This window comes from Shinella sp. (assembly GCF_035998705.1).
Classification (GTDB): Bacteria; Pseudomonadota; Alphaproteobacteria; order Rhizobiales; family Rhizobiaceae; genus Shinella.
The window spans coordinates 55,185-108,509 of sequence record NZ_DASYHH010000022.1 but is presented as its reverse complement, the minus strand read 5'-3'; the positions used below and the strand labels follow the sequence as shown (position 1 = coordinate 108,509).

At 64.0% G+C, this 53,325-nt stretch carries 59 protein-coding genes (2 of these 59 running past the window's edge); 27 read left to right on the top strand and 32 right to left on the bottom strand.

Features of this window, described 5'->3' with window-relative positions; translation table 11 throughout:
• The 3 genes in view from VGN93_RS17170 to VGN93_RS17160 are tightly spaced (each overlapping or abutting the next) and all read left to right on the top strand, a layout consistent with a single transcriptional unit that may run on beyond the window.
• A protein-coding gene (locus VGN93_RS17170) for a DUF1285 domain-containing protein (protein ID WP_327508395.1) crosses the window boundary here: on the top strand, window positions 1-7 show its 3' portion. 611 nt of this gene lie to the left of the window's left edge; only the last 7 of its 618 coding nucleotides appear in the window; the start codon falls outside the window, past its left edge; its stop codon occupies window positions 5-7.
• Window positions 4-636: a CoA pyrophosphatase gene (locus VGN93_RS17165; protein WP_327508394.1), complete on the top strand. Its 633-nt coding sequence runs from the start codon at window positions 4-6 to the stop codon at window positions 634-636. The genes VGN93_RS17170 and VGN93_RS17165 overlap by 4 nt, the downstream gene beginning before the upstream one ends.
• Window positions 633-1,892, top strand: a complete 1,260-nt coding sequence (locus tag VGN93_RS17160) for a CCA tRNA nucleotidyltransferase (protein ID WP_327508393.1) — start codon at window positions 633-635, stop codon at window positions 1,890-1,892. The genes VGN93_RS17165 and VGN93_RS17160 overlap by 4 nt, the downstream gene beginning before the upstream one ends.
• A gap of 6 nt (window positions 1,893-1,898) precedes the next feature.
• On the opposite strand, the gene VGN93_RS17155 is transcribed toward VGN93_RS17160, so the two are convergent.
• From VGN93_RS17155 to hemF, 3 genes are all read right to left on the bottom strand, one after another.
• Window positions 1,899-2,090, bottom strand: a complete 192-nt coding sequence (locus VGN93_RS17155; RefSeq protein WP_069058059.1) for a DUF1059 domain-containing protein — start codon at window positions 2,088-2,090, stop codon at window positions 1,899-1,901.
• Window positions 2,091-2,251: 161 nt separating this feature from the next.
• Window positions 2,252-2,503 carry a hypothetical protein gene (locus tag VGN93_RS17150; RefSeq protein WP_327508392.1) on the bottom strand — a complete coding sequence of 84 codons (252 nt, stop codon included), beginning with the start codon at window positions 2,501-2,503 and terminating at the stop codon, window positions 2,252-2,254.
• Between the two features lie 89 nt (window positions 2,504-2,592).
• The gene (hemF, locus tag VGN93_RS17145) at window positions 2,593-3,501 is read right to left on the bottom strand and encodes an oxygen-dependent coproporphyrinogen oxidase (protein WP_327508391.1); all 909 of its coding nucleotides are present in this window, start codon (window positions 3,499-3,501) and stop codon (window positions 2,593-2,595) included.
• Window positions 3,502-3,672: 171 nt separating this feature from the next.
• On the opposite strand from hemF, the gene VGN93_RS17140 reads away from it, so the two are divergent.
• Entirely contained in the window at window positions 3,673-3,930 is a 258-nt protein-coding gene (locus VGN93_RS17140) for a hypothetical protein (protein WP_327508390.1), read from the top strand.
• Window positions 3,931-4,104: 174 nt separating this feature from the next.
• The gene (locus VGN93_RS17135) at window positions 4,105-5,385 is read left to right on the top strand and encodes a hemolysin family protein (RefSeq protein WP_319322751.1); all 1,281 of its coding nucleotides are present in this window, start codon (window positions 4,105-4,107) and stop codon (window positions 5,383-5,385) included.
• Here the strand turns inward: VGN93_RS17135 and soxR are convergent.
• Window positions 5,382-5,843: a redox-sensitive transcriptional activator SoxR gene (gene soxR / locus VGN93_RS17130; protein ID WP_327508389.1), complete on the bottom strand. Its 462-nt coding sequence runs from the start codon at window positions 5,841-5,843 to the stop codon at window positions 5,382-5,384. The genes VGN93_RS17135 and soxR overlap by 4 nt on opposite strands.
• A gap of 73 nt (window positions 5,844-5,916) precedes the next feature.
• Here soxR and VGN93_RS17125 point away from each other — a divergent pair, with 73 nt between their 5' ends.
• Both VGN93_RS17125 and VGN93_RS17120 read left to right on the top strand, forming a co-directional pair.
• Window positions 5,917-6,489, top strand: a complete 573-nt coding sequence (locus VGN93_RS17125; protein ID WP_327508388.1) for an NAD(P)H-dependent oxidoreductase — start codon at window positions 5,917-5,919, stop codon at window positions 6,487-6,489.
• A complete protein-coding gene (locus tag VGN93_RS17120; RefSeq protein WP_327508387.1) occupies window positions 6,486-7,694 on the top strand; it encodes an MFS transporter in 1,209 nt (402 codons plus the stop codon). The genes VGN93_RS17125 and VGN93_RS17120 overlap by 4 nt, the downstream gene beginning before the upstream one ends.
• A gap of 1 nt (window position 7,695) precedes the next feature.
• On the opposite strand, the gene VGN93_RS17115 is transcribed toward VGN93_RS17120, so the two are convergent.
• On the bottom strand, window positions 7,696-8,157 hold the full coding sequence (locus tag VGN93_RS17115) for a tRNA (cytidine(34)-2'-O)-methyltransferase (protein ID WP_327508386.1): 462 nt from the start codon (window positions 8,155-8,157) through the stop codon (window positions 7,696-7,698).
• A 351-nt stretch (window positions 8,158-8,508) separates the two neighbouring features.
• Between VGN93_RS17115 and VGN93_RS17110 the strand changes: the two genes are divergently transcribed.
• Window positions 8,509-10,362, top strand: coding sequence for an ABC transporter ATP-binding protein (locus VGN93_RS17110; RefSeq protein WP_327508385.1), 1,854 nt, complete (start codon window positions 8,509-8,511; stop codon window positions 10,360-10,362).
• 39 nt (window positions 10,363-10,401) lie between these two features.
• Here VGN93_RS17110 and VGN93_RS17105 read toward each other — a convergent pair whose 3' ends face one another.
• Window positions 10,402-10,695: an addiction module antidote protein gene (locus VGN93_RS17105; RefSeq protein WP_327508384.1), complete on the bottom strand. Its 294-nt coding sequence runs from the start codon at window positions 10,693-10,695 to the stop codon at window positions 10,402-10,404.
• Between the two features lie 228 nt (window positions 10,696-10,923).
• Between VGN93_RS17105 and VGN93_RS17100 the strand changes: the two genes are divergently transcribed.
• From VGN93_RS17100 to VGN93_RS17080, 5 genes are all read left to right on the top strand, one after another.
• A complete protein-coding gene (locus VGN93_RS17100; protein WP_327508383.1) occupies window positions 10,924-12,792 on the top strand; it encodes an ABC transporter ATP-binding protein in 1,869 nt (622 codons plus the stop codon).
• 262 nt (window positions 12,793-13,054) lie between these two features.
• Window positions 13,055-13,633 (top strand): ubiquinol-cytochrome c reductase iron-sulfur subunit, encoded by a 579-nt coding sequence (petA, locus tag VGN93_RS17095; protein WP_319322736.1) that lies wholly within the window; start codon window positions 13,055-13,057, stop codon window positions 13,631-13,633.
• A gap of 14 nt (window positions 13,634-13,647) precedes the next feature.
• Window positions 13,648-14,916, top strand: a complete 1,269-nt coding sequence (locus VGN93_RS17090) for a cytochrome b (RefSeq protein WP_319322734.1) — start codon at window positions 13,648-13,650, stop codon at window positions 14,914-14,916.
• A 24-nt stretch (window positions 14,917-14,940) separates the two neighbouring features.
• The gene (locus VGN93_RS17085; RefSeq protein WP_319322732.1) at window positions 14,941-15,819 is read left to right on the top strand and encodes a cytochrome c1; all 879 of its coding nucleotides are present in this window, start codon (window positions 14,941-14,943) and stop codon (window positions 15,817-15,819) included.
• A gap of 109 nt (window positions 15,820-15,928) precedes the next feature.
• Entirely contained in the window at window positions 15,929-16,471 is a 543-nt protein-coding gene (locus VGN93_RS17080; RefSeq protein WP_327508382.1) for an adenine phosphoribosyltransferase, read from the top strand.
• Between the two features lie 181 nt (window positions 16,472-16,652).
• Here the strand turns inward: VGN93_RS17080 and VGN93_RS17075 are convergent, their stop codons facing one another.
• The 3 genes from VGN93_RS17075 to ychF are packed head-to-tail and all read right to left on the bottom strand — an operon-like array spanning window position 16,653 to window position 18,708.
• Window positions 16,653-17,120, bottom strand: coding sequence for a MaoC family dehydratase (locus VGN93_RS17075; protein ID WP_327508381.1), 468 nt, complete (start codon window positions 17,118-17,120; stop codon window positions 16,653-16,655).
• Entirely contained in the window at window positions 17,107-17,586 is a 480-nt protein-coding gene (locus VGN93_RS17070) for a MaoC family dehydratase (RefSeq protein ID WP_327508380.1), read from the bottom strand. Before VGN93_RS17070 ends, VGN93_RS17075 begins: the two co-directional genes overlap by 14 nt.
• An 18-nt stretch (window positions 17,587-17,604) precedes the next feature.
• Window positions 17,605-18,708, bottom strand: coding sequence for a redox-regulated ATPase YchF (gene ychF, locus VGN93_RS17065; RefSeq protein WP_327508379.1), 1,104 nt, complete (start codon window positions 18,706-18,708; stop codon window positions 17,605-17,607).
• Window positions 18,709-18,859: 151 nt separating this feature from the next.
• Here ychF and clpS point away from each other — a divergent pair, with 151 nt between their 5' ends.
• Complete coding sequence (gene clpS / locus VGN93_RS17060; protein ID WP_327508378.1) at window positions 18,860-19,171, top strand: ATP-dependent Clp protease adapter ClpS; 312 nt, start codon at window positions 18,860-18,862, stop codon at window positions 19,169-19,171.
• A 45-nt stretch (window positions 19,172-19,216) separates the two neighbouring features.
• Here the strand turns inward: clpS and pth are convergent, their stop codons facing one another.
• From pth to VGN93_RS17040, 4 genes are all read right to left on the bottom strand, one after another.
• Window positions 19,217-19,933, bottom strand: a complete 717-nt coding sequence (gene pth, locus VGN93_RS17055) for an aminoacyl-tRNA hydrolase (RefSeq protein WP_327508377.1) — start codon at window positions 19,931-19,933, stop codon at window positions 19,217-19,219.
• Between the two features lie 72 nt (window positions 19,934-20,005).
• Window positions 20,006-20,755: a substrate-binding periplasmic protein gene (locus VGN93_RS17050; protein ID WP_327508376.1), complete on the bottom strand. Its 750-nt coding sequence runs from the start codon at window positions 20,753-20,755 to the stop codon at window positions 20,006-20,008.
• A 20-nt stretch (window positions 20,756-20,775) separates the two neighbouring features.
• Window positions 20,776-23,163 carry a putative bifunctional diguanylate cyclase/phosphodiesterase gene (locus tag VGN93_RS17045; RefSeq protein WP_327508900.1) on the bottom strand — a complete coding sequence of 796 codons (2,388 nt, stop codon included), beginning with the start codon at window positions 23,161-23,163 and terminating at the stop codon, window positions 20,776-20,778.
• Between the two features lie 237 nt (window positions 23,164-23,400).
• Window positions 23,401-24,012, bottom strand: coding sequence for a 50S ribosomal protein L25/general stress protein Ctc (locus VGN93_RS17040; RefSeq protein WP_319322721.1), 612 nt, complete (start codon window positions 24,010-24,012; stop codon window positions 23,401-23,403).
• 241 nt (window positions 24,013-24,253) lie between these two features.
• On the opposite strand from VGN93_RS17040, the gene VGN93_RS17035 reads away from it, so the two are divergent.
• Entirely contained in the window at window positions 24,254-25,708 is a 1,455-nt protein-coding gene (locus tag VGN93_RS17035; protein WP_327508375.1) for a hypothetical protein, read from the top strand.
• A 4-nt stretch (window positions 25,709-25,712) separates the two neighbouring features.
• Here the strand turns inward: VGN93_RS17035 and VGN93_RS17030 are convergent, their stop codons facing one another.
• Window positions 25,713-26,897, bottom strand: a complete 1,185-nt coding sequence (locus VGN93_RS17030) for a benzoate/H(+) symporter BenE family transporter (RefSeq protein ID WP_327508374.1) — start codon at window positions 26,895-26,897, stop codon at window positions 25,713-25,715.
• 204 nt (window positions 26,898-27,101) lie between these two features.
• Between VGN93_RS17030 and VGN93_RS17025 the strand changes: the two genes are divergently transcribed.
• The 3 genes from VGN93_RS17025 (at window position 27,102) to VGN93_RS17015 (ending at window position 30,228) form a co-directional block, all read left to right on the top strand.
• The gene (locus tag VGN93_RS17025) at window positions 27,102-28,061 is read left to right on the top strand and encodes a helix-turn-helix domain-containing protein (protein WP_319322714.1); all 960 of its coding nucleotides are present in this window, start codon (window positions 27,102-27,104) and stop codon (window positions 28,059-28,061) included.
• Window positions 28,062-28,214: 153 nt separating this feature from the next.
• Window positions 28,215-29,723, top strand: coding sequence for an aldehyde dehydrogenase (adh, locus tag VGN93_RS17020; protein WP_319322712.1), 1,509 nt, complete (start codon window positions 28,215-28,217; stop codon window positions 29,721-29,723).
• 130 nt (window positions 29,724-29,853) lie between these two features.
• Complete coding sequence (locus VGN93_RS17015; protein ID WP_327508373.1) at window positions 29,854-30,228, top strand: DUF779 domain-containing protein; 375 nt, start codon at window positions 29,854-29,856, stop codon at window positions 30,226-30,228.
• 184 nt (window positions 30,229-30,412) lie between these two features.
• On the opposite strand, the gene VGN93_RS17010 is transcribed toward VGN93_RS17015, so the two are convergent.
• The 7 genes from VGN93_RS17010 to lgt form a co-directional block, all read right to left on the bottom strand.
• A complete protein-coding gene (locus VGN93_RS17010) occupies window positions 30,413-30,982 on the bottom strand; it encodes a Kazal-type serine protease inhibitor (RefSeq protein ID WP_327508372.1) in 570 nt (189 codons plus the stop codon).
• A gap of 147 nt (window positions 30,983-31,129) precedes the next feature.
• Window positions 31,130-32,062, bottom strand: coding sequence for a ribose-phosphate pyrophosphokinase (locus tag VGN93_RS17005; protein ID WP_256117499.1), 933 nt, complete (start codon window positions 32,060-32,062; stop codon window positions 31,130-31,132).
• Between the two features lie 124 nt (window positions 32,063-32,186).
• Window positions 32,187-32,969 (bottom strand): hypothetical protein, encoded by a 783-nt coding sequence (locus VGN93_RS17000; protein WP_327508899.1) that lies wholly within the window; start codon window positions 32,967-32,969, stop codon window positions 32,187-32,189.
• Window positions 32,970-33,084: 115 nt separating this feature from the next.
• Window positions 33,085-34,236: a Xaa-Pro peptidase family protein gene (locus tag VGN93_RS16995; RefSeq protein ID WP_319322705.1), complete on the bottom strand. Its 1,152-nt coding sequence runs from the start codon at window positions 34,234-34,236 to the stop codon at window positions 33,085-33,087.
• A gap of 36 nt (window positions 34,237-34,272) precedes the next feature.
• On the bottom strand, window positions 34,273-35,064 hold the full coding sequence (gene pgeF, locus VGN93_RS16990) for a peptidoglycan editing factor PgeF (protein ID WP_327508371.1): 792 nt from the start codon (window positions 35,062-35,064) through the stop codon (window positions 34,273-34,275).
• 101 nt (window positions 35,065-35,165) lie between these two features.
• The gene (locus VGN93_RS16985) at window positions 35,166-36,266 is read right to left on the bottom strand and encodes a class I SAM-dependent methyltransferase (RefSeq protein ID WP_327508370.1); all 1,101 of its coding nucleotides are present in this window, start codon (window positions 36,264-36,266) and stop codon (window positions 35,166-35,168) included.
• Between the two features lie 8 nt (window positions 36,267-36,274).
• On the bottom strand, window positions 36,275-37,087 hold the full coding sequence (lgt, locus tag VGN93_RS16980; protein ID WP_327508898.1) for a prolipoprotein diacylglyceryl transferase: 813 nt from the start codon (window positions 37,085-37,087) through the stop codon (window positions 36,275-36,277).
• A 242-nt stretch (window positions 37,088-37,329) separates the two neighbouring features.
• Here lgt and VGN93_RS16975 point away from each other — a divergent pair, with 242 nt between their 5' ends.
• From VGN93_RS16975 to VGN93_RS16960, 4 genes are all read left to right on the top strand, one after another.
• On the top strand, window positions 37,330-37,587 hold the full coding sequence (locus tag VGN93_RS16975) for an accessory factor UbiK family protein (protein ID WP_319322696.1): 258 nt from the start codon (window positions 37,330-37,332) through the stop codon (window positions 37,585-37,587).
• Between the two features lie 392 nt (window positions 37,588-37,979).
• A complete protein-coding gene (locus tag VGN93_RS16970; RefSeq protein WP_256117491.1) occupies window positions 37,980-38,480 on the top strand; it encodes a YbjN domain-containing protein in 501 nt (166 codons plus the stop codon).
• Between the two features lie 2 nt (window positions 38,481-38,482).
• Window positions 38,483-39,301, top strand: a complete 819-nt coding sequence (proC, locus tag VGN93_RS16965) for a pyrroline-5-carboxylate reductase (protein WP_319322692.1) — start codon at window positions 38,483-38,485, stop codon at window positions 39,299-39,301.
• Between the two features lie 193 nt (window positions 39,302-39,494).
• Window positions 39,495-39,836 (top strand): tRNA-binding protein, encoded by a 342-nt coding sequence (locus VGN93_RS16960; protein ID WP_327508369.1) that lies wholly within the window; start codon window positions 39,495-39,497, stop codon window positions 39,834-39,836.
• Here VGN93_RS16960 and VGN93_RS16955 read toward each other — a convergent pair whose 3' ends face one another.
• The 4 genes from VGN93_RS16955 to VGN93_RS16940 all read right to left on the bottom strand — a co-directional run bounded on the left by VGN93_RS16955 (window position 39,837) and on the right by VGN93_RS16940 (window position 43,118).
• Complete coding sequence (locus VGN93_RS16955) at window positions 39,837-40,421, bottom strand: DUF1349 domain-containing protein (RefSeq protein WP_327508368.1); 585 nt, start codon at window positions 40,419-40,421, stop codon at window positions 39,837-39,839.
• 18 nt (window positions 40,422-40,439) lie between these two features.
• A complete protein-coding gene (locus tag VGN93_RS16950; RefSeq protein ID WP_327508367.1) occupies window positions 40,440-41,822 on the bottom strand; it encodes an ATP-binding protein in 1,383 nt (460 codons plus the stop codon).
• A gap of 133 nt (window positions 41,823-41,955) precedes the next feature.
• Window positions 41,956-42,663, bottom strand: coding sequence for a response regulator (locus VGN93_RS16945; RefSeq protein ID WP_256117484.1), 708 nt, complete (start codon window positions 42,661-42,663; stop codon window positions 41,956-41,958).
• A 20-nt stretch (window positions 42,664-42,683) separates the two neighbouring features.
• Window positions 42,684-43,118, bottom strand: coding sequence for a MarR family transcriptional regulator (locus tag VGN93_RS16940; RefSeq protein ID WP_327508897.1), 435 nt, complete (start codon window positions 43,116-43,118; stop codon window positions 42,684-42,686).
• A 309-nt stretch (window positions 43,119-43,427) separates the two neighbouring features.
• Here VGN93_RS16940 and VGN93_RS16935 point away from each other — a divergent pair, with 309 nt between their 5' ends.
• Window positions 43,428-44,315: a branched-chain amino acid aminotransferase gene (locus VGN93_RS16935; RefSeq protein WP_327508366.1), complete on the top strand. Its 888-nt coding sequence runs from the start codon at window positions 43,428-43,430 to the stop codon at window positions 44,313-44,315.
• Between the two features lie 237 nt (window positions 44,316-44,552).
• Here VGN93_RS16935 and VGN93_RS16930 read toward each other — a convergent pair whose 3' ends face one another.
• Both VGN93_RS16930 and hppD read right to left on the bottom strand, forming a co-directional pair.
• Complete coding sequence (locus VGN93_RS16930; RefSeq protein ID WP_319322680.1) at window positions 44,553-44,816, bottom strand: hypothetical protein; 264 nt, start codon at window positions 44,814-44,816, stop codon at window positions 44,553-44,555.
• A gap of 242 nt (window positions 44,817-45,058) precedes the next feature.
• Window positions 45,059-46,165, bottom strand: a complete 1,107-nt coding sequence (gene hppD / locus VGN93_RS16925; protein ID WP_327508365.1) for a 4-hydroxyphenylpyruvate dioxygenase — start codon at window positions 46,163-46,165, stop codon at window positions 45,059-45,061.
• Between the two features lie 86 nt (window positions 46,166-46,251).
• Here hppD and VGN93_RS16920 point away from each other — a divergent pair, with 86 nt between their 5' ends.
• From VGN93_RS16920 to VGN93_RS16910, 3 genes are all read left to right on the top strand, one after another.
• The gene (locus VGN93_RS16920; RefSeq protein WP_327508364.1) at window positions 46,252-46,752 is read left to right on the top strand and encodes an Lrp/AsnC family transcriptional regulator; all 501 of its coding nucleotides are present in this window, start codon (window positions 46,252-46,254) and stop codon (window positions 46,750-46,752) included.
• A gap of 118 nt (window positions 46,753-46,870) precedes the next feature.
• A complete protein-coding gene (locus VGN93_RS16915; RefSeq protein ID WP_319322674.1) occupies window positions 46,871-47,035 on the top strand; it encodes a hypothetical protein in 165 nt (54 codons plus the stop codon).
• 75 nt (window positions 47,036-47,110) lie between these two features.
• Window positions 47,111-47,752: an MBL fold metallo-hydrolase gene (locus VGN93_RS16910; RefSeq protein WP_327508896.1), complete on the top strand. Its 642-nt coding sequence runs from the start codon at window positions 47,111-47,113 to the stop codon at window positions 47,750-47,752.
• Between the two features lie 262 nt (window positions 47,753-48,014).
• On the opposite strand, the gene VGN93_RS16905 is transcribed toward VGN93_RS16910, so the two are convergent.
• The 5 genes from VGN93_RS16905 to VGN93_RS16885 form a co-directional block, all read right to left on the bottom strand.
• Window positions 48,015-48,497 (bottom strand): BA14K family protein, encoded by a 483-nt coding sequence (locus VGN93_RS16905; RefSeq protein WP_319322672.1) that lies wholly within the window; start codon window positions 48,495-48,497, stop codon window positions 48,015-48,017.
• A 137-nt stretch (window positions 48,498-48,634) separates the two neighbouring features.
• A complete protein-coding gene (locus tag VGN93_RS16900) occupies window positions 48,635-48,850 on the bottom strand; it encodes a cold-shock protein (protein ID WP_064330734.1) in 216 nt (71 codons plus the stop codon).
• Between the two features lie 414 nt (window positions 48,851-49,264).
• Entirely contained in the window at window positions 49,265-50,434 is a 1,170-nt protein-coding gene (locus VGN93_RS16895; RefSeq protein WP_327508363.1) for a PQQ-dependent sugar dehydrogenase, read from the bottom strand.
• Window positions 50,435-50,508: 74 nt separating this feature from the next.
• A complete protein-coding gene (locus tag VGN93_RS16890) occupies window positions 50,509-50,721 on the bottom strand; it encodes a hypothetical protein (RefSeq protein ID WP_319322664.1) in 213 nt (70 codons plus the stop codon).
• Window positions 50,722-50,895: 174 nt separating this feature from the next.
• A complete protein-coding gene (locus VGN93_RS16885; RefSeq protein ID WP_327508362.1) occupies window positions 50,896-51,804 on the bottom strand; it encodes an EAL domain-containing protein in 909 nt (302 codons plus the stop codon).
• Window positions 51,805-52,129: 325 nt separating this feature from the next.
• Here VGN93_RS16885 and VGN93_RS16880 point away from each other — a divergent pair, with 325 nt between their 5' ends.
• On the top strand, window positions 52,130-53,325 hold the 5' portion of the coding sequence (locus VGN93_RS16880) for a pyridoxal phosphate-dependent aminotransferase (protein ID WP_319322659.1). Its footprint extends 7 nt past the window's final position; only the first 1,196 of its 1,203 coding nucleotides appear in the window; it begins with the start codon at window positions 52,130-52,132; its stop codon lies off the right edge, out of view.

Genomic DNA, 53,325 nt, shown 5'->3' with positions numbered 1-53,325 from the left:
CCGATGAGTGTTCCACCCTACAGCGCCGCGGACTTCCGCCGCCGGGCCATGCAGCAGACCCTGACGCTCGGCGACGAGAGCTGGCGCGACCATGGCGACAGCCTGCTCAATCCCTCGGTCATTCCCCATCTCGAAGGCATGCAACTGCGTGATGCCGCCGTGCTGATCCCCGTCGTCGACGACGGCGAGGAGGCGCGTGTCATCTTCACGCAGCGCACGACGACCATGCGCAAACATTCCGGCCAGATCGCCTTTCCGGGCGGGGCGGTCGATGACGACGACGCGGACGTGGAGGCGGCGGCGATGCGCGAGGCGGAGGAGGAGATCAGCCTCGACCGCCGTTTCGTCGAGCCGGTCGGCCGCCTGCCGCAATACAAGGCGCTGTCCGGTTTCTCCATCACGCCGGTTCTGGCGGTGGTGCAGCCGGGTTTCGAGCTGATCGCCAATCCGACGGAGGTGGAGGCGGTGTTCGACGTGCCGCTCTCTTTCCTGATGGACCCGCGCAACCACGAACGCGGCAGCGGCGTCTGGCTCGGGGCCGAGCGGCACTATTATCGCCTGCCCTATGAGGGGCGGAACATCTGGGGCATCACCGCCGGCATCGTGCGGGTGATCTATGAAAGGCTTTATGCATGACCTCTGTTTCGGGCGAGGCGTGGTTTACCGATCCGGCGCTGGTGCGCGTGCTGGCGCTGCTCAACAGCGACGGCGGCGAGGGGCGCGTGGCGGGCGGTGCCGTGCGCAACAGCCTGATGGGCCTGCCGGTCGCCGATGTCGACATTGCCACGACGCTGAAGCCGGAGGTGGTGGTCGAGCGGGCGTTTGCCGCCGGCATCAAGGCGGTGCCGACCGGCATCGAGCATGGCACGGTGACGCTGGTGATCGACGGAAAACCCTTCGAGGTGACGACCTTGCGCCGGGACGTCGCGACCGACGGGCGGCACGCCGAGGTCGCCTTCGGCGCGGATTGGCAGATGGATGCCGAGCGGCGCGACCTGACCATCAATGCGCTCTACGCCACCGCAGAGGGCATCGTCGTCGATCTGGTGAGCGGCCTGCCGGATATCGAGAGCCGCACGGTGCGGTTCATCGGCGATGCCGCGACGCGCATCGCCGAAGATCACCTGCGCATCCTGCGCTTCTTCCGCTTCTTTGCGCTCTATGGCGGCGGGCGGCCGGATGCCGAAGGCCTGAAGGCCTGCGCGCGGGCGAAGGACAAGCTCGGAAAACTCTCGGCCGAGCGGGTCTGGTCGGAGACGAAGAAGCTGCTGGCGGCACCCGATCCGGGCCGCGCGCTGCTCTGGATGCGGCAGGCGGGCGTGCTCACCGAAATCCTGCCCGAGACGGAAAAGTGGGGCATCGACGCCATTCCCGGCCTGATCGATGCCGAAAAGGCCTTTGGCTGGACGCCGGACGCGCTGCTGCGGCTTGCCGCCATGGTGCCGCCGGACCGCGCGCGGCTGAAGGGGCTCGCCGAGCGCTTGCGCCTGTCGAAAGCGGAGGCGGCGACGCTCGATTATTGGGCTTCCGCGCCGGAAATCCCGCCGAGACTGGCCGAGACGGCCTTCGATCGACTGCTCTATCGCAATGGGCCGCAGGGGCTGACGATGCGGCTGAAACTGGCGCTCGCCGGTGCCCGGGCGCGGGGCCTCGGGGATGCCGATGCGCTGGCTTTCGCCGGCCTCTGCCAGCGGCTGCTGGCGCGGGTGCAGAAATGGCAAAAACCGTCCTTCCCGCTGAACGGCGCGGATGTGCTTGCGGCCGGACTTCCGGCCGGGCCGAAGGTCGGCACGGTGCTGTCGGCGATCGAAGAGGAATGGGTAGCGGGCAACTTCCATGAGGGCCGGGCAAAGTTGCTTGCCCGGCTGGAAGCCCTCGTCAAGGAAGGCTGAGAAATGTCACGCGGCGTCGGCGGCTTTTTCGTCGACGATGCGTTCCTTGATATGATCGACGGTGCTTTCCCGGATCATCGTCTCGCCATGCGCGGTGCGCATGTGCTCGACGGCGCGGCGCACGACTTCGGCGTCGTCATTGGCCCGCGTATGCCAGTCGCATCCGGGTACGAGTGAACCGCATTCAAAAAGTCTCATGACTATCTCCTGTCGTTTCAACGGGACCAGTGTAGCAGAAGAGGCCCGATCGGCCAAACCGGGACCGGGCCCGCGGCTGAAAGAGCCGTCGTGGGAAACGGAAAAGCCCGCCCGGGGTTCCGCACCGGGCGAGGAATATTCGAGGGTCGTTCAGAACGCCGTCAGGCGGCGTCTTCGTCCTTCGCCCAGGCGTCGAAGCAGGCGGATGACTGCAACTGTTCCGGTTTCGTGTGGTGGTCGGCGAGATGATGGACCGTGCCGCCGGCAATGCGCCGCCGGGCTTCTTCGACGAAATAGGAATGTGGAAGGTCCACGCCGCTTTCGACGCGCATGGTTTCTGCAAAACGGTCGAGAAAATCGGCGGATTGCGGGTCGATGCCCGCCGTTGCCGCATGCTGTGTCGCGACTGTCATGATAACCTCCTCCGTGAGATCATGCGGGAGCAAGATACCACGAAAGGGGTAGGGCCGTTAATCACAAGGCCGTATTGCCCACCGTTATTTCACGGCCAGCGCACCACCGGGGGCAGCGACGAGAGGATCGAATCGACATTGCCGCCGGTCTTCAGGCCGAAGATCGTGCCGCGGTCGTAGAGCAGGTTGAACTCGACGTAGCGGCCGCGGCGCACGAGCTGCTCGTCGCGGTCTTCCTCCGTCCAGCCCTTGTTGAAATTCGAGCGCACGATGCGCGGATAGACCATGGCGAAGGCGCGGCCGACATCCTGCGTGAAGGCGAAGTCCGCCTCCCAGCCGCCCAGCTCTTCCGGCGAATGCAGCCAGTCGTAGAAGATGCCGCCGGTGCCGCGCGGCTCGTTGCGGTGCCTCAGAAAGAAGTAGTCGTCGCACCAGTCCTTGAATTTTCCGTGGTCTGCGACCGGGTGGCGGTTGCAGGTGATCTCCATCGCCTTGTGAAAGAGCTGGGTATCGGGATCGTCCATCACGCGGCGGCGGTCGAGCACCGGCGTCAGGTCCGCGCCGCCGCCGAACCAGCGGCTGGTGGTGACGACCATGCGGGTGTTCATGTGCACGGCCGGCACGTTGGGGTTTACCGGATGGGCGATCAGCGAAATGCCGGAGGCCCAGAAGCGCGGATCCTCGTCGGCGCCGGGAATCTGGCCGCGGAATTCCGGCGAGAATTCGCCATGGACCGTGGACGTGTGCACGCCGACCTTCTCGAAGACGCGGCCTTCCATCATCGACATGCGACCGCCGCCGCCGTCGTCCTGGCGCTGCCAGTCCTTGGCGGTGAAGCGGCCGGGCGGCAGGTCGGAAAGCGGGCCTTCCAGCTCGTCCTCCAGCGCCTCGAAGCTGGCGCAGATCGCGTCGCGAAGATGTTCGAACCAGGCGCGGGCGTCGGCCTTCTTGTGTTCGATATCCTCGGGCAGGCCTTTCGGCAGGTCTGGTCGTTCCATGGTGCTTCCCGCTGCCGGCGGAGCGCCGCCGAATCGCATTTTCGCCACAGTTCCCAACTTTGCGCCATTTGGCAACCGCCGAGCACGATCGGTGGGGACGGCGGGACTCGCAAAACGTGCGACGTCGGATTATCTTTATCCCATTGAATGTGCTGCCAGGAGGAATTCTGCATGGCGCGTGTTCCCGGTCCGCCCCCGATGGAGGGGCTCCGGCGCCAGATCGAGCGCCGCCGCCGCGAAAAACCCGCGGGCGACGGCCATTTCGTGCGCGAGACCTTCTGCCTCGAGCGGCAGGCGGCGCGGGAAAAGGCGCGCGAATGGTTCGACCAATGGCCGAAAGCCGCCTACTGGACCGAGGTCGAGAGCTGGCGCGCGATGGAAGGCGATCGCATCGAGTTCACCATGCGCCGCTTGCCGAGCGCCGACTGAGATTTATGCGCCATCGCGAGCTGCGGGATATCCTGCTCGAAATGCTCGTTGTTCCGTCCTGACGGCACCAAGAGCGGGAAGTTCGATTGACGGCGGACCGCCGCGCCCCTATCTTGCCGCCATCGTCATCAACAGAAAGGCGCCGTTGCGGTTCTAAAGCACGGCTTACAGTCCTTGTTCGAACTCGCGATTGCCGTCTTCCTCATCCTCCTCAACGGGGTCTTTGCCCTTTCCGAACTTTCCATCGTTTCCGCGCGCAAACCGCGCCTGAAGACCATGGCCGCGCAGGGCTCGCGCGGTGCCGCCGCCGCGCTGCGGCTGGCGGAAAACCCCGGAAAATTCCTCTCCACCGTGCAGATCGGCATCACGCTGATCGGCGTTCTCGCCGGTGCCTTTTCGGGTGCCGCACTCGGTAGCCGCCTGCGCGACATCCTGTTTGCCGAGGGCGTGCCGGACTGGCTGGCCGATCCGCTCGGCTACGGTATCGTCATCTTCCTCATCACCTATCTGTCGGTCGTCGTCGGCGAGCTGGTACCCAAGCAGATCGCGCTGAAGAACCCGGAGCGTTTCGCCGCACTGGTGGCACCGGCCATGTCGCTCCTTTCCAAGATCGGCGCGCCGGCCGTCTGGATCCTCGACGCATCGACGCGGCTGATCTTCCGCCTGCTCGGCCAGCACCAGGTCGCCGAAAGCATCGTCACCGACGAGGAGATCAGAACGATCGTCGCCGAGGCCGAGGCCGCCGGTGTCATCGAGGGCGGCGAGAAGCTGATGATCGCCGGCGTCATGCGCTTTTCCGACCGCGAGGCGCGCGGCCTCATGACGCCGCGCAACGACGTCGACTGGATCGACCTCGGCGACACGGTGGAGGAAATCCACCAGCAGCTCGTCGACAGCCAGCATGGCCGCCTGCCGGTCGCCGATGGCGGACCGGAGACCATCGTCGGCATCGTGCAGAAGCGCGAACTGCTCTCCGCGCTGCTGACCGGCCAGCCGCTCGATATCCGCAGCTTCATCCGCCCGGCGCCGATCGTGCCGGATACGATGGATGCGATGCGGGTGCTCGACAAGCTGCGCAATTCCGAAGTGCCGATGATGCTCGTGCATGACGAATACGGCCACTTCGAAGGCGTCATCACGCCTGCCGACGTGCTGGAGGCGATCGCCGGCGTCTTCCGCGCCGATATCGAGGAAGGCGACGACGAACATGCCGTGCAGCGCGAGGACGGCTCCTGGCTGATCGCCGGTTCCATGCCGATCGACGAGATGGCCGACCGCCTGGGCCTGGCGCTGCCCGCCCGCCGCAGCTACCAGACAGCCGCCGGCATGGTGATCGAATCGCTGCAGAAACTGCCGAAGACCGGCGAGGCCACGGAAACCCAGGGCTGGCGCTTCGAGGTCGTCGACATGGACGGCCGCCGCGTCGATAAGCTGCTCGCCACCCGGCTTGATTAAGGCTCCAGAAGCCGCGGCCCGGGGCCTTCGGCGGCAAGCGTGTCCCACGGGTTGCGCAGCGGACATTCCTGCATGGAGAGGCACCCGCAGCCGATGCAACCGTCGAGCTGGTTGCGCAGCTTGGTGAGGCGGGCGATTCGCTCGTCGAGTTGGCTGTGCCAGGTCTCAGAGAGTTTGCGCCAGTCCTGCGCCGTCAGCGGCCGGTCGTGCGGCAGCACGGACAGCGCGTCCGCAATCTCCGACAAGGGAATGCCGGTGCGCTGCGCCACCTTGATGACCGCGACGCGGCGCAGGATGCTGCGCGGATAGCGCCGCTGGTTGCCGCGGTTGCGCTGGCTGCGGATCAGCCCTTTCGTCTCGTAGAAATGCAATGTGGACACCGCCACCCCGCTGCGTTCGGCGACCTCGCCGACGCTGAGCTCCCGGGGGATGGCGTCGCGCGCGCTTTTTTCCGTCATCGCTGTTGACCTCAACTTTGCTTGAGGTTTTATACCAGCGGCTCCCTGCTTTTCCAATATGGAGCCGAACCGCATGACAGACAGACTGACCATCGCCCTCATCTATGGCAGCGGCCGCGAAGGACGGTTCGCCGATACGATCGCGGGATGGCTGGAGCCGGCGCTGGCCGGCTTCGGGCAATACACCATCATCCGCATCGATCCGCTGGAGCTGACCTTCACGCCCGGCGGCCTCGACGAGGCCTCGACGGAGCTGGTCGAAAGCCGGATCTCGCAGGCGGATGCCTTCCTCATCGTCACGCCGGAATACAACCACGCCTATCCGGCGGCGCTGAAGGCGATCATCGATTGCTGCTTCCGGCCCTGGCATGCCAAGCCCATCGCCTTCGTCTCCTATGGCGGCGTTTCCGGCGGCCTGCGCGCCGTCGAGCAGCTGCGGCTGGTCTTTGCCGAGCTGCACGCGGTGGCAATCCGCGAAACGGTGAGCCTGGCGCATGCCTGGACGCAGTTCGACCCGGTCGGCAATCCCTTCCGCCCCGGCCAGCTCAACGGCCAGCTTGCCGTGCTGATGAAGCGGCTCTCCTGGTGGGCGCATGCCCTGAAGGCGGCGCGCATCGCGACGCGCTACGACGAGGTGGCGGCATGAAGCCGGACTTTTATGCGACGGCGGAGGTTGCCCGTTCCCGCGACGAACGCCGGCGCAATGCGACGCTGCTCTTCATCAGCACGCTGACCATCATGTCGGGCGCGACGATTTCCGCCTCGCTGCCGGGCATCGCCGCGCGGTTTGCCGATGTGGAGAATGTCGCGCTGCTGAGCCGGCTGGTGCTGACGCTGCCGGCGATGTTCATCGCGCTGTTTTCCCCGGCAGCGGGTTTCCTCGTCGATCGTTTCGGCCGCAAGCCGCTGCTGCTTGCCTCGCTCGGGCTGTTCGCCGTCGCGGGTGCCTCCGGCCTCGTCCTCGATACGCTACCCGGCCTGCTCGTCGGACGCGCGGTGCTGGGCCTTGCCGTCGGCGGCATCATGACGGCGACGACGGCGCTGGTCGGCGATTTCTTCCAAGGGCCGGCGCGCGATCGCTATATGGGCCTGCAACAGGCCTTCGTCGGCATCGGCGGCACGATCTTTCTCACGGGCGGCGGGTTTCTCGCCGAAGTGCACTGGCGCGGGCCGTTCTTCATCTACTTTGTGGCGATCCTGCTGGTGCCGGCCGCACTCGCCTTCCTGCCGGAGCCGCGCCGGGTTCGCGCCGCCGGTCCCGCCACGGGGGAGGGCAGGCTCGACGGGCGCACGACGGCGCTGCTCGTCCTGCTGTTCCTCGCCGCCGCCGTCAACATGATCGCCTTCTACATGATCCCGACGCAGCTTCCCTTCTATCTCGAATCGCTTGGCTTCGCCGCACCCAGCCTTGCCGGCACGGCGATCGGTGCCGGCCAGCTCGTCGGCGTGGTGAGCGCGCTCGCCTTCGCGCCGTTCCGCCGCCTGCTCGGCATCATGGGTGTCTTCGGCCTCGGCTTCGTCTCGGCAGGGCTGTCGTTCCTGCTGCTTTCGGGCGCGGAAAGCTACGGCAGCGTGCTGGCCGCCATGGCGGTCTCGGGGGTCTGCATGGGCACGATCATGCCGAATTTCGCGGCAGCCGCCATGCTGTTGGCGCCGCCGGCACTGCGCGGCCGCATCTCGGGCCTGCTGGTGTCGAGCATCTTTGCCGGCCAGTTCCTGTCGCCGCTCGTCTCGCAGCCGTTGATCACCGCCACGGGTTATGGCGGCGCTTACATGATCGTCGGCTCGGTGGTGCTGGTCTTCGGCATCGCGGCCGCGGCCTTGCGGCTGGCGCGGCCGGGCCATGGCTAGGTCAGGCGAAACCCGTCTGGCGCAGCGCCTCGCCGCAGATCATCGCGGCGGAGAGCGCGACATTGATGGAGCGCTGGCCCTCGACCATCGGGATGAGCACCCGGCCCTGCGCCGTGTCATGCACATGGTCCGGCACGCCAGCGCTTTCGCGGCCGAAAAGCAGGATGTCGTCCGGCCGGTAGGCAAAATCCGTGTAGCGCTCCGCCGCCTTGGTGGAGGCGAGCACGAGGCGGCGGCCGCTTGCCGCCCGCCACGCCTCGAAGTGCTCCCAGCTGACATGTCGCGTCAGCGTCACGGCGGCGAGGTAGTCCATGCCGGCGCGTTTCAGGCTGCGGTCGGAAATGTCGAAGCCGGCCGGCTCGATGATGTCGACCGAGAGGCCGAGGCAAGCGGCGAAACGCAGGATCGTGCCGGTATTGCCGGCAATATCGGGCTGGTAAAGGGCGATGTGGAGCGCGGACATGGGCAGTCGCCTATTCCAGATGTGGCGACAAGGCAACAGAATTGGCCGGAGCGATGAATTTGCGACAAAGTCACTGGCAAATTGCGTCGTTTCAGGCTAACCAAGGCGCATCTACAACGCGAGAAGAGGGAGGATCATGATGGATACCATGCATCGACTGCGCCTCCCGGCTGGAATCACGCCTCTTCTCGCTTAGGCGCCTCGCCGCACAAAATCCCACCGCATACCTTATTCAATTCGCTGTGTGACGTTTTTCATCGCCGCGCGGCAGTCCTGCCGGAACTCCGTTCCTGACCGCGCCGTTTTGCGTCGTCCGTCTCGGTTCCGTCTTTATGTATTACGGAGAAAGCCATGTTCGGCTGGTTCGAAAGACGTTTGAATCCCTATCCTTCCGAGGCGCCCTCGCTGCCGCCGAAGGGCCTTTTCGCCTTCCTTTGGCACTATACCAGGCCCGCAGGCCTGTGGCTCTTCGTGCTCGGCTTCTGCTCCATGGTGCTCGGCATCGCGGAAGTGCTGCTGTTCCAGTTCCTCGGCAACATCATCGACTGGCTGTCGAACAGCGATCCGAACACGTTCCTGTCGCGTGAGGGCGGGACGCTGATCTGGATGGCGGCGCTGCTGCTCATCGTCATTCCGGGCGTGGGCGCGCTGCACACCATGACCATGCACCAGGCGCTCGCGGGCAATTTCCCGATGATCGCCCGCTGGCAGATGCACCGCTACCTGATCCGCCAGAGCATGACCTTCTTCTCCAACGAGTTCGCCGGGCGCGTCTCGACGAAGGTGATGCAGACGGCGCTTGCCGTGCGCGAGACCGTGATGAAGATCATCGACGTCTTCATCTATGTCGTCAGCTATTTCATCTCGATGATCGCGATCATCGCGTCGGCGGACCTGCGTCTCGTCGTGCCGCTGCTCGTGTGGTTCGTGGTCTATGTCTGCATCCTGCGTTATTTCGTGCCGAAGCTCATGGTGATCTCGCGCGAGCAGGCGGATGCGCGCTCGATGATGACGGGCCGGATCGTCGACAGCTACACCAACATCGCGACGGTCAAGCTGTTCTCGCATGCCGGCCGGGAGGAAACCTATGCCCGCGAAGGCATGGATGGCTTCCTGCAGACCGTGCACAAGCAGATGCGGCTCATCACGCTGTTCAACATCACGATCGACATCAACAATGTCGTGACGATGTTCTTCACCGCGGCGGTCGGCATCTATTTCTGGATGGCGGGCGACGTTTCGGTCGGCGCCGTGGCGGTGGCCGTCGGTCTTGCCATGCGCATCAACGGCATGTCGCAGTGGGTGATGTGGGAAGTGACCGCGCTGTTCGAGAATATCGGCACGGTCTATGACGGCATGGGCATGATGACCAAGCCGCACGACATCAAGGATGGTCCCGAAGCGCCGCCGCTGCCGGTTTCCAAGGGTGCCATCAGCTTCGATCACGTCCGCTTCCACTACGGCAAGAACAAGGGCGTGATCGAGGACCTGTCGCTGTCGATCGGTGCCGGCGAAAAGGTCGGCCTCGTCGGCCGCTCCGGTGCCGGCAAGACGACGCTGATGAACGTGCTCTTGCGGTTCTACGATCTCGAATCCGGCAAGATCACGATCGACGGCAAGGACATCGCGACGGTCATGCAGGACAGCCTGCGCTCGCAGATCGGCGTGGTGACGCAGGATACCTCGCTGCTGCACCGCTCGATCCGCGACAACATTGCCTACGGCAAGCCGGAAGCGACGGATGCGGAGATCATCGAGGCGGCCAAGCGCGCGAATGCCTGGGAGTTCATCGAAAGCCTCGTCGACCAGCAGGGCCGTGCCGGCCTCGATGCCCAGGTCGGCGAACGCGGCGTCAAACTCTCCGGCGGCCAGCGCCAGCGTATCGCGATCGCCCGTGTCTTCCTGAAGGACGCGCCGATCCTGGTGCTGGACGAGGCAACCTCGGCGCTCGATTCGGAAGTCGAGGCGGCGATCCAGGAAAACCTCTTCGCCCTCATGCAGGGCAAGACGGTGATCGCGATTGCCCACCGCCTCTCGACGCTGACGGAGATGGACCGGGTCGTCGTGCTTGAAAAGGGCCATCTGCACGAGACCGGCACCCATGCCGAACTCGTCGCCAAGGGCGGCATCTATGCCGACCTCTGGGCCCGCCAGTCCGGCGGCTTCATCGCCGACGACGCCGAAGCGGAAGTGGCGGCGGAGTAACCGGACAGAAGACACCCCTTTCCAGCAGAAGGGGTGTCTTCATTCCGTGCCGGCGCGTTTCGACGTCAGTTCGAGGCCGAGGGCGCGCATGACCGTCAACATGGATTTGAGGGTCGGATTGCCGTCGCTGGCGAGCGACCGGTAAAGCGCTTCCCGGGCGAGGCCGGTTTCTTCCGCCACCTTGCTCATGCCTTTGGCGCGCGCGACGACGCCAAGAGCGTGCGCGATATAGCCGGCATCGCCGCTCTCGAAAGCGTCCTTCATGAAGACGTCGACAGCTTCGTCGGAGGTCAAAGCCTCTGCCGGATCATAGCTGTGCAGTGTTTCGTTCATCTCAGTTGTCCAGTTGGGCCGCCAGTGTCTTGGCGGCCGCGATATCCCGTTTCTGGGACCCCTTGTCGCCGCCGCAGAGCAGCACGATGATCTCGTCGCACTCCGGCTAAATTGTAACTTAGATATTACAGCCCTGGCAAATTAAGGGAATTGATGGAGCGAGGGATATCCTTGGCACCTTTCCAATCTTTAATTTGTCCCCCGCCCAAAACCGCCTATATCGGAGGCATGATCTTCCGCACGCTCTTCTCCTGGTTCGAGAACTGGATTCAGCCCTTTGCGCGGCGGGATGACCTTCGACCGCCGCAGGGGCTGCTCGCCTTCATCTGGTTCTATGTCAGCCAGGCCAACGCGCCGTTTGCGGCGATGCTGGTGCTGGGCGGCATTACGGCGGGCATCGAGGCGGCGACGTTCTGGTTCGTCGGGCGGCTGGTCGATATTCTGGCAACGGTCAAGCCCGGTGACGGGTGGAGCGGGCTGATTGCGGCGCACGGGCCGGAACTGCTCCTGATGCTCGGCCTCATCGGCCTCGTGCGATTCGTCATCACCTTCCTGACGGCGCTGGTCGACCAGCAGGTCATCACTCCGGGCTTCTACAATCTGGTGCGCTGGCAGTCCTATGTGCATGTCGCGCGCCAGTCGCTCTCCTTCTTCCAGAACGATTTCTCCGGCCGAATCGTCACCAAGGTCTGGTCGGCGGGGCAGGCGACCGGCGACGTCATCACCTCCTTCATGGAAAGCATCTGGTTCGTGACGATCTACACGGCCTCGACGCTGGTCTTGCTCGGCGGGCTCGACTGGCGGCTCGCCGCCGTGCTCGCCGTCTGGCTCCTGGTCTTCTCGGTGCTCGCGCGCTACTTCGTGCCGCGCATCCGCGAACATTCTCGCCAGACCGCCGAAGCCGCGTCCATGCTCAGCGGCCGCATGGTCGATGCCTATTCCAACATCCAGACGCTAAAACTGTTCGGGCGCGACGACGCGAACGACCGCTACATGCGCAACGGTTTCGACATCTTCCAGACGACCACGCTGAACTTCACGCGCTTCCTCACCGGCGTGCGGGCGTCGATGGCGCTTGTTTCCGGCCTGATGATCGTCGCCATGGCGGTGCTGTCCATCCATCTCTGGCTCGGCGGCATTGCCAGCTCCGGCGCCGTCGCCTTCACCATGGCGCTGGTACTGCGGCTGAATTTCCTGCTCAACCGGCTGATGACGCAGTTGAACAGCATCATGCGCAATATCGGCACGATCCAGAATTCCGCCGACCTGATCTCCCAGCCGATCGGCCTCGTCGACGCGCCGGATGCAACGGAGATGAAGGTGACGCGGCCGGAAATCCGGTTCGAGAACGTCCGCTTCCATTACGGCCGCCAGTCCGGCGTCATCGACGACCTGACGCTGTCGATCCGGCCGGGCGAGAAGGTCGGCATCGTCGGCCGTTCGGGTGCGGGCAAGTCGACGCTGGTCAACCTGCTGTTGCGCTTCTACGATCTGGAAGGCGGCCGCATTCTCGTCGGCGGCGAGGACATTGCGCGCGTGACGCAGGAGAGCCTGCGCGCCAATATCGGCATGGTCAGCCAGGATACCGCGCTTTTGCACCGCTCGATCCGCGACAACATCCTGTTCGGCAATCCGGATGCCAGCGAGGCCGAGGTGATCGAGGCGGCGAAGAAGGCCGAGGCGCACGATTTCATCCTGTCTCTCGAAGACCAGCGCGGCCGCACCGGCTATGACGCCCATGTCGGCGAGCGCGGGGTCAAGCTTTCGGGCGGCCAGCGCCAGCGCATCGCGATCGCCCGCGTCATGCTGAAGGACGCGCCGATTCTCGTGCTCGACGAGGCGACGTCGGCGCTCGATAGCGAGGTCGAGGCGGCGATCCAGTCGAATCTCGAACGCCTGATGCGCGGCAAGACCGTGCTCGCCATCGCCCACCGTCTCTCCACCATCGCCGCCCTCGATCGCCTGATCGTCATGGATCGCGGTTCCATTGTGGAGGAGGGCACGCATGCGGAGCTCGTCTCGCGCGGCGGGCTCTATGCGGATCTCTGGTCGCGCCAGTCCGGCGGGTTCCTCGGCCATGAGGAAGCGGCGCAATAGGGCCGCAAAGCGTCGTTTCACGCCTCTCTTTTCAGACGGGAAGCGCTGGATGTTCAAGGTGATGGGGGTGGCTTGTCAAGATGCCCCGTTTTTCCCGCGACAATGTGCCCACCTCCCCTTGCCAAGGCTGGACATAATTTGCGATCAAGCATAGAACGCGCCGGATTGACGGGGAATCTATGGCCGTATTGTGTCCGGATCTGACCGGTTTCAAAGGGGCGTGGCGGTTTCCGCAGACATTGCGTGAGAGGATGGTTTAGCCGTGAGCGAACACGATACATCAAGCGAATCCCTGGGCGAGCCCACTCGCCGCGATTTCCTTTACTTGACCACCGGGATGGCTGGCGTCGTGGGCGGCGTAGCGGTTGCCTGGCCGTTCATCGACCAGATGCGGCCGGATGCCTCGACGCTGGCGCTCGGCGCCATCGATGTCGACGTCTCCAGCCTGACGCCCGGCATGTCCCTGACCGTCAAGTGGCGCGGCAAGCCGGTGTTCATCCGTAACCGGACGGACCAGGAAGTTGCGGAAGCCAAGGCCGTCGAGCTTGGCGACCTCAAGGACCCGGTTGCACGCAACGCCAATATCGCGACCGACGCCCAGGCGACGGACCTCGATCGTTCGGCCGGCGCGGGCAAGGAAAACTGGATCATCATGGTCGGCGTCTGTACCCATCTCGGCTGTATTCCGCTCGGCCAGGCCGGCGATTTCGGCGGGTGGTTCTGTCCCTGCCATGGTTCTCACTACGATACCGCTGGTCGTATTCGTAAGGGTCCGGCCCCCGAGAACCTTGCTGTGCCGACCTTCGCGTTCGTTACCGACACAGTTATCAAGATCGGTTGAGGGGACACCTGATAATGAGTGCTGATCATTCCACCTACCAGCCGACGACTGGCATCGAAAAATGGGTCGACTCGCGCCTGCCTCTGCCGCGCATGATCCATGACAGCTTCGTCTCCTACCCGGTTCCGCGCAACCTGAACTATGCCTACACCTTCGGCGCCATGCTGTCGGTGATGCTGATCGTGCAGATCCTGACCGGTATCGTTCTGGCCATGCACTATGCGGCCGAAACCACCGTCGCGTTCAACTCGGTCGAGAAGATCATGCGCGACGTGAACCACGGCTGGCTGCTGCGCTACATGCATGCCAACGGCGCGTCGTTCTTCTTCATCGCGGTGTACCTGCACATTGCCCGCGGCCTCTACTACGGTTCCTACAAGGCGCCGCGCGAAATCCTCTGGATCCTCGGCGTGGTCATCTACCTCTTGATGATGGCGACGGGCTTCATGGGCTACGTTCTGCCCTGGGGCCAGATGTCCTTCTGGGGTGCGACGGTCATCACCGGCTTCTTCTCCGCCTTCCCGTGGGTCGGCGAGTGGATCCAGCAGTTCCTGCTCGGCGGCTTTGCGGTCGACAATCCGACGCTGAACCGCTTCTTCGCGCTGCACTACCTGCTGCCCTTCATGATCGCCGGCGTCGTCGTCCTGCACGTCTGGGCGCTGCACGTCACCGGTCAGACCAACCCGACCGGCGTCGAGGTGAAGTCCAAGACCGATACCGTCGCCTTCACGCCCTATGCGACGCTGAAGGACGCTCTCGGCGTCTCGGTCTTCCTGATCATCTTCGCCTGGTTCGTCTTCTACATGCCGAACTATCTCGGCCATCCGGACAACTACATTCCGGCCGACCCGCTGAAGACCCCCGCCCACATCGTTCCGGAATGGTACTACCTGCCGTTCTACGCGATGCTGCGCGCCATCACCTTCAATGTCGGCCCGATCGACTCGAAGCTCGGCGGCGTCCTCGTGATGTTCGGCGCGATCATCGTGCTGTTCTTCCTGCCCTGGCTCGATACGTCGAAGGTTCGTTCCGCCGTCTATCGCCCGTGGTACAAGCTGTTCTTCTGGATCTTCGTGGCCAACGCCATCCTGCTCGGCTGGCTCGGCGCCATGCCGGCAGAAGGCATCTACGTCATCCTCTCGCAGCTCGGCACGCTCTACTACTTCGGCTTCTTCCTCGTCATCATGCCGGTCCTCGGCCTGGTGGAGACCCCGAAGCGCATTCCGAATTCGATCACGGAAGCGGTTCTGGAAAAGAAGAACGCCAAACTGGCCAAGGCCTGAGAGCGGGGACTAGGAACCATGACAATGAAAAAGCTTGTTGCAGGCCTTCTGTCGCTCGCACTCGTCGCCGGTCTCGGCGTTTCCTTCGCCACGGCGGAAGAGGCAGCGCCTGCCGCCGGTGCAGAGGCGGAACACGCCACGCCGCACTACCCGATGCATAAGCCGAAGGAACAGGACTGGTCGTTTGCCGGCCCGTTCGGCAAGTATGACAAGGGCCAGCTCCAGCGCGGCCTGAAGGTCTATACCGAAGTCTGTTCGGCCTGCCATTCGATGAGCCTTGTGGCCTTCCGCACGCTGGAAGACCTCGGTTACTCGGAGGCACAGGTCAAGGCGTTCGCCGCGAATTACGAAGTGCAGGACGGCCCGAACAGCGATGGTGAGATGTTCACCCGCAAGGCCGTTCCGTCCGACCACTTCCCGTCGCCCTATGCCAACCACGAGGCGGCTGCCGCTTCGAACAACGGTGCGGCGCCGCCGGACTTCTCGCTGATCGCCAAGGCGCGCGGCATCACCCGTGGCTTCCCGCAGTTCGTCTTCGACATCTTCACGCAGTACCAGTCCGGCGGGCCGGATTACATCTACTCGCTGCTGACCGGCTACGACGAAGAGAAGCCGGCGCATCTCGAAGTCGCCGAAGGCACGCACTTCAACCCGTACTTCGCCAATGCCGCCGCGCTCGCCATGGCCAAGCCGCTCTCCGACGACCAGGTCACCTATGACGATGGCTCGCCGCAGACGGTCGACCAGTACGCGCACGACGTCGCCGCCTTCCTGATGTGGGCCGCAGAGCCGCATCTCGAAGAGCGCAAGCGCACCGGCTTCATGGTCATGATCTTCCTGGTGATCTTCACCGGCCTGATCTACCTGACGAAGAAGTCGGTCTACGCAAACAAGGAACACTGAGCAGTCTGACTGCTTGGATGAAAGGCGGCCTCCGGGCCGCCTTTTTTGTTGAGGGCCGGCGCCTCACCTGCAATAACCGGGGACAAGCCCTCCGCAGTCGGGAATCCCAATGTCCACGCTCGAAAACGAACTCGTCGCCGCGATCCGCAACATTCCGGATTATCCCAAGCCCGGCATCATGTTCCGCGACATCACCACGCTGCTCGGCAATCAGCGCGCGTTCCGCCGCGCGGTGGACGAGCTGGTGCATCCCTATGCGGGCATCGGCATCGCCAAGGTCGCGGGCATCGAGGCGCGCGGCTTCATCCTCGGCGGTGCCATGGCGCACCAGCTGTCGACCGGCTTCGTGCCGATCCGCAAGAAGGGCAAGCTGCCGCACGAGACCGTGCGCATCGCCTACAGCCTGGAATATGGCGTGGACGAGATGGAAATGCACAAGGACGCCATCAAGCCCGGCGAGAAGGTGATCCTCGTCGACGACCTCATCGCCACCGGCGGCACGGCGGAGGCGGCGGTGAAGCTGCTCCGCCAGATCGGCGCCGACATCGTCGCAGCCTGCTTCGTCATCGACCTGCCGGATCTCGGCGGGCGCAAGAAGCTCGAAGCGCTGGATGTGGAAGTGCGGACACTGGTGGCGTTCGAGGGGCACTGAGGCTTACGGTTCACCCCCTCTGCCCTGCCGGGCATCTCCCCCTCAAGGGGGGAGATCGGCTAGATGCAGCGTCACCACTTCAATATGACGCCGATGAAGGGCGAGACATTGCCCCATCCAATCTCCCCCCTTGAGGGGGAGATGCCCGGCAGGGCAGAGGGGGGTAAACTCTTGCTCTACCTTAGACGAATTCCAGCACCGTGCTTTCGAACCGGATGACCGGCTCGCCGTTCTGGTTCTTGCCCGCACACAGGATCGTGTTGACCAGGCGGCCGGCGCGCGAGGTGAGTTCGCGGGAGGCCAGCAGGGTCACCGAATAGGTGATCGTGTCGCCGGCGAAGACGGGCTTCAGCCAGCTCAGTTTCGTAAAGCCCGGGGAGGGGCCGAGGTTCGGGGGCGTGATGCCTTCGCGGGCGAGCCGCTTGCATTCGCCAAGCCAGAACGGCACGAAGCATTTCATCCAGCCGGCGCTGGAATGCCAGCCCGAGGCGCAGAGGCCGCCGAACAGCGCCTGTTTCGCCAGCTCCTCGTCGAGATGGAAGGGTTGCGGATCGAAGCTTTCGGCGAAGCGGATGATGTCATCCGCGGTGAAGGTGAGGCTGCCGATCTCGACCGTTTCGTTGAAGGGGTAAAGCTCAGCCATTCGCATGGGCGGCCCCTTCCGTCGGTGCGCGGCGCATCATGTTGACATATTCGCTGACGGCCACGATCTCGCCGCGCTGGTTCGTCACCTCGGCGCGAAAGCGCACGATGCCGATCTCCGGGCGCGAGCGCGAGGCGCGGGCGTCCAGCACCACGCAGTGGCCGCCGAGCGTGTCGCCGGCAATGACAGGCCGCTTCCATTCCATGAGGTCCACGCCCGGCGAGCCTTCCGAGGTCGAGCCGTTGATATAGGCCTCGTAGAGCATGCGCATCATCACGGCGCTGGTGTGCCAGCCGGAGGCTGCAAGCCCGCCGAGAATGCTCGCGCGGCCGGCCTCCTCGTCGAGATGCATGGGCTGCGGATCGAATTCCGCCGCAAAGGCGATGATCTCGTCTGCGGTGAGCGTCCGCCCGGCAAAGTCGAAGCGGCGGCCCGGCGTGAAATCCTCGAAGGACAGCGGCGTGTCCGTCATGGCGAGCTCCGGGGCGTGTTACGTGTTGAAGCGGAAGTGGATGACGTCGCCGTCGTGCACCACATATTCCTTGCCTTCGTCGCGGCCCTTGCCGGCTTCCTTGGCGCCGACTTCGCCCTTGTAGGCGATGTAGTCGTCATAGGCGATGGTGAAGGCGCGGATGAAGCCGCGTTCGAAATCCGTGTGGATGACGCCGGCGGCCTGCGGCGCCTTAGTGCCGCGCACGATGGTCCAGGCGCGGGTTTCCTTGGGGCCGACGGTGAAATAGGTGATGAGGTCGAGCAGGTGATAGCCGGCGCGGATGAGCCGGTCGAGGCCCGCTTCCTCGAGGCCGAGCGCCGAGAGGAATTCCGTCGCTTCCTCTTCCGGAAGCTGGGCGACCTCGGATTCGATCGCGGCCGAGATGATGACGCATTCCGCACCCTGTTCCTTCGCCATGGCGGCGACGGCCTCGGTATGCGCATTGCCGGTCGAGGCGTCGGCTTCCGAAACGTTGCAGACGTAGAGAACCGGATGCGAGGTCAGCAGGTTCAGGCCCTTCAGGACCTCGATCTCTTCCGGCGCCAGCGTCTTCAGCAGCAGGCGGGCCGGCTTGCCCTCGTTCAACAGCTTGACCACGGCTTCCATGATCGGCAGCTGCGCGAGCGAATCCTTGTCCTTGCTGGCGGCACGCTTGCGGGTCTGCTCGACGCGGCGCTCCAGGCTTTCGAGGTCGGCGAGCATCAGCTCGGTCTCGATCGTGTCGGCGTCGCCGACCGGGTTGATGCGGCCCTCGACATGGGTGATGTCGTCGTCCTCGAAGCAGCGCAGCACGTGCACCACCGCATCGACTTCGCGAATGTTGGCGAGGAACTTGTTGCCGAGGCCTTCACCCTTCGACGCGCCGCGCACGAGGCCGGCAATGTCGACGAAGGAGATGCGCGTCGGGATGATTTCCTTGGAGCCCGCGATGGTCGCGAGCGCCTTCATGCGCGGGTCCGGCACGGCCACTTCGCCGGTGTTCGGCTCGATGGTGCAGAAGGGATAGTTTGCCGCCTGTGCCGCCGCCGTCTTGGTCAGCGCGTTGAAGAGGGTCGACTTGCCGACATTCGGCAGGCCGACGATACCGCATTTGAAACCCATGGAAGTGGTCCATTCGTCTTGGAAAATCGTTGCCCCCGCTATGGGGGAAGGACGCGGCAGGGTCAAGAGCGCAGGGTCTTGAACTGTCGTCCCGTGCAGTGCACAATGGTGGCCTGACACCGCTCGAAGGCAACTCGCAAGGAGGCTTCCGATGAGCAATGGTGACGTTACCCTCACCCCGAAGATCGACACGAAGCCGAAGCTCGAACGGCCGAAGCTCTACAAGGTCATCCTCGTCAACGACGACTACACGCCGCGCGAATTCGTCGTGCTGGTGCTGAAGGCCGTCTTCCGCATGAATGCGAATGCGAGCCAGCGCGTGATGATCACCGCGCACAAGCTCGGCACCTGCGTGGTCGTCGTCTGCGCCCGCGACATCGCCGAGACCAAGGCGAAGGAGGCGACGGACCTCGCCAAGGAGGCGGGTTTCCCGCTGATGTTCCAGACGGAGCCGGAAGAGTAGGCTTTCACGCGATATCAGCGGTTTCTGTCGAACATGCCGCCGTGTTCACTCGCCCTTGTTGCCGAGCAGCTTCTTCAGCATCTCCGCCATCGGCCCGGTCGTCGGGAGAATTTTCGGCTGGGCGTGGTTGCGGGCCGGGCGGATGTGGGACTGGGCGGCGGGTTTTTGCGCGGGCGCTTTTTCCCCGTCCGGCTTGCTGCCGGTGGCGAGCGCCAGCTTGTTCATCAGCTGCGAATCCTCGCCGCGCACCAGCATGTCGGCATTGAGGGCTAGTTCATCGAGCAGCGGGTCGAGCCAGACATGGTCTGTTTTCGCGAAATCGCCGAGCACGTGGTTGGTCACGAGTTCCTTGACGCCGGGATGGCCGATGCCGAGGCGTAGCCGCCGGTATTCGCGGCCGCAATGGGCGTCGATCGACTTGATGCCATTGTGGCCGCCATGGCCGCCGCCGGTCTTGATGCGCGCCTTGCCGGGGGTGAGGTCCAGTTCGTCGTAGATCGCGACGATGTCCTTTGGTTCGAGCTTGTAGAAGCGCATCGCCTCGCCGACGGATTCGCCCGACAGGTTCATGAAGGTCTGCGGCTTGACCAGCAGCACCTTTTCACCGGCAATTTCGCCTTCGGAAATTTCTGCCTTGAACTTCTTCGACCAGGGCGAGAACGGGTTCTTGCGGTGGATCGCGTCCACCGCCATGAAACCGATATTGTGGCGGTTGCCCGCATATTTTGCGCCCGGATTGCCGAGCCCGGCGATGATCAGCATGGAAGGATCCGTCAAAACGATCTGTTGTCGCCTTCACCACCGCGAAAGCGGCCGGAAGTCAACTGTTGAAGATCATTTCTTTACGTCGTTTTCCGCCGTGCGGGTGCCCGACGGCAGGCCGTAGGCGGTGAAGATGCGGTCCTGCTCGCCGCTCTTGATCAGCGTGTCCAGCTCTGCCTGAAGGCGTTTGATCAGCGCCGGCGGCGTGTCCTTGTGGCAGGCGATGCCGTAGATCTGGCCGGCCAGCAGCATGGCTTTTTCCACCGGCAGTCCGTCTTTCACCATCCGCTCATAGGTCTTGATGGAAGTCGGCATGAGATCGATGCGGCCGGTCAAGAGCTTGCGGACGGTGATGTCGATGTCGGTTGCCAGATCGATGTCCCTGAAGCCGATCAGTTCCAGCGCCTCGACGGCGAAGTCGCCGCGCTGCGAGCCGACCTTCAGTTCGCGCGCCTTGACGATCGTCAGTTCATCGTATCTTTCGCCCTTTCGCTTCAGGAGAACCATCCGGTCCTCGAGCAGCGGACTGACCCAGGCGAAGCGGCCGGCACGCGCGCGGTTATAGCCCGCCGTGAAGACGCAGTGCATCGGCTGGTTCTCGGCCATGGCGAAGGCACGCGCCCAGGGCATGATGTCCAGCGTGTAGTCGATGCCGGCCGCCTTGGCGATCGCCTCGACCTGGTCGACCGCGATGCCGGTGATCTTGCCGTTCTTCGTATAGTTGAAGGGGGCGTATTCTTCGGTAACGAAATGCAGGGTTTCGGCATGCGGCGCGGAGAGGGGGGCGAGCGACAGGCTGAGCGTCAAGAACAGCGTCTTCATCGTCTCGTCCTCGTTCCTCGTCAGGAGGCGGCGGCCAGGCGCTCGGACCTGGTCGGCATCGTGAATTCGTCGAGCTTTTGAAGCAGCGCGTCAAGCGGCAGCGGCCGGCTCAGCAGGTAGCCCTGGCCGAATTCGATGTTCATCGCCTGGAGGATGTCCCACTGTTCCTCCGTCTCGATGCCCTCGGCCACGACCGCGCAGCCCATCTGGTGCGAGATGGTGCGGATGCCCTCGACCAGCATGCGGCTCTTGCGGCGCACGTCCGGCTGGTCGGAGGAAAGCGAGCGGGTGAAGGACTGGTCGACCTTGACGATATCGACGGGGAAGCGGTTGAGGTAGGAGAGCGAGGAGTAACCGGTGCCGAAATCGTCGAGCGCGATGCGGCAGCCGAGTTCGGACAGCGCAGCGAGCACGTCGCGCACCACCGGGTTGTCGAGCATCAGCACGGCCTCGGTGATTTCCACGACGATGCGCGAGGGCGTGACGCCGTGTTCGAGGAGCAGGGCGGCAAGGCGGTTCGGCAGGACCGGCTCGAACTGCAAGGGCGAGAAATTGACCGCGAGATAGGCATCGCACAGTCCGTCGAGCTTCGAGATGACGGCGAGGCTGGCGATGGATTTCGACAGGATGCAATCGCCGATGCGGCCGATCGAGCCGTTCTCCTCGGCAATGCCGATGATCTCGGCCGGCGGCAGCAGGCCGCGCTCGGGGTGGTTGAGGCGCATCAGCGCCTCGAAGCCGGCGACGCGCCCGTCGGACAGGCAGACGATCGGCTGGAGATAGGCGGTGAACCAGTCTTCGCGCAGGCCCTGGTCGATGAACTGCTCGGTTTCCAGGCGCTTGCGGGCACTGTCGACCATGTTGCTGTCGAAAAGCTGCACGCCGTTCTTGCCGTCGCGCTTGCGCGCATACATGGCCATGTCCGATTTTTGCAGCAGGCAGGCGGCGGTGGCGGCATGGTCGGGATAGATCGCGACGCCGACGCTGGCGCTGACATTGAGCTCGGCGCCGTTGACGACCAGCGGTGCGCGCAGGCTTGAAACCAGGCGTTCGCTGACATCCAGGGCGAGCTGGCGGGCGTTCGGCGCGGAAAGCAGGATGGCGAATTCGTCGCCGCCGAGCCTGGCGATCCGGTCATTGGTGCGCAATTGCCGGCGCAGGCGCATCGCCACCTGGCACAGCACGTCGTCGCCCGCCGCATGGCCGAGATTGTCGTTGATCCACTTGAAGCGGTCGAGATCGACGAAGAGGCAGGCGAGTTGGTGGCCGAGCGTGTCGACCTCGCCGATCAGTTCGTCGAGCACGCCCTCGAAGCCCTGGCGGTTGAGCAGGCCCGTCAGATGGTCGGTGATCGCCTGGCGGTGGTTGCGGTTTTCCGCCTCCTTGAGGTCGGTGACATCGGTCATGACCGAGAGCGACAGCGCCTGGCGGCCGGTGCTCGCCTCCGTGCCGGTTTCGAGGATCAGCACGTCGATCACGCTGCCACCGGCGCAGCGGAAGCGCACGGTCACCTCACAGATGCCGGCCTCCGACTTGTTGGTCGCGTGGCGCTTGCGATAGGTTTCGCGCCATTCCTCGGCGACGAAATCGGTGAATTCCTGGCCGATGACATGCTCGCGGCGATAGCCGGTCGCGGTCAGCCAGTAGTCGCTGACGGCGGTGATGCGGTTCGCCGCATCGATGGAAAAGAGCATGGCGGGGGTGAGGTTGTAGATGTCGGTGGCGCGGGTATGCGCCAGCTTCAGCTCGATTTCCTCGCGCTCCAGCTTGCTCTGCATCTCGTTGAAATTATGGGCAAGCGCGCCCATCTCGTCGTTCGAGGTCCAGTCGACATGGTGGCGCGAGCCGAGCCGCCGTGTCGCCTCGATCGCCGCCGTCAGGCGCATCAACGGGCGGATGATGGTGATGCGGTTGCCGATGATGGCGGCGGTGAAGAGCGTTGCCACGGCGAAGAAGAAGATGGCGAAGATGCCCATCTCGTCCTTCGTGAAGCGCGAGAACAGGCCCTCCTTGTGGATCCAGATCTCCGCCGAGCCGACCTTCTTGATGCCGTCGCTCGCCCTGTAGAGGATATCGGTCTTGACGATGGAGCGCGCGTCGTTCGGATCGGGGCTGAGATCCGGCTTGCGGATGTCGATGACATCCGACGTATCGCGCACGCGCACGAAACTGATATCGGCATTCGCCTGGAGCGTGCCGACGATCTGGTCGATGCTGTCCTTGTCGAAATCCCACAGCGGTTTTCCGAGCGCCTGCACATTGGCCTTCAACAGCACTTCGGTGTTTTGCAGGCGCTCGCGCGCCACGCGGTCGGACGACAGGATGAGGAACAGCACGAAGAGCGGTGCGACGAAGACGAGCAGGGCGCCGATGACGATGGCAATGAAGCGGCTCTCCACCGAATGCATTTTCATGCCGGTTGCCCCCCTGCCGTGATGCGAAGCCAGCCCATAGTGCCCCTCTTAGGCTTTGTCGTTCTTCTGGGCTTAGCCTTTCATCAAAGTCTTAAATGTTGCTGAAATGTCGATCCGGAAAAGTGCTGATAATTCAAGCTTCCCGCAAGGGTAGTGCGTGCCTGCGGACAAAGAAAAACCCCGCATCCGGGCGGAGGCGGGGTTTTTCGAGAAGGATCCCGACAGAAGGGATTATTCTTCCGTAGCTTCCACTTCGTCTTCTTCCTTCACGCCAGCAGCCGGAACGGCGATGGTGGCGATCGTGAAGTCGCGGTCGGTGATGACCGGGCTCGTGCCCTTGGGCAGCTTGATGTTCGAGATGTGGATGCCGTCGCCGACCTTGAGGCCAGCGAGGTCGGCCGTCAGGAATTCCGGAATGTCGCCGGCCGAAGCATGCAGCTCGACGGCGTGGCGTACGATGTTCAGAACACCGCCGGCCTTGATGCCCGGGGACTTCTCTTCGTTGACGAAGTGAACCGGCACTTCGACGACGACATGGGTGTCGCCCGAAACGCGGAGGAAGTCGACATGCATGGTGAAGTCGCGGACCGGATCAAGCTGGTAGTCCTTCGGGAGCACCTTGATCTTCTCGCCGTTGACGTCGATCGTGGCGACCGTCGTCTTGAAGCCGCCGGCGTGGATACGCTGGGTGACGTCCTTGGTCGAGATGGCGATCGAAAGCGGGGACTGCTTGTCGCCATAGATAACTGCAGGAATAAGACCGTTGCGGCGAAGTTCACGGGAGGACCCCTTACCAACCCGTTCGCGCGTTTCGGCCTTGAGCTCGTAAGTGTCGTGGCTCATGGCTTAACCTTTCGTGTGTTACTGGAGAGCTTTGCGCAGGCGGAGTGAACCGCGGCTGCGTAAAACTTGAGGATTTTTGAAAGCCTCATCCGCATTGCCTCCAAGGGTGTCTGTGCGGACGGGGGCTCGATAAACGAGAATGCCCGGAAATGCAAGGCCTGCGCCCCGATTGACCCCGCATTGACATGGTGCGGTCACGATTGGATGTTGGGTATAGACCAGATCGGCGAAGGAGACCACGATGCGACGACAGATCCTGATGGCCTCGGCCGCCCTTGCGCTCGTCTGCGCAAGCCCTGCTCTGGCACAGGAGGTCTCGCCGTCGCAGGCCGAGAGCATCCAGCAGAAGCTGACGCGCTACCTGCCGCAGGACATGATCGACGCCGGCCTGGTGACGGTCAAGGCCGCCAGTTCCTTCTACGAATTACGCTTCAATCCGACGGTGCTCGTCGACAAGGCGAGGACCGGCGCCGTGAAGGTCGAGGGGCTGAAGCCGATAATGGCCTATCTGCGGCCGATGCCGGAAGGCACCTATCGCATCGAAGCGAACGAGAGCTTCGATATCAAGGGCTCCGTCGATGCCGCGCCCGGCAAGAACTCCTTCACCTATCTCGTCGAGTCGATGAAGCTCGACGGCATCTACGATCCGGAAATCCTCTATTTCACCTCGGCCGACTGGACGACGAAGCGCATCGCCTTCACCAGCACCTCCGAACAGGAGAGCGTGACGGCGAGTTTCGACGAGATGGCGATGCGCCTTGCCGCCGAGAAGAAGGAACCCGGCACGCTCGACATCACGAGCACCGGCGTGATGAAGGCCTTTGCCGAGACGATCACCGGCGGGCCGAGCGGCCGCGTCGATATCGGCGCGGACACGGTCGATATCGACGTGAACCTGGACGGCGCACGCTACAAGGTGATGCAGGACCTCGTGTTCTTCGTGCTCGACAACATGAACAAGAAGGAACTGGCGGCCCCGGATGCGGCGCGGCTGAAGGAGCTGCTGCGCGCCTCCATGCCGATCTTCGACAACCTGACGGAGACGATCAAGGCTTCGAACGTCACGGTCGGAACGGACAAGGGCACGTTCGGGGCGGACGCCGTCAGCTACAATCTCGACATGAACGGCATTGCGCACTCGACCCGTTTCGGTTTCGGCTTCGACGTGGAAGGGCCGAAGCCGCCGGCGGGCGTGCTGCCCGCGGCCTTCGCGGAGGCGCTGCCGGAACGCGCGACCTTCAAGGCGGCGGTCACCAATCTCGACCTCGCCGGCGCTGTCACCTATCTCATCGACAATGCGGACTTCACCAAGTCGGAGCCGCTGACGGAAGCGCAGAACAAGGAGATCGGCCGCATCGTCCTGCCCGACGGCACGATGACCGTCGAATTTGAAGATGTCTCGGCGGTCTCGCCGATCTACGACGTGCACCTGTCGGGCACGATGCTCGTTTATCCCGAGCAGAAGGATCGCCACAGCGCCGACGTGACGATCACCATGCGCGACTTCGACAAGACGGTCGCCTACCTCCAGAAGAATGCGGCCACCGTGCCGCAGTTCGGCCAGGCGGCCTTCGGGCTCCTGATGATGAAGGGCCTGGCGCGCGATGGCGGCGGCGGCGCGCAGGTCTGGGACCTCAAGGTCGGCGAGGACGGCAAGGTGCTGATCAACGGCCAGCCGTTGCCGTTCCAGCAGTAGCGGTTCAGCCGCGGCGCTTCGCGGTGAACCGGGCGAGCGCCAGCATCAACCCGCCGGCGACCAGCCCCCAGAAGGCGCCGGAAATACCGGCAAAGGAGACGCCCGAGGCGGTGACGAGGAAGGTCACCGCCGCCGCCTCGCGTCCCTCGATTTCCTTGAAGGCATTGAGCGCGGAATTGGCGAAGGCGCTGATCAGCGCGAGGCCGGCGACGGCCTGGATGAGGATCGGCGGGGCGAGGGCGACGAGGGCCGTGACCGCGCCGACGAAAGGGCCGAACACCACATAGCAGACGCCAGCGACGATCGGCGCCCAATAGCGTCTCTTCGGGTCCGGATGGGCGTCGCTGCCGGCGCACATGGCGGCGGTGATGGCGGCGAGGTTGACGGCGTGGCTGCCGAAGGGCGCCGACAGCAGGGAAAAGACGCCGGTGGTGGCGAAAAGGGGAGCGGGAGCGGGTTCGTAGCCGTTGACCTTCAGCACGGCGATGCCCGGAATGTTCTGCGAGGCCATGGTGACGATGAACAGCGGCAAGGCGATGCCGACGAAGCCCGCGACGGTGAAGATCGGCGTCACGAATTCCGGGTTCGGCACCAGCGAACCGGCTAGGCCGGCGAGCGCCTCCGGCGGCACCTCGACGCCGAAGGCGAGCACGGCGATGAAGGCGGCAAGCGCCGCCGGCACCGCATAAAGCCGGTTGAAGGCGCCGACGATTGCCCAAGCGAGCACGATCGGCAGGCCGAGCAAGGGATTGAAAGTGATCGCCTTGGCCGGGGCGAAACAAAGCCCGATCAGCACGCCGGCAAGCATGGCATTGGCAAGCGACGCGGGAATGGCGGCGACCATGCGCCCGAGCGGCTTCCACAGGCCGGCAATGACGATCAGCAGGCCGCAGACGAGAAAGCCGCCAACCGCCGTCTGGAAACCGCCCTCGATGGGCCCGGAATTGGCAAGCAGGGCGGCACCCGGCGTCGACCAGGCGATGGCGATGGGAAGCCTGGTCACGGCGCTGAGCAGGATCATGCTGACGCCGAGCGCCACGCAGACGGCCATGAGGCCGGATGTGGCCTGCGCCTCCGTGGCGCCGACGCCGGTGAGGCCGTGCAGCACGACGGCGAAGGAACTGGCAAAACCGACGAAGGCGGTGAGGATGCCCATGAAAAGGGCCTGGGCGGAAAAATCACGAAGCATGATGAAAATCGGTCATGGAAAGGGAGGCGCAGTCGTAACAGGCGGCGCAGGGCTTGGAAACAGCCTTGTCGCGGTAGCGCTCCGTTGCCACATCATGGCTTCGACTTTGGTGCTGCTGGACCAGCCGGCAGAAACATGGCTATAGTCGCCGAGCGTTGTATTCCAATGCGACGATCGGTCGGAAGCCCTCGGGGAGGAGAGCGGATGCCTGCGCGTTTCGATCACGCGGATCATGTCCAGACCGTTGCGGCCCATGCCTCGGCTGCGGCGAGTTCGCCCGTTGCCGCCTCCTGGCGGCGCTGCCTCACCCTGCACGGTCTTTCGCCGGAAGAGGCGCGCGTGCCGTGGCGGCTCACCGAATCGGAATTCCGCCAGGCCCGCGTCCGTTCCAGCGCCCTCATCGAGGAAGCATCCGGCGAGATCGACCGGCTGTTTGCCACCGTCGGCAAGGCGGGCTGCTGCCTGCTCCTGACGGACGAGAACGGCATCGCGCTGGAGCGCCGGGGGGCAGCCGGCGATGATCGCGATTTCCGCGGCGTCGGGCTCTGGTCCGGCACGGTCTGGAGCGAGGCGAGCGTCGGTACCAACGGCATCGGCACGGCGCTTGCCGACGAGCGGCCGGTGCTGATCCTGCGCGACCAGCATTTCCTCTCGCAGAATACCGGGCTTTCCTGCACGACGGCGCCGATCCGTGACCATACCGGCCGCATCGCCGCCGCGATCGACATCTCCACCTGCCGCGACGATGCCAACGACATGACCATGTCGATCCTTTCGCAGGCCGTGCGCGACGCTGCCGCGCGCATCGAGGCGGGGCTGTTCCGCCGCGCCTTTGCCGCCGCCCGCATTCTGCTCGTGCCTGTCGATGGCCGCGCGGCGCCGGCGCTTCTTGCCGTCGACCGCGACGATCTCGTGCTCGGCGCCACACGCGCCGCGCGCCAGTTCCTGGGCCTCGACGACCGGCGCATCGCCGCCGGCGTTCCCGCTTCCGATCTCCTGCATGAGAACCGGGCGGAGGAGGGCGGCGACCTCGACGACGCCGAGCGCGCAGCACTTCGCCGTGTGCTTTCGCGCGCCGGCGGCAATGTCAGCCAGGCGGCCGACCAGCTCGGCATCAGCCGCGCAACGCTGTACCGCAAGATGAAAAAGCTCTCGATCAACTGATGCTGCACCGCAGCACAGCCTGTCGCATCGCTCTGTCTCAATTCTGAAACAGTCCCCGCCGCCATCGCCGGCACGCCCCTATCATGAACGCGCGAAGCGCAGCACCATCCTCCCCGACGGCCCATAAGGGGCCTTTTCGTGGGAGGAAAGACCATGCTGCATCAGAAGATCGTCGAAAATCCGTACAAGACGAAGTACGGCAACTTCATCGGCGGCGAATGGAAGGAGCCGGTCGCCGGCCGCTACTTCGACAACATCACGCCGATCACCGGCGGCAAGCTGTGCGAGATCGCGCGCTCCGACGCCGCCGACATCGAGCTCGCGCTCGACGCCGCACATGCCGCCAAGGACAAGTGGGGCCGCACCTCCGCCACCGAGCGCTCCAACATCCTCATGAAGATCGCCCAGCGCATGGAGGACAATCTCGACCTTCTCGCCCGTGCGGAAACCTGGGACAACGGCAAGCCGCTACGCGAAACCATGGCGGCCGACATTCCGCTCGCCATCGACCATTTCCGCTATTTCGCCTCGTGCGTCCGCGCGCAGGAAGGCTCGATCGGCGAGGTCGACCATGAGACCATCGCCTATCACTTCCATGAGCCGCTCGGCGTCGTCGGCCAGATCATTCCCTGGAACTTCCCGATCCTGATGGCGACCTGGAAGCTCGCCCCGGCGCTCGCCGCCGGCAATTGCGTCGTGCTGAAGCCCGCCGAACAGACGCCGTCCTCGATCCTGCTCTGGGCCGAACTCGTCGGCGACCTGCTGCCGGCCGGCGTGCTCAACATCGTCAACGGCTTTGGTCTGGAAGCCGGCAAGCCGCTCGCCTCCAACCCGCGCATCGCCAAGATCGCGTTTACCGGCGAGACGACGACCGGCCGCCTGATCATGCAATATGCCAGCCAGAACCTCATTCCCGTCACGCTGGAGCTCGGCGGCAAGTCGCCGAACATCTTCTTTTCCGACGTGATGAACGAGGACGACGACTATCTCGACAAGGCGCTCGAAGGGTTTGCGATGTTCGCGCTGAACCAGGGCGAGGTCTGCACATGCCCGAGCCGCGCGCTGGTGCACGAGAAGATCTATGATCGTTTCATGGAAAAGGCGGTCAAGCGCGTCGAGAAGATCGTGCAGGGCAACCCGCTCGACATGGCGACGATGATCGGTGCGCAGGCATCTTCCGAACAGTTGGAAAAGATCCTGTCCTACATGGATATCGGCCGGCAGGAAGGTGCCGAAGTGCTGACCGGCGGCGGGCGCAACGAACTCGAAGGCGACCTTGCCGGGGGCTATTACGTCAAGCCGACCATCTTCCGCGGGCATAACAAGATGCGCGTCTTCCAGGAGGAAATCTTCGGGCCGGTCGTTTCGGTCACCACCTTCAAGGACGATGCGGAAGCGCTCGAAATCGCCAACGACACGCTTTACGGCCTCGGTGCCGGCGTGTGGAGCCGCGATGCCAACCGCTGCTACCATTTCGGCCGCGACATCCAGGCCGGCCGTGTCTGGACCAATTGCTACCATGCCTATCCGGCCCACGCCGCCTTCGGCGGCTACAAGCAGTCGGGCATCGGTCGCGAGACGCACAAGATGATGCTGGACCACTACCAGCAGACCAAGAACATGCTGGTCAGCTACTCTCCCAAGGCGCTCGGCTTCTTCTGAGCGACCGCCTTCCTTCTCCCCTCTGCGGGGCGAAGGCAACAGAAGGGCGGACCGGGGCTTGCCCCACCTTGCCCAACCGCCCGACCCTCTCCCCCAGCGGGGAGAGGGTACGCTTTTGGAGGAGAGCCGCATGACCGAGACGACTGGCGAGCCGCGCGTGGTGGCGACCGATGCAGCGCTTGCGCTAATCCGGGAAATCCAGGCGGATTATCCGAAAATCCTGTTCCACCAGTCCGGCGGTTGCTGCGACGGCTCCTCGCCGATGTGTTACCCGGCGGACGACTATATCGTCGGCGACCGCGACGTGAAGCTCGGCGAGATCGGCGGGGTGCCGGTCTACATCAGCGAGAGCCAGTTCGGTGTGTGGCAGCACACGCAGCTCATCATCGATGTCGTGCCCGGCCGTGGTGGCATGTTCTCGCTCGACAATGGCCGCGAGAAACGTTTCCTCACCCGCTCGCGCCTGTTCGGCGGCGGCAAGGCCTGTCCGTTGCCGGGGCGTTGAAGCTGAAGAAAACCCTCGCTCCATCCCCAACGTCATCCTCGGCCTTGAGCCGAGGATCCATCAGCACGTTCGGAGGGTGGATGGTCGGGTCAAGCCCGACCATGACGGAGGAGAGGTTTGGCGGACTGTGTCAGCAGTCTGACCCGCGGTAACGGCGGGCTTGTCGTTTCATATAATGACGTTCTCAGCGCACCGGGCATTGACCGGGCTTCATGACGCGGAAGCCGGCGGCTTCGGCCGAGCAGGCATTGCCGAATTCCTTCAGATCGTCACCGCGGCGGCCGCAGACCGGGTTGAAGTCCATCGTGCAGGCGCGCTGGTCGCGCGGCCGCTCGCGGTCGCCCCGATTGTCCCGGTCACGATCGCGCTCCCGGCGGTCCCTGTCGTTGCGATTGCGATCACGGTCGCGGATCTGGTCTCTGTCCCGGTCTGGGTGGCTCCAGCCGTCGCGGTCCTGATTCTGGTCCCGCCAGCCGACATTGTCGCGATCCGGGCGACGGAACTGGCATCCGCCGCGGCCGATGATGCCGAAGCCGCTGGCGCGGGCTTCGCAGGCATTGGCGAAGGTTTGGCGGTCACGGCCGCGCTCGCCGCAGACCGGCGCATATTCGCGCGTGCACATTTGCGGCGGACGCGGATTGTAGCCGCCGCCGCCCTGGTCGACCTCGACCGAGCAGGCCGCAAGCGTGCCGGCGGCGAGAAGGATGGCGAAGCGGCCCGCCAGCCGGCGGAAGAATGGCGATATCGAAATCATGGATTTCCCCTCCAGAGCAATTCCAGCAAAAGTGTGTAGCGGTTTTGCGTCCGGAATTGCGCAAACGCTCTACGAATCTCGGGGGAACTTAGCGCATAAAGCGAGGAGCCGGTATCGGCCGCCGGCAAAAATCGAAACGGCGGAAAATCAGTCGAACAGGCTCGAGACCGATTCTTCCGCGCTGGTGCGGTTGATCGCCTCGCCGAGCAGGTTCGCCGTCGAGATGACGCGGATGTTGTGCGCCGACTGGACGGAAGTGGTCGGCTGGATCGAGTCGGTGATCACAAGCTCCTTGAGCTTGGAGGACGTCACGCGGGCCACGGCACCACCGGAGAGCACGCCGTGCGTGATATAGGCCGTGACGCTGGTCGCGCCGTTCTTCAGGAGCGCTTCGGCCGCGTTGCACAGCGTGCCGCCCGAATCGACGATGTCGTCGATCAGCAGACAGTCCTTGCCGGTGACGTCGCCGATGACGTTCATCACTTCGGATTCGCCTGCGCGTTCACGGCGTTTGTCGACGATCGCCAGCTGGCAATCGAGACGCTTGGCGAGCGCACGGGCGCGCACCACGCCGCCGACGTCCGGCGAGACGACCATGACGTTTTCGAGATTGTAGTTTTCCTTAACGTCACGCGCCAGGATCGGCACGGCGTAGAGGTTGTCGGTCGGGATGTCGAAGAAGCCCTGGATCTGGCCGGCATGCAGGTCGAGCGTCAGCACGCGGTCGGCACCCGCCTCGGTGATGAGGTTGGCGACGAGCTTTGCCGAGATCGGCGTGCGCGGACCGGGTTTGCGGTCCTGGCGGGCGTAGCCGAAATAGGGGATCACGGCGGTGATGCGGCGCGCCGAGGAGCGGCGCATGGCATCGATCATGATCAGCAGTTCCATCAGGTGGTCGTTGGTCGGGAACGAGGTCGACTGCACGACGAACACGTCTTCGCCGCGCACGTTTTCCTGGATCTCGACGAAGATTTCCTGGTCTGCGAAGCGTCTGACCGTGGCACGGCCGAGCGGGACATTCAGATAATTGCAGATCGCTTCGGCCAGAAGCCGGTTCGAATTGCCCGCGAAAACCTTCATCTATGGTCCGCCTGTGCTTATGCTGATGGGGGGCCTTTTACCGGCAATGCCTGCGAATGCAAGGGCTTTGCCGTATGGGAAAAGCGTTTCTTCGCATTTGCCTGTGATTAAACCCCGGACGTGCTTAACCGCGCGTGGCGCCGCGCCAGTCGAGGTACTCACGGATCGTCTTCTGGGCGATGCCCTCCATCGTGCGCGCCGGCACGGCCGCCCAAGGATCGGATGCCGTGCCCGAGACACTTTCCTGCCCCTGGATGCGGTGAAGCCGCGCGCCGCTGCCGTCGAGCACGTCCCAGACATAGACGACGGTCGTCTTGCCGTTGTCGTTCATCGCGGAGAAGTAGCCCTTCAGGATGTATTTGCTGGAATTGTCGGAGGCGCTGCGGATCGTAAGCCCGTTGGTGCGCGCTTCCGCGCCAAGGCGCTTGGAGAGCGGCGTGACCGCCTCGACCGGCGCGCCGATGATCGGCAGGAAGCGGATCGTCTCGCCGGCTCCCGCAGCGGTCGGAACGGCCGCGATCTCTTCGGCGCCGACCGAGGTTTCCGCTGCCAGCGAGCGTTGCGCGGTGGTGCGGGCAAGGGCGGCGTCGGATTGCGTCGTGTCGCGCCGCGTGCCGCTGTTGCGGGCGAGCGCATCGGCCTGGGCCTCGAGCGTTCCGGCGGTGTCCGCGCCGGTCGAGGTGCCGTTGCCGTTTGACGGGGTGAACGCGGTTTCCTGCGTGGTGGTGGTCGTGGTGACCGGGGTCGACTGCGCGCTCATCTGGTCGAGGTCGTTCTGTGTGACGGGCGGCGAGTTGAAGCTGCCGCCGCCGACATCGACCTGTGGCGTCAGCGCGTCCGTGCTGTTGCAGCCGGCAAGGGTGGCAATGAGGCCGATCAGTGCCAGCCGCTTCATCAGCTCCTGCATCATTTTCGTCCGTGTCCTGTGGGAGGCATTTTGCCTCCTTCGTCCCCGCACTGATTTATGGGTGGCGCCCGATAGCCTGTCAATTGCGGGATCTTGTGGGCCTGCACCGGCCCCGTCAGACTTCGATGAAATCCAGTCCGTAGCGCGACAGCGGTTTCGGCGTGTCCGTCGTCGTGAGGTAGGTCTGGCCGAGCGTCATTGCGGTGCCGGTGTCGGAATCGAGAATGATCGTGTGCACGAAGAGCGACATGTTCGGCTCGATCTCCTGCGGATTGCCGAGCAGGAACATCTGCTGGTCCATCCAGGAAGGCGCAAAGCGCGCGCCGACCGAGTAGCCGCAGGTGTTCAGCCGGTGGCGGGCAAGGCCGCGCTCGTCGATGAGGCGGGCGAAGGTCTCGAAGACGGTGCCGAAGGTGTTGCCGGGGCGCAGCACCATCTCCATCGCCTGGATCGCCTCGCGGCAGGCGCTGTAGAGTTCGCGGTGCCGGTTGGACGGCTCGCCGATGAGGGCGGTGCGCATCATCGGCGCATGGTAGCGGGCGCTGACGCCGGCCCATTCGAGGGTCAGCTGGTCCTCGGCATCGAGCCTGCGCCGGCCGGATTTCGAGCGGCAGAGCAGCGCGTCGGCGCCCGAGCCGATGACGAATTCGTTGGCGGGATAATCGCCGCCGCCGGCCAGCACCGCGCCCTGCAGGGCAGCCAGGATCGCCGCCTCGTCGCCGCCGGGAACGATCAGCGGCAGGGCTGCCGCCAGCGCATCGTCGGAAAGGGCCGCGGCACGCTCGACATAGGCGATCTCGGCCGGGCTCTTGATGAGGCGCAGGCGGCTGACGATCGCCGAGGCGTCGACGATCTGGCCGAAACTCTGGAGCTGGTTGTCGATGAGGCGCGCGTTGCGGCCGGTCAGGCCATGCGTGTCATATTCCACGCCGATGCGGCAGCCGAGCAGGTCGAGGTCGGAAAGCAGGTTCTTCAGGTCCATGGTCGGGTCCGCATTGACGCGGTCGACCCAGATCTCGATTTTTTCGATGTTGGAGGTGTGGCGGGCCTGGCGCAGGTCCGCCGAGCGCGTCAAGAGCACCATCTCGCCGTTCGCCTTGACGACGAGCGTCTGGAAGAAACAGTAGCCGAACGTGTCGTAGCCGGTCAGCCAGTACATGCTCTCCTGTGCGAAGAGCAGCATGGCCTCGATCTTCTCCTCGCGCATGCGGGATGTCAGGCGCTGGAGCCGATTGGCGTATTCCTCGGTGTCGAAGTGAAGGGCCATGGCGGTGTTCTCCCGTCCTAATCAAATCTGTGGGCTTTACGCCCTTATCATGATCGCCGAAATCTGGCGTCCGTAATCGGGCTCCTGCCGGTGCGTCGTGCGCCGGTAGGAGAAGAAGCGATCCTCGTCGGGATAGGTGCAGATATCGAGGTTTTCTGCCGTCACCCCGGCGTCGGTGAGCCGCTGCGTCGTCAGTCCCGGCAGATCGAACATGGCGTGGCCGGGTTTTTGCGAGGGCGTGAAGAAGCGCTCGTAGGCCGTGTCGACGGCGAGGAAGCGCTCCACGAATTCAGGCCCGACCTCGTAGTTTTCGCGCCCGATCGAAGGGCCGAGGCTGGCGAGGATGTTTTCGCGTTTCGCACCGAGCGCTTCCATCGCGGCAATGGTGTTTTCCAGCACGCCATAGAGCGCGCCCTTCCAGCCGGCGTGCGCGGCGCCGACGATGCGCGCCTCAGGGTCGCAGAACAGGATCGGGCCGCAATCGGCCGCCAGCACACCGAGCACGATGCCGGGTGTGGCGCTGACCAGCGCGTCGGCCTGTGGTCGGGCGCCGTCATAGCTGTCGTCGACCACGACCACGTCGGGCGAATGGACCTGGTGCACGGTCGCGAGCCTTTCCGGCCCGACGGCGAACCAGCGGGCGACGCGGGCGCGATTCTCCTCGACCTTGCCGCGCTCGTCCTTCGAGCCGAGGCCGACATTGAGGCCGCGATAGATGCCCTTCGACACGCCGCCGGCCCGGGTGAAAAAGCCGTGCTGCGCCGCATAACCGGCGCGTTCAGCCAGCAGCGGGCTTTCGATCGGGGAGGGGAGCGCTGGGTCCTGCATGGTCTCTCGGCTTGGCTTGGAAACGGGCTGCCGGGCAAGGATTCCGCCGGGGCATTCGGGGTGCAAATCGGGCCGGATGTTGTCCGGCCCGAGGCCCGGTGTCAATCCGGCTGGCGGAAGGGAGACAGCGCGAGCTGCGTGCTTCCTACGGCTAATACCTTGAAAAGATCACCCATTTTACCCGCACCCGAGCCTGCCAGCCGGTCGACATCGGCAAGAATCGACTGCTGCGTCGCCTCGTCGCGGTGGCGGCCGAGCGCGGAGGCGCGTTCGCCGATGCCCAGGCCGACGAGGAAATCGCCCTGATGCAGCATGCCGTGCACATGCAGGCCCATGCTGGCGGCCGCACCGGCCAGGCGTTCGAAGTCGACATGGCTCGTCAGGTCCGCCTCGCCGGGATGGGCGAGCGGCGGGTCGAAATCGTGTTTCAGCACCGCCTGCAACGTATCGCCGAAGCCGGTGACGAAATGGCCGTAGTCGATCACCAGCGCCGTGCCGCCGAAGCGGGCGATGCGCTCGCCGATCGTCGCCATCACGGCTTCGCGGGCCGGTGCGATCTCGAAGATCGTGCCGTTCGGCACGGACTTGTGGTGTTCCGGCAGGAGCGCCGGGTCGAGGCCGGCGACGCCAGCGGCAAAGGTCAGTTCGTCCCCGGCATCGAGGCCGACCAGGCGTTCGCGAAAGCCCGCTGTGGTCTTGATGAACTGGCGGATCGGGATCGCGTCGAAAAGCTCGTTGGCGGCGAGCAGGACGAAACCGTCCGGCAGTTCCTCGAAGCTGTCGTGCCAGGTGACGCGGGCGGCATGCGTGCCGAGCGTCTCGTGCTGGATGGTGCGCAGCTTCGGGCTCGTCTCGATCAGGTGGATCGTCGCGCTGTCATAGAGCTGCGGCGCGAGCTTGGCGATGACGCGCAGCATGTCGGCCATCATGGTGCCGCGGCCGGGGCCGATTTCGGCGATGCGCACCTCGGAAGGCCCGCCGTGTTTCTGCCAGGCATGGACGAGGAAGATGCCGAGCATCTCGCCGAACAACTGGCTCACTTCCGGCGCCGTGACGAAATCGCCGGCGCGGCCGAAGGGGTCGCGGGTGCGGTAATAGCCGTGTTCTGGATCAGCGAGGCAGAGCGCGAAATAGTCGGTGACGCTGATCGGGCCGTTGGTGCGGATCAGCGCCTTGACCTTGCGGGCGAGGGGTGTCGGCATGGGCGTGCTCAGGCGCTTGCCGGCCGGGCCGCGCGGGCGCGAAGGATCGCCCAGAGACCGAGGGCGAGCATGGGCAGCGAGAGCAGCATGCCCATGGTGAGCCAGCCGCCGAACAGATAACCGAGCTGCGGGTCCGGCTCGCGGAAGAACTCCACCGTGATGCGCGACAGCGCGTAGCCGGCGACGAAGATGCCGGTGACGATGCCGGGGCGCTTCAGGGCGCCGAACCGGTAGATGGCGACGGCGAGCACGGCGAGCAGCACGATGCCTTCGAGGCCGGCCTCATAGAGCTGGCTCGGATGGCGCGCGAAGGGGCCGGCTTCCGGGAAGATGACGGCCCAGGGTGCGTCGGAGAGGCGGCCCCACAGCTCGCCGTTGACGAAATTCGCGATGCGGCCGAAGAACAGGCCGATCGGCACGACGGCGGCGACGATGTCGAACAGGCTCCACATCGGGATGGCGTTGCGCCGCGCGAAGACGATCATGGCGAGTGTCGTGCCGGCGAGGCCACCGTGGAAGGACATGCCGCCGTTCCACACCTGGAGGGCGCGCAGCGGATCGGCCGCGACATTCGGGAAATCGTAGAACAGGATATAGCCGATGCGGCCGCCCAGAATGATGCCGACGGCGGCCCAGACGAGGAAGTCGTCGAGCTGGGTGCGGCTCAGCGGCGCGTCGCCCGCCCACAGCCGCGGCGTCTCGATCAGCCGGCGCGCATAGACCCAGCCGAGCATGATGCCCACGACATAGGCGATGCCGTACCAATGCACGGCCACCGGGCCGATGGAGAAGGCGATCGGATCGATCTCCGGGTAGGGCATGATGGCGAAGAGTTGGGTTATGTTCGTCAAGGCTAATATCTTCCGGTTTTCGCGCGGAAGATGGAGGTGCCTTACGGCAGGGTCAAGGCGATAAATCGTGATAGGGCGCCGTGCGGCGGCCGGAATGGGCGGCGATCCACCGGAAACCGCTTGCAAGGAGCGGTTCCAGACCCTACCTCACTCCCAAGGCGCGGGCGACGACTGCCCGCAGGACCACCATCGATACCCGAGGAGGGCAGACCATGACCACCGGTGCCAACCGCATTCTCGACGACTTCGCCAAGCTGATGACCGATGCCGCTGGTGCCGCCCAGGGCGTGCGCAAGGAGGCCGAGACGGTGTTTCGCGCCCAGGCCGAGCGTTTCATCAACGGCATGGATCTCGTCAAGCGCGAGGAGTTCGAGGCGGTGCGCGAAATGGCGATCAAGGCGCGTGACGAAAACGACGCGCTCCTGAAGCGCATCGAGGCGCTGGAAGCCCGCCTCAACACGGGCGGCTGAGCCGTTTCGGGACAGGTTTTCCTGCATGAGAGCCGGTTGGCGTGATTCACATCGCGCCAACCGTTTTTTTTAATAAAATTTTTACCCCTGTGGACACATCCGAAAAGCCCTTTTCGCAGAGTCTCTTAAGCGTCCGACCTGAATCTTTTTCACAACCTCTGTCCACAACCGGACGGAGAAAATGGCGGGGCGGGGGATGGCGTCGTGACTCCGCCGTTATACACTGATTTTAAATGATGATTCGAGACGGGCAGCGCAAGCTTCGGGCAGGGTAAGTCGTCCAGATTGCGTTTAGTGCCGGGCAATCATTCAGTGTTGTATCTCCGAGTATGGTTTGCAGCGTCGCGGTGTGAGCGCGATTTTGCACGTCTGCCGGTCGATGAAGGTGATGCATGAGCCTTATGGAATTGGATATCGGGCGTCAGTCCAACCCGGTCGATATGATCGAGTTCGTCGCAGCCAATAATGACTGGACGTTCGAGCGATCCGGCGAAGACGAGATCGCGATGACCGTCGAAGGCAAGTGGACGGATTACCACGTCTCCTTCTCGTGGATGGAAGAGTTCGAGGCGCTGCATCTCGCCTGCGCCTTCGACATCAAGGTTCCCGAAAGCCGCGTTGCGGAGGTGCATTGCCTGCTCTCGCATGTGAACGGCCAGGTGCTGATGGGACATTTCGACCTCTGGCGCCGCGAGGACGTGGTGATCTTCCGCCAGTCGCTGCTGCTTGCCGGCGGTGCCGAGCCCACCAACAAGCAGGTCGAGGTGCTGCTTTCCAGCGCGCTCGAAGCCTGCGAAGCCTATTTCCAGGCCTTCCAGTTCGTCGTCTGGTCCGGCATGGCGGCTGAAGCCGCCGTCGATGCGGTTCTCTTCGAGACCGTCGGAGAAGCATAAAAATGGCAGTTGCAGGTACAGGGCCTATCGTTCTCATCGGCGCCGGCAATATGGGCGGCGCCATGCTGGCCGGCTGGCTGAAGAGCGGCATTGCCGGCTCCTCGGTGATCGTGATCGATCCCGGCCCGCAGCCGGCGATGGCCAAGCTGATCGCCGACAATGGCGCGCGCCATGAAACGGCAGCACCCGAAGGCGTGAAGGCCGGCATCCTCTTCGTCGCGCTCAAGCCGCAGCTCATCGATCAGGTCCTGCCGGGCCTGAAGGGGCTGGTGGGGCCGGAGACCGTCGTGGTTTCTGTTGCCGCCGGCAAGACGATCGCCAATCTCGAAGGCCATCTCGGCGCGGCCGCCACCGTGCGCGCCATGCCGAACACGCCGGCGATGATCGGCCGCGGCGTCACCGGCGCTTTTGCCAATGCCCGGGTTTCCGAAACGCAGCGCGATTTCGTGCATTCCCTGCTGAAGGTCAGCGGACCCGTCGAGTGGGTCGCGACCGAGGGCGATATCGACGCCGTCACGGCGGTTTCGGGCAGCGGCCCGGCTTATGTTTTCTATCTCGTCGAGTGCATGGCAGAGGCAGGTCGCAAATTGGGCCTGCCGGCGGACCTCGCCATGCGGCTCGCACGGGAAACCGTCGCGGGGGCTGGTGAATTGCTTCACCAGTCCCCCGACGACGCCGGCCGCCTGCGCCAGAACGTCACCTCGCCCGGCGGCACCACGGCCGCGGCCCTCTCGGTCCTGATGGCTGAGGACGGCATGCAGCCGCTCTTCGACAAGGCCATCGCCGCCGCCCGCACGCGCGCCGAGGAACTGGCTGGCTGATTTTTCGGCCGTTCTCAATTTTGCCCCTCACCCTAACCCTCTCCCCGTTTTACGGGGAGAGGGGACTTGCCCCACGGGAGGCGTGTGATTTGGGAAAGCGGTGCGGCATATCCCCTTCTCCCCGCTTGCGGGGAGAAGGTCGCGGCAGCGGGATGAGGGGCCAAGGCAAACGCTGTAACGCGAGGATTTTCTCATGAGCGACACCATCACCTATGCCGATTTCGAACGCGTCGACATTCGCGTCGGCACCATCATAGAGGCGCTGCCGTTTCCTGAAGCGCGCAAGCCCGCCTACAAGCTGACCATCGATTTCGGTCCCGAGATCGGCACCAAGAAATCCTCGGCGCAGATCACCGTGCACTATACGCTGGAGGCGCTGGTCGGCCGCCAGGTGCTGGCCGTCGTCAACTTCCCGCCGCGCCAGATCGGCCCGGTGCGTTCGGAAGTGCTGACGCTCGGCTTCGAGGACGAGGCGGGCGCGATCGTTCTCGCCGGGGTGGGTCAGCCGGTGCCGAACGGCAAGAAGATGTGCTGACTAGTGAATATCCCGCGACACCGGCGGCCCTAGCCGGAAGTCGGTGAACTCGGCTTCAAAACCTTCACGCTGCGGCGAGCAGGCCGTGACGCCGACCGAGAGGTCCGAAAGCTCCGGCGGGAAATAGGCGAGGCGGGCCACCCGCCATTCCGTCAGGGCATCCGTCCGGTACTGGATGAAGAGCGCGTCGCCGTTGCGGGTCACCCGCACCGAGATCAGGTCGAACTCGTGATCGATGCGGAAGGCGGACCAGTCGGAATGGCCGCGCGTCACCACCACGCTGAAATGTTTCGCACCGTCGGTGAATTCGATGCCGCATTTCATCCACAGAGTTTCGTCGTGGCGGATCATCAGGCCGGCCTGATCGTAGAGCGTTTCGTATTGGCCGCGAAACGTCGTCTCCAGCGTGAAATCACCGCTCCATTGCCGGTGCAGGAAATGGCCGCTGTCAGGCTGGAAGCCGTAATAGGTGCGCTGCCAGAAATCGGTCTTGAGGCCGGTCTTGATGTGGAGGTGGCCATCGCGGACGGCACCTGCCGGCGGTGGATTGAACCAGGCCATGCCGTCGAAGGGGAAATCGCTCATGGGTTCACCCTCTGGTCGTTAGGCGGGAATGCGGATCGTTGCGCGCAGTCCGCCCATGGGGCTGTCCGACAGCGTGACATTGCCGCCGTGGCTGCGCGCGATGTCGCGGGCGATGGCAAGGCCGAGGCCGGTGCCGGAGGCATCGAGATTGCGCGCCTCGTCGAGGCGGAAGAACGGCTTGAACACGTCGTCGCGCGAGCGTTCCGGAATGCCCGGGCCATCGTCGTCGACGATGATCGTCAGCCATTTGGCGCGGTGGCGGGCCTCGACATGCACGGTCTTGGCGTATCGCATCGAATTCGAGACGAGGTTGCCGACGAGCCGGCTGAAGGCGTTGGGGCGCACCATGACGTCGTCTTCGCCGTCGACCTCGCTGGAGAAGGCGCGCTCGTGCAGCTCGGCTTCCATGGCGAACTTGTCGAAAAGGTCGGAGAGCCGCAATTGCCCGACGTCCTCCTCCACATCGCCGCGCGCGAAGGAGAGATAGCCTTCGAGCATGGTCTGCATGTCGGCGACATCCTTGTGCAGGCCCTGCAGGTCCGGATTGTCGCCGGCGAGCGCCAGCTGCAGCTTGAAGCGGGTGAGGATGGTGCGCAGGTCATGGCTGACGCCGGTCAGCATGGCGGTGCGCTGTTCCATCTGGCGCTCGATGCGCTCGCGCATGAGGATGAAGGCGAGGCCGGCGCGGCGCACCTCGTCGGCGCCGCGCGGCGCGAAATCCTCCGGCATCTTCTGGCCCTTGCCAAAGCTTTCCGCCGCCTGCGCCAGCGTCAGGATCGGCCGGATCTGACCGCGCAGGAACAGGATCGAGATGGTGATCAGCACCAGCGAGGTGCCGACCATCCAGAGCAGGAAGATATGGGTGTTGGAGGCATAGGCCTGGTTGCGCCGGGCGTAGACACGCAGGATCTTGTTGTCGAGCAGGATACGGATCTCGACGAGATTGCTTTCGCCGACGGTGTCGATCCAGAACGGGCGGCGGATCTGGCGCACGATCTCTTCGCTCAGGATCTCGTCGAGGATGTTGAAGAAGGGTTTGGTGCGCGGCGCCGGCAGCTCGGTGCCGGGCTCGATGGCGACGTTCAGCTCCAGCCGCTCGCGCGCGATGCGGACGATTTCGCTATAGTTCGCATCCTGCGGATAGGTCTCGATGAGATCGATGATGGCGGCGATGTCGCGGGTGACGGCAGTGGAGAGGCGCTGCGTCACGAGCTGCCAGTGGCGCTCCATGAAGACGAAGGCGACGACCGATTGCAGCAGCACCATCGGGATGATGATGATGAGCAGCGAGCGCGCATAGAGACCCGTCGGCAACTGGCGGCGCAGCCAGCGGCCGAGACGTTTCCAGCCGGCGGCCGGCGCGCGCTCGATATCGCGCTTGAAGGTCTCGAACGTCGTCATCGGACCGGCATTTCCGGCAGCGCGCTGCCGTGTTTGTCTGAGTCGCACCAAGGCCTTACACCTGAGTTTTCATGCGGATAGGCACGGAAAACCGCGTTAAAGCTTTTGTTGAATTGGACTCGGCAGCGCACGGTCAGCCTTGCTCCACGCTCAATCGATAGCCGATGCCGCGCACGGTTTGCAGCCACACCGGGTTGGACGGGTCGTCCTCGATCTTACGCCTCAAGCGATTGATCTGCACGTCGATTGTGCGTTCTCCCACTTCTGTTTCTTCGCCGATCAGTTCGTGGCGCGGAATGGTTTCGCCGGCGCGCAGCGAGAAGAGCAGCATGATCTCCTGCTCGCGGTCGGTCAGCCGGATGGCATCGCTGCCGCGCTTCAACTCCTTGCGCACGATGGAGAAGGTGTAGGGGCCGAACATGACCTGCTCGATCTTCGGCGTCGTCGGCGGGGCGTTGCGCTTCAGGATGTTGTTGATGCGAAGCACCAGTTCGCGCGGCTCGAAGGGTTTCGAGAGATAGTCGTCGGCGCCGGCCTCCAGGCCCTCGATGCGGGCCTTGGATTCCGCAAGTGCGGTCAGCATCAGGATCGGAACGGGGCGGATGTCGCGCAGGCTTTTCGTCAGCGACAGGCCGCTTTCGCCGGGCATCATGACGTCCATGATAATGAGGTCGAAATCGAGGCCGCGCAGCTTTCGCCGGGCCTCGTCGGCATCGCCCGCCACTGTCACGCGAAAACCCTGCTCCATCAGGTAGCGGTTCAGAAGTTCGCGGATGCGGGTGTCGTCGTCGACGACGAGAAGATGGGATGCGTCGTCGGAGGGTGCGCCGGCAGCGGTCATCGTCTTCCTCCTTCAGTCATTCATTCGGTCTTGGCGTTCTGCATGCCGGTGAGGAACTGGATCACCACCCGGCGGGCGTCGGCATCCATCGCCTCAAATGCACGGGCGATGCGGCGGGATTGCGGCTCGGCCAGCGCCAGCGCCAGGTCCCGTCCGGCCCGCGTCGGGTAGAGTTTCCGCTGGCGGCGATCCTCGGGGCCGGCCACCTGCTGGATATAGCCGGAATCGATCAGCTGCTTCAAGACGCGCGCCAGGCTCTGCTTGGTGATCTTCAGCGTGTCGAGTAGGTCGGCGACCGTCATGCCGGGCTCGCGATTGACGAAGTGCACGACGCGGTGATGGGCGCGGCCGAAGCCGCTCTTTTCGAGGATCGCGTCAGGATCGGAAATGAAGTCGCGATAGGCGAAGAAGAAGCCCTCGATGATCTCGAAATCGATGCGTCCGCCGCCCGTCATGGCATCCTCGTGCAGCTCGTCTTCGTCGCTCTTGTCCACCGCCTGCCGGGCCACGTTGTCATTTCCTTTCATGCCTTGCCGTCCCCGCGTAATTTATAGCAAGATATGTCAGCTTCATTGACATATTTTTTCGCCCTTGATAGGTTCCGCGCCAATCGCGGTCCCGGGCGCCGAAGAAATCCGGTGTTTTGCCGATCCCCGATCCGGATTACGCTCTCAATCAGGTAATCCTGCCCGTTTCTGGTTAGACCGTAACGGGCGAAACAATCAACTTGAAAGAATGGCGCGACGGCGCCGGAGGATGACACGATGGCAGTTCCCTTTGACCAACTGGACGGACAAATCTGGTTCAACGGCGAATTCGTCGACTGGAAGGACGCAAAGATCCACGTGCTGACGCACGGCCTGCACTATGCAAGCGCGGTGTTCGAAGGCGAGCGCGCCTATGGCGGGCGCATCTTCAAGCTCACCGAGCATAACCAGCGCCTGCATGCCTCGGCCGAGATCCTCGGCTTCAAGATTCCCTATTCGGTGGAAGAGCTGGATGCGGCCACCATCGAGCTCCTGAAGCGCCAGGGCTTTTCCGAAGCCTATGCGCGGCCGATCGCCTGGCGCGGTTCGGAGATGATGGGCGTTTCGGCGCAGAACAACCGCATCAACGTGGCGATCGCCATCTGGCAGTGGGGCAGCTACTTCAACCCGGCCGAAAAGCTGAAGGGCATCCGCCTCGACATCGCCGAGTATCGCCGCCCCGACCCGAAGACCGCGCCGTCGAAGTCGAAGGCCGCCGGCCTCTACATGATCTGCACGATCTCCAAGCACGCCGCCGAAGCCAAGGGCTATGCGGATGCGCTGATGCTCGATTATCGCGGCCAGGTGGCTGAAGCGACCGGTGCCAACGTCTTCTTCGTCAAGGACGGCGTTATCCATACGCCGGTGCCGGACTGCTTCCTCGACGGCATCACGCGCCGCACCGTCATCGGTCTTGCCAAGCGCCGCGGCTATGAGGTCGTCGAGCGGGTGATCATGCCGGAAGAGCTTTCGAACTTCTCCGAATGCTTCCTGACGGGCTCGGCCGCCGAAGTGACGCCGGTCTCGGAAATCGGCCCCTACCGCTTCACGCCGGGCACGATCTGCGAAACGCTGATGAACGACTATATGAAGGAAGTCTATCCGGTCGCGGCTGCTGCGGAATAAGCGGCTGCGGGTGTGGAAGCACCCCCCTCTGCCCTGCCGGGCATCTCCCCCTCAAGGGGGGAGATCGGATGGGGCAATGTTTCGCCCATCATAGACGTTGCATCTGAAGCTGTGGTCTCTCGTCTTGCCGATCTCCCCCCTTGAGGGGGAGATGGCCGGCAGGCCAGAGGGGGGTAAACCCCACCAATACAAAGGCGGCCGCGAGGGCCGCCTTCTCTTTTCCAAATAAGCCGCAGCTTACTTCTTGCCGAGCACGGCACCGGCGATCGCCGTCAGCACGCCGCCGCCGACGAGGCCGCCGATGCCGTTGGCGACGAGGCCGCTAAGGCCCGCTTCGCCGCCGAGCATCTGCAGGAGAAAGCCGCCCCCGACGCCTCCGATGGCGCCGACGACGGTGCGAACGATCACGCTCACGGCCGCCTGTTTCAAGGCTGCGCCGGCGACATTCCCCCCGACCGCGCCCGCGACGAGTTGCGTGATGATGGGTACCAATGCTTCCATGACTTCCCCTCCGAAAGGTCCGCCCGGAATGAGAGTGCCCGAGCCGGACGCTTGCCTCGCTATCGGGCGCGGTCTGAAGCCCGCGCGCCGTTGCCGAAAAATTCGGCAGCTGCAACGTGCGAACAATTTCGGGATAAGTCAATTTGCCCGTGTGCGTCCTGCACCGGAGATTTTCCGACGAAAAGAGGCGGCCGCTTGCGCGACCGCCTCCTCCTTCCCCGCATGGCTTGGTGCCGCGGTTGTTATTCTGCTGCCGCGATGACGCCGCGGCGGATCTGGTCTTCCTCGATCGATTCGAAGAGGGCGCGGAAGTTGCCCTCGCCGAAACCTTCGTCGCCCTTGCGCTGGATGAACTCGAAGAAGATCGGGCCGATCACGGTTTTCGAGAAGATCTGCAAAAGGATCTTCGTCATGCCGCCATCGACGACACCTTCGCCGTCGATCAGGATACCGTGTTTCTTCATGCGCTCGACCGGCTCCTCATGGCCGACGACGCGCACATAGGACCGGTCGTAATAGGTCTCCGGCGGGCCGGGCATGAATTTTACCCCGTTTGCCGCGAGCTTGTCGGTGGCGTCGTAGATCCCGTCGGTGCCGACGGCGATGTGCTGGATGCCTTCGCCCTTGTACTTCTTCAGGTATTCGACGATCTGGCTCGTCTCGTCCTTCGATTCGTTCAGCGGAATGCGGATCTTGCCGCAGGCGGACGTGATGGCGCGCGAGACGAGGCCGGTGATGCGGCCGTCGATGTCGAAGAAATGGATCTGTTTGAAGTTGAAGAGCTCGCGGTAGAAGTCCCACCACTTGTCCATGTTGCCGCGGTAGACATTGTGGGTGAGGTGATCGAGGAAATAGAAGCCGACACCTTCCGGCTTCGGGTCACGCGCGCCCGTCCAGTCGAATTCCGCGTCATAGGCGGAACCTTTGGCGCCGTATTTCTCGATGAAATAGAGCAGCGAGCCGCCGATGCCGACGATGGCCGGCACATCGAGCGCCTTGTCGTTGCCTTCGTAGGGCGTCGCTCCCTTGGAGACGGCATGCTCGAAGGCGTGTTTCGCATCGACCACGCGCCAGGCCATCGACGCGGCGCAGGGGCCGTGCACCTCGGCGAACCTCATGGCATGCGAGCCGGGCTCGGCATTGACGACATAGTTGATGTCGCCCTGGCGCCAGACAGAGATCGCCTTCTCGCGGTGGGTCGCGACCTTGCTGTAGCCCATGCGGGCGAAAAGCTCTTCGAGCTTTTCCGGCTCCGGATGGGCGAATTCGACGAACTCGAACCCGTCGGTGCCGGCCGGGTTGTCGGCGGTGATCACGGCCGGCGGTGCATCATGCGGGAAAGGGCCCATCGTTCGTCCTCCTCGGATCTGGTGAGGGGAGTATGGCGCGTTTGCCGTGCAATGTGCGTGCATTATGCTTGTGATCTGACGCTTTCATGCGATATTCGTGCGCCATAGCGCCTATAGGAGGGCAATCCGTGCATCTGGACGACTTCGATCGAAAACTGCTTTCGCATTTGCAGCAGGATGCGCGCCTGACGAACAACGAGCTGTCGGAGCGCATCAACCTGTCGCCGTCGCAATGTTCGCGCCGGCGCATCCGGCTGGAGGAGGAGGGCGTCATCCGCGCCTACCGGGCGGAGCTCGACCGGGAAAAGCTCGACCTCGGCATCGTCATCGTCGTCACGGTGACGCTCTCCACGCACAACCGCGACAATGCGGTGCGCTTCGCGCGGCTGATCTCCAACCTGCCGGAAGTGCTGGAGGCGTTTTCGCTGACGGGCGAGATGGACTATATCATCAAGGTCGTCGTGCCGAACCTGAAAGCGCTCTCCGCCTTCGTCAACGACGTGCTGCTGCCGCACGAATCCGTCTCCCATGTGAAGACGGCGATCGTGCTCGACACATTGAAGGAAACGACCGCTTTGCCGCTCTGAGGATTGTTGCCCTTCGGCAACAGCCGTCCGCTTTGCCCTGTTCCCGGCGGAACACGCCGGAGTCCCGTGCCGTTGTAGAAACCAGACACACACGGACAAGATGTCAGGGAACAGGACGATGCAGACGAACTCCACCAGCCAGCAGAACCCGGTCGCGACGCGCCTGCGTCCCGTCGTCTATCTCTATGCCGCGGTCAATATCGCCGTCGTCGCGCTGCTCTTCTCCACCGTTTCGCCGACGCTTGCGACCGGTCCCGCGCAGGAGCTGGCAAGCCTGCCCTGAGTTGGCGCTTGGTCTTCGCTCTCCCTTGCGGCTATATCAGGCGCAAAGCGGCAACCGAGCGAGGACCCCATGGGCATGCTTCAGGCGGGCATCATTCCCGTCACCCCCTTCCAGCAGAACTGCACCATTCTCTTCGACAGCGAGACGAAAGAGGGCGTGGTCGTCGATCCCGGCGGCGACGTCGAGGTGATCCTGCAGACGGTGAAGGACAACGGCATCACGGTAAAGGAAATCTGGCTGACGCACGGCCATATCGACCATGCCGGCGGCGCCAAGGAACTGAAGGACGCGCTCGGCATCGAGATCGTCGGCCCGCACAAGGACGATCTCTCCCTGTTGCAGCGGCTGGAGGCGCAGGCCTCGATGTTCGGCGTGCCGATGAAGGTCAGCAATGTGGTGCCGGACCGCTGGCTGGAGGACGGCGACAAGGTTTCCTTCGGCGACCACGAGTTCGAGGTCTATCACACGCCGGGCCACGCGCCGGGTCATGTCATCTACTTCCACCGCAAGCAGGGGGTCGCCCATCTCGGCGACGTGCTGTTCCAGGGCTCGGTCGGCCGCACGGACCTGCCGGGCGGCAACCACCAGCAACTGCTGGACTCGATCCGCGACAAGGTGTTCCCGCTCGGCGACGAAGTCGGCTTCCTCTGCGGCCACGGCCCGGGCGGCAAGATCGGCGAAGAGCGCCGCACCAATCCGTACCTGCGCGGGCTTTAACGCTGGCGTTTAGAGTTGGCCGGGATACCCCCCTCTGCCCTGCCGGGCATCTCCCCCTCAAGGGGGGAGATCGGCAGGAGGCTTGCACATGCCATTTCCCGAAACGTCATTAATAAGTTGAATCGTTGCCACTTGCCGATCTCCCCCCTTGAGGGGGAGATGCCCGGCAGGGCAGAGGGGGGTGTGACACCCCGTGACGCTAACCAACAAAAAAGGCGGGCGCCATGTAGCGCCCGCCTTTTGATGTGAGACCGCTGCTGCTTCAGCCCGCGGTGCAGAAGTGCTCCAGGCCGTCGTAGCCGACGAAGGTTCCGGTGTTCGGGTTGAACGACCGGTAGCGTTGCGAGCAGTAGTTATACCAGGACTGGGTCCACGGCTCATAGGTCTGCACGACGACCGGCCGGCGGTAGATCACGCGCGGCTCGGGCTCCGGGTAATAATCCGGCTCCACATAGACGCGGTTTTCATAACGCGGCTGGTTGGCGATCGCGTTGCCGATGATGACGCCGGTGGCCAGGCCAAGCGCACCGCCGATGACGGCGTCGCGGCCATGGTTGCGACCGTGATTGCGGCCATAGTCGCGGTCGCGATTGTGGCGGCGCGGCTTGCGGTATTCGTAGGGGTCGCCTTCGCGCCAGTAGCCGTCACGATTGCGGTCGCGTGCTTCAACGACGCCCGCGGTTGCGGTGAGCGTCGTCGCGGCGACGGCAGCGGACAACACGAGTGTCTTGATGAATTTGTTCATAGTGCCGTTCCTTTGGACGCCGGCCTTTGCCGGTGATGACGGGAACAAACTAGAAGAACGAGGCTGAACGGTGGCTGAACGAAAAAACCCGGCATCTCTGCCGGGCTCCAACTTGAAAATCCTGAGGGAAAGCCGGTTCAGCCGGCGATCTGCAGGTTGACCGCCTTCGGCCCCTTGCCGCGACGATCAGGTTCCGTGTCGAAGCTTACCTTCTGGTTCTCGGAAAGGCCGTTCAGGCCGGAAGCCTGCACAGCGGAAATGTGTACGAAGATATCCGCACCACCGTTGTCGGGTTTGATGAAGCCAAAGCCTTTCTCGGTGTTGAAGAATTTTACGGTGCCAGTCTCGGCCATGCGTCAGGTCCTTTTCTCTCTGCCCGTAATTTGGCGGCGGGCAGCATATAGTTTTGCCCCGAGGGGCGTTAGGCAGGCAGTTCTCGAGGTTGAGGAAAGGGTCCCGTTTTCACCGCAGCCAGCCATCCCCAGACAGTCTTGCGGACTGTGCGGATCTTGGCTGCCCGGAATTATTTCGCGTCTCCGGCGCGCTTTTATTCAAGGTCTTCCCGTGTTCGCAAATTGCCCGAACGGCGCAAGAGTGATGCGTTTGCTTGAAATTGGCAAGCAAAAGTTTTGGGGTGTGTTTGACGCGCCTCACTTTGGTCAAATTCCGGGCGATTGCCGAAAATTGCTGCAGGTTACAACTGCTTCGGCGCGTCTGGTCCGACTTATATTGCGGGGGTCGAAGCAACGCGTGCCCGGGTGCTGCCGTCACTCTGTCGCGGTCGCGCGGGAGACACGCAACAGCGCGCCGCTTGCATCGTCGGTCAGGAGAAGCAGGGCGCCGTCGGGCGCGACGACCACGTCGCGGATTCGGCCGAATTCACCGTCGAACAGCCGTTCTTCCGAGATGATCGCCCCGCTCTCGTCGCGCTCCAGGCGGGCGAGGAGGTGGTATTTGAGCGCCGCCACGAAGAGGTTGCCGTCCCATTCAGGGAACATCGCGCCGCGGTAGACGGCGATCGCGCCGGGGGCGATGGACGGATCCCAGTAATAAAGCGGCTCCTCGAAACCCTTGGCCGATGAGCCAAGGTCGAATTCGGCCCCCGAATAATGCCGGCCGTAAGAGACGAGCGGCCAGCCGTAGTTGCGGCCGGGCTGCGGGTTGTTGATCTCGTCGCCGCCACGCGCGCCGTGCTCGGCGGAAAGCAGCATGCCGTCCTTCGGGTCGATCGTCAGGCCCTGCGGGTTGCGGTGGCCCTTGGACCAGATTTCGGCCAGCCCGTCGGAGGTGCCGAGGAAAGGATTGTCGGCATGCGGGCTGCCGTCCGGGTTGATGTGCAGGATGGCGCCGGCATGATCGCGGGGGTCCTGCGCGCGCTCGCCTTCGCCCCGGTCGCCAATGCCGAAGAACAGGCTGCCGTCTCTGGCGATCGCGATGCGCGAGCCGAAATGCTGGCCGCGCGGCGTAAGCCGGCTCATCAGGAAGATGCGCGTCGTGTCTTCGAGCGCGGTGTCGTCGGCGGAAAGTCTTGCCTTGGCGACCGCCGTGCCCGCGCCGCCATCGCCCCTTTCGCTGTAGGTCAGGTAGAGCGTGCGGCTCGTCGCGAAATCGGGGGCAAGCGCGATGTCGAGCAGGCCGCCCTGGCCGTTTGCGGCGACCGCGGGCACGCCGCTGATCGGGGCGGAAACCCGGCCGTTCCTGACGAGGCGGAGCGTTCCCTGTTTTTCCGAAACGAGATAGCCGCCATCCGGCAGCACTTCGACGGACCAGGGCTGGTTGAGGCCGGTTGCCAGCGTCTCGACGGCGAGCGGGGCCTTCTTGCTGGGGAATTCGCGGGTTTCTGCGGCGACGGGGGAGGTGGTGAGCACGGCGGCGAAGAGGAAAGCCGCGGTCGCGCTCTTCACGATGGCTTGCAAGCGCCGAATATCCTGTCGCATCACCGTCTCCCGTCCTTCGCCGTTAACTGGCCCAGAGCGGGGCGGCTTTCAAGAGTGTCGACGGCGCGGTCGCGTCACTTTTGCGTGGGCTGGTGCACGGGCTGAAGATCGTTGGCGGTCTTCTCGATGCCGGACGTCTTGATCGTGTCCAGCGCCACGGCCGGCGGCGACATCAGGCTGATGACCATCGCGACGCAGGCGGCAAGCGCCGTCATGGCGATCAGGAACATGGCGCGGGCTTCGCGCACCTTCGGCTTGTTGCCGACCTTGTCCTCGTCCAGAAACATCGTTTTCCCCTTCGTCTTTTCGCTTTGCCGTGACATCGAAAAAGCCCGCCGAAATCGGCGCGAGAAGGACCGAATTACGGCAAGGCACGGCATTTATTGCGGCGAAAAGATGGCAGGGTAAAAAAGCCGGATTTTCAGTATCTTCGAGCGAATAGAGCGGCCGGTTGCACCGTTTTAGATACCTCTTCTGCCGAACTGGCGAAGGGGGCGGACGACGCGGGTTTCAGACGGTGCGGCGCTTGCCGCCGCGGTGAGTTCGGCCAGCGCCTGCACAGGCTCGTCCTCAAGCTCGGGGAAGGTGAGGTTGAAGCTCGTCGGCGCCAGTTCCGGACGGGCGAGAAGGTATCCCTGCATCAGCGGCTCGCCCATCTCGCGGCACATCTCGATCATTTCCGGCTCCTCGATGCCGGCGACGATGGCGGTGATGCCCTTCTGGGCGAACTGGCCGATGACGACGCGCAGCAGCGCAAGGCCCGCGGAGTTTTCGGCGAAGCTGCCGAGCCAGGCGGTGTCGAAGGTCACGAATTGCGGCTGCAACCGTTGCAGGCGCTCGAGATCGCGGTCCTCGCCCGTATAGTCGTCGATGGCGATGGCAAAGCCGCTTTCGTGCAGCCGCATGGCGAAACGCGACAGCACGTCCGGGTCGTCATAGGGATGTTCGCGGATCTCGCAGGCGATGCGCGCCGGCGGCAGACCGGCCTCGTGGGCGGCAAGCCGCAGCCACTCCACCTCCTGGCGGATCGCCGGCTGCGTCAAATAGAGGCCTGCCTGGAAATTGACGATGAGTGCGGCATCGCGGCGGCCGAGCGCGCCGGCATTCAGGATGTGCAGGCTGCGGCAAAGGCCGTCCACCGCGGCGCGCTCCTCCGCCGGCACGCGCTGAAAGAAATCGGCAGGCGAACAGGGCATGTCGCCCATGCTGGCGCGGATCAGGCCCTTGAATGCCTCGATCTGCAACCGCCCATCCGCCCGTTCCGAAAAAATCGGCTGGAGGGCGGATTGCAGCAGATAGGGGCCGTAGAGCGCACTGAGGGCGCCGTCCGGTTGACGGACGAGATTGGAGAATATGCTTCTTTCGCTCATGCAGCGCACCATCCGCCGGAACGATCACGACAGCGCCAGCATAGGCGACACCCCTTAACGGCACCTTAATCCTTCGCGTAAAAATCTTTATTATTAAAAGCCGTTTCAACCCTTTAGTGTGATGATTTGGCGACGCCGCCGCAATTCATTCGCATCGCTGATGGCGTTGATGAAATTTCGCGTGCGCGCCCGGCTTTTCCGCTTTTTTCGCCCTTCGCGCTTGCAAGACCGGCGCACATTCGACATAGACCTAACCGCTATGGAGCCCGGCGCTCCGGGTCCATGGCGTCAAGCCGTCTTTGAACCCGATGAGGACATCTCCATCATGGCCTTTCTTGCCGACGCCCTTTCCCGTGTGAAGCCTTCCGCCACCATCGCCGTTTCCCAGAAAGCGCGCGAGCTGAAAGCCAAAGGCCGTGACGTCATCGGGCTTGGTGCAGGCGAACCCGATTTCGACACGCCGGACAATATCAAGCAGGCGGCCATCGACGCGATCAACCGCGGCGAGACGAAGTACACGCCGGTCTCCGGCATTCCGGAACTGCGCGAGGCGATCGCGAAAAAATTCAAGCGCGAGAACAACCTCGACTACACGGCGGCGCAGACGATCGTCGGCACCGGCGGAAAGCAGATTCTTTTCAACGCCTTCATGGCGACCCTGAATGCGGGCGATGAAGTCGTTATCCCAACACCTTACTGGGTGTCCTACCCGGAAATGGTGGCGCTGTGCGGCGGCACGCCGGTCTTCGTCGCGACGACGCAGGAAAACAATTTCAAGCTGAAGGCCGAGGATCTCGAAAAGGCGATCACGCCGAAGACCAAGTGGTTCATCTTCAACTCGCCCTCCAACCCGTCGGGTGCCGCCTACAGCCATGACGAGCTGAAGGCGCTGACCGACGTGCTGATGCGCCACCCGCAGGTCTGGGTGCTGACCGACGACATGTACGAGCACCTGACCTATGGCGACTTCAAGTTCGCCACCCCGGTCGAAGTCGAGCCCGGCCTCTACGATCGCACGCTGACGATGAACGGCGTCTCCAAGGCCTATGCGATGACCGGCTGGCGTATCGGCTATGCGGCCGGCCCGCTCTCGTTGATCAAGGCGATGGACATGATCCAGGGCCAGCAGACGTCGGGCGCCTGCTCGATCGCCCAGTGGGCGGCCGTCGAGGCGCTGAACGGCACGCAGGCCTTCATTCCGGAAAATAAGAAGATCTTCGAAGGCCGCCGCGACCTCGTCGTCTCCATGCTGAACCAGGCCAAGGGCATCGAGTGCCCGTCTCCCGAGGGCGCTTTCTACGTCTATCCGTCCTGCAAGGGGCTGATCGGCAAGACCGCGCCGTCGGGCAAGGTCATCGAGACGGACGAGGATTTCGTGTCGGAACTCTTGGAAGCGGAAGGTGTGGCCGTCGTGCACGGCTCGGCCTTCGGCCTCGGCCCGAACTTCCGCATTTCCTATGCGACCTCGGAAGAGCAGCTCGAAGAGGCCTGCAAGCGCATCCAGCGCTTCTGCGGGGCCTG

What these genes read in the sequence shown, in the direction of transcription:
- ychF (WP_327508379.1), bottom strand. Translation starts at nt 18,708, where the DNA reads ATGGGTTTCAAATGCGGTATCGTCGGCCTGCCGAATGTCGGCAAGTCG.
- VGN93_RS16910 (WP_327508896.1), top strand. Translation starts at nt 47,111, where the DNA reads ATGCTTCAGGCGGGCATCATTCCCGTCACCCCCTTCCAGCAGAACTGC.
- VGN93_RS17165 (WP_327508394.1), top strand. Translation starts at nt 4, where the DNA reads ATGAGTGTTCCACCCTACAGCGCCGCGGACTTCCGCCGCCGGGCCATG.
- VGN93_RS17100 (WP_327508383.1), top strand. Translation starts at nt 10,924, where the DNA reads ATGATCTTCCGCACGCTCTTCTCCTGGTTCGAGAACTGGATTCAGCCC.
- VGN93_RS17110 (WP_327508385.1), top strand. Translation starts at nt 8,509, where the DNA reads ATGTTCGGCTGGTTCGAAAGACGTTTGAATCCCTATCCTTCCGAGGCG.
- VGN93_RS17075 (WP_327508381.1), bottom strand. Translation starts at nt 17,120, where the DNA reads ATGCGAATGGCTGAGCTTTACCCCTTCAACGAAACGGTCGAGATCGGC.
- lgt (WP_327508898.1), bottom strand. Translation starts at nt 37,087, where the DNA reads ATGCCCTACCCGGAGATCGATCCGATCGCCTTCTCCATCGGCCCGGTG.
- pth (WP_327508377.1), bottom strand. Translation starts at nt 19,933, where the DNA reads ATGCTGATCATCGCCGGGCTCGGCAATCCGGGCGCAAAATATGCGGGC.
- VGN93_RS17080 (WP_327508382.1), top strand. Translation starts at nt 15,929, where the DNA reads ATGTCCACGCTCGAAAACGAACTCGTCGCCGCGATCCGCAACATTCCG.
- VGN93_RS16945 (WP_256117484.1), bottom strand. Translation starts at nt 42,663, where the DNA reads ATGACCGCTGCCGGCGCACCCTCCGACGACGCATCCCATCTTCTCGTC.
- VGN93_RS17105 (WP_327508384.1), bottom strand. Translation starts at nt 10,695, where the DNA reads ATGAACGAAACACTGCACAGCTATGATCCGGCAGAGGCTTTGACCTCC.
- VGN93_RS17120 (WP_327508387.1), top strand. Translation starts at nt 6,486, where the DNA reads ATGAAGCCGGACTTTTATGCGACGGCGGAGGTTGCCCGTTCCCGCGAC.
- VGN93_RS17070 (WP_327508380.1), bottom strand. Translation starts at nt 17,586, where the DNA reads ATGACGGACACGCCGCTGTCCTTCGAGGATTTCACGCCGGGCCGCCGC.
- VGN93_RS17005 (WP_256117499.1), bottom strand. Translation starts at nt 32,062, where the DNA reads ATGAAGGTTTTCGCGGGCAATTCGAACCGGCTTCTGGCCGAAGCGATC.
- VGN93_RS17115 (WP_327508386.1), bottom strand. Translation starts at nt 8,157, where the DNA reads ATGTCCGCGCTCCACATCGCCCTTTACCAGCCCGATATTGCCGGCAAT.
- VGN93_RS16915 (WP_319322674.1), top strand. Translation starts at nt 46,871, where the DNA reads ATGCAGACGAACTCCACCAGCCAGCAGAACCCGGTCGCGACGCGCCTG.
- VGN93_RS17025 (WP_319322714.1), top strand. Translation starts at nt 27,102, where the DNA reads ATGCCTGCGCGTTTCGATCACGCGGATCATGTCCAGACCGTTGCGGCC.
- VGN93_RS17000 (WP_327508899.1), bottom strand. Translation starts at nt 32,969, where the DNA reads ATGCAGGAGCTGATGAAGCGGCTGGCACTGATCGGCCTCATTGCCACC.
- clpS (WP_327508378.1), top strand. Translation starts at nt 18,860, where the DNA reads ATGAGCAATGGTGACGTTACCCTCACCCCGAAGATCGACACGAAGCCG.
- VGN93_RS16890 (WP_319322664.1), bottom strand. Translation starts at nt 50,721, where the DNA reads ATGTTTCTGGACGAGGACAAGGTCGGCAACAAGCCGAAGGTGCGCGAA.
- VGN93_RS16985 (WP_327508370.1), bottom strand. Translation starts at nt 36,266, where the DNA reads ATGCCGACACCCCTCGCCCGCAAGGTCAAGGCGCTGATCCGCACCAAC.
- VGN93_RS17160 (WP_327508393.1), top strand. Translation starts at nt 633, where the DNA reads ATGACCTCTGTTTCGGGCGAGGCGTGGTTTACCGATCCGGCGCTGGTG.
- VGN93_RS17035 (WP_327508375.1), top strand. Translation starts at nt 24,254, where the DNA reads ATGCGACGACAGATCCTGATGGCCTCGGCCGCCCTTGCGCTCGTCTGC.
- VGN93_RS17040 (WP_319322721.1), bottom strand. Translation starts at nt 24,012, where the DNA reads ATGAGCCACGACACTTACGAGCTCAAGGCCGAAACGCGCGAACGGGTT.
- VGN93_RS17015 (WP_327508373.1), top strand. Translation starts at nt 29,854, where the DNA reads ATGACCGAGACGACTGGCGAGCCGCGCGTGGTGGCGACCGATGCAGCG.
- proC (WP_319322692.1), top strand. Translation starts at nt 38,483, where the DNA reads ATGGCAGTTGCAGGTACAGGGCCTATCGTTCTCATCGGCGCCGGCAAT.
- VGN93_RS17045 (WP_327508900.1), bottom strand. Translation starts at nt 23,163, where the DNA reads ATGCATTCGGTGGAGAGCCGCTTCATTGCCATCGTCATCGGCGCCCTG.
- pgeF (WP_327508371.1), bottom strand. Translation starts at nt 35,064, where the DNA reads ATGCAGGACCCAGCGCTCCCCTCCCCGATCGAAAGCCCGCTGCTGGCT.
- VGN93_RS16930 (WP_319322680.1), bottom strand. Translation starts at nt 44,816, where the DNA reads ATGGAAGCATTGGTACCCATCATCACGCAACTCGTCGCGGGCGCGGTC.
- VGN93_RS16935 (WP_327508366.1), top strand. Translation starts at nt 43,428, where the DNA reads ATGGCAGTTCCCTTTGACCAACTGGACGGACAAATCTGGTTCAACGGC.
- VGN93_RS16955 (WP_327508368.1), bottom strand. Translation starts at nt 40,421, where the DNA reads ATGAGCGATTTCCCCTTCGACGGCATGGCCTGGTTCAATCCACCGCCG.
- VGN93_RS16995 (WP_319322705.1), bottom strand. Translation starts at nt 34,236, where the DNA reads ATGGCCCTTCACTTCGACACCGAGGAATACGCCAATCGGCTCCAGCGC.
- soxR (WP_327508389.1), bottom strand. Translation starts at nt 5,843, where the DNA reads ATGACGGAAAAAAGCGCGCGCGACGCCATCCCCCGGGAGCTCAGCGTC.
- VGN93_RS16975 (WP_319322696.1), top strand. Translation starts at nt 37,330, where the DNA reads ATGACCACCGGTGCCAACCGCATTCTCGACGACTTCGCCAAGCTGATG.
- adh (WP_319322712.1), top strand. Translation starts at nt 28,215, where the DNA reads ATGCTGCATCAGAAGATCGTCGAAAATCCGTACAAGACGAAGTACGGC.
- VGN93_RS16895 (WP_327508363.1), bottom strand. Translation starts at nt 50,434, where the DNA reads ATGCGACAGGATATTCGGCGCTTGCAAGCCATCGTGAAGAGCGCGACC.
- VGN93_RS16960 (WP_327508369.1), top strand. Translation starts at nt 39,495, where the DNA reads ATGAGCGACACCATCACCTATGCCGATTTCGAACGCGTCGACATTCGC.
- VGN93_RS16900 (WP_064330734.1), bottom strand. Translation starts at nt 48,850, where the DNA reads ATGGCCGAGACTGGCACCGTAAAATTCTTCAACACCGAGAAAGGCTTT.
- hemF (WP_327508391.1), bottom strand. Translation starts at nt 3,501, where the DNA reads ATGGAACGACCAGACCTGCCGAAAGGCCTGCCCGAGGATATCGAACAC.
- VGN93_RS17010 (WP_327508372.1), bottom strand. Translation starts at nt 30,982, where the DNA reads ATGATTTCGATATCGCCATTCTTCCGCCGGCTGGCGGGCCGCTTCGCC.
- VGN93_RS16970 (WP_256117491.1), top strand. Translation starts at nt 37,980, where the DNA reads ATGAGCCTTATGGAATTGGATATCGGGCGTCAGTCCAACCCGGTCGAT.
- VGN93_RS17125 (WP_327508388.1), top strand. Translation starts at nt 5,917, where the DNA reads ATGACAGACAGACTGACCATCGCCCTCATCTATGGCAGCGGCCGCGAA.
- VGN93_RS17140 (WP_327508390.1), top strand. Translation starts at nt 3,673, where the DNA reads ATGGCGCGTGTTCCCGGTCCGCCCCCGATGGAGGGGCTCCGGCGCCAG.
- VGN93_RS17155 (WP_069058059.1), bottom strand. Translation starts at nt 2,090, where the DNA reads ATGAGACTTTTTGAATGCGGTTCACTCGTACCCGGATGCGACTGGCAT.
- VGN93_RS16940 (WP_327508897.1), bottom strand. Translation starts at nt 43,118, where the DNA reads ATGACGGGCGGCGGACGCATCGATTTCGAGATCATCGAGGGCTTCTTC.
- VGN93_RS16905 (WP_319322672.1), bottom strand. Translation starts at nt 48,497, where the DNA reads ATGAACAAATTCATCAAGACACTCGTGTTGTCCGCTGCCGTCGCCGCG.
- VGN93_RS16950 (WP_327508367.1), bottom strand. Translation starts at nt 41,822, where the DNA reads ATGACGACGTTCGAGACCTTCAAGCGCGATATCGAGCGCGCGCCGGCC.
- VGN93_RS16920 (WP_327508364.1), top strand. Translation starts at nt 46,252, where the DNA reads ATGCGATATTCGTGCGCCATAGCGCCTATAGGAGGGCAATCCGTGCAT.
- VGN93_RS17085 (WP_319322732.1), top strand. Translation starts at nt 14,941, where the DNA reads ATGAAAAAGCTTGTTGCAGGCCTTCTGTCGCTCGCACTCGTCGCCGGT.
- VGN93_RS17090 (WP_319322734.1), top strand. Translation starts at nt 13,648, where the DNA reads ATGAGTGCTGATCATTCCACCTACCAGCCGACGACTGGCATCGAAAAA.
- hppD (WP_327508365.1), bottom strand. Translation starts at nt 46,165, where the DNA reads ATGGGCCCTTTCCCGCATGATGCACCGCCGGCCGTGATCACCGCCGAC.
- VGN93_RS16885 (WP_327508362.1), bottom strand. Translation starts at nt 51,804, where the DNA reads ATGAGCGAAAGAAGCATATTCTCCAATCTCGTCCGTCAACCGGACGGC.
- VGN93_RS17150 (WP_327508392.1), bottom strand. Translation starts at nt 2,503, where the DNA reads ATGACAGTCGCGACACAGCATGCGGCAACGGCGGGCATCGACCCGCAA.
- VGN93_RS17050 (WP_327508376.1), bottom strand. Translation starts at nt 20,755, where the DNA reads ATGAAGACGCTGTTCTTGACGCTCAGCCTGTCGCTCGCCCCCCTCTCC.
- VGN93_RS17030 (WP_327508374.1), bottom strand. Translation starts at nt 26,897, where the DNA reads ATGCTTCGTGATTTTTCCGCCCAGGCCCTTTTCATGGGCATCCTCACC.